The following is a 57,671-nucleotide window of genomic DNA, read 5'->3' on the forward strand; positions in this document are numbered from 1 at the left end:
TAATAAATAAAATACATACCATGAAAAAACTATTTATATTGGGAACTTTTCTGTTTATAAGTTCTATTCCTATGGTGTCTTGTACGGATGATGATGATAAAGATCCTAATTTTATGCCTCCTGACATAGTGATGGGAGGGGGAGATGTAGAATCGGAATATCCGGAAGATTTGCCTGCTCCCGGAGCTTCTGTGATGTATACTCCGTCATTAAATGCCAATATGTATCGCCCTATCAATGTTAAGTATTCCAGTGCTTATCCGCCTATATCTAGTTGGAAAACAGAGAATACACGTATTATTGCGTATATGGACGGGTATAAGCCGGCTATTAAAACGTTGAAAGCGTATCAGGAGTCGGTTAATAAATACGGAAGTTCGACTACGCTTCCGAAACAGGCGGCTACGGGAAGATTTTATACGAAGAAAATAGACGGACGTTGGTGGTTGGTTGATCCGGAAGGTTGTCTGCATCTGGAACGTAGTGCGACTTCTTTGCGTAAGGGAACTTCCAGTCGTAATAAAACGGCCTGGAATAGCAGGTTTGGAACTGATGAGAAATGGTTATCTACTACTCAACGTGAATTGAGTGAGATCGGCTTTCACGGTACAGGTGCCTTCTGTACAGGAACTTATTCACTGATTCAGACTCATAATGCTTCCAATCCGAGCAGTCCGTTAACTTTGGCGCCTTCATTTGCTTTTTTAAGTCAGTTCAAGAGTGCGAAGTCTTATAATTACCCTGGAGGAAGCGATGATAACGCAGCAGGTCTTGTGTTTTATAATGGATGGAGTGAATGGTGTGAATCATATTTGGCAGGTAGTGCTTTCGCAGATTATTTGCGGGATCCTAATGTGTTAGGTTTCTTTTCTGATAATGAGATAAACTTCTCTTCAAACAGTTCTCGGATTTTAGATCGTTTTCTGGCTATCAGTAACTCAAGTGATCCGGCTTATGTTGCGGCGAAAGCTTTTATGGATTCTAAAGGTACGCAAAATGTGACGGATGACTTGAATAATGAGTTTGCCGGGATTGTAGCAGAGAAATATTATAAAGCAGTGAAAGAGGCAGTGAAGAAAGTAGATGATAAGTTGCTTTATCTGGGAACAAGATTACATGGAACTCCTAAATATATGGAAGGAGTAGTGAGAGCTGCCGGAAAATATTGTGATGTTATTTCTATCAACTATTATAGCCGTTGGAGTCCTGAACTGACAACAGCGATTGCTGATTGGGCTAATTGGGCGGACAAACCGTTTCTTGTAAGTGAGTTTTATACGAAAGGGGTGGAGGACTCTGATCTGAATAACCAGTCGGGAGCCGGATATTCTGTCCCTACACAAAACGAGAGAGCTTATGCTTATCAGCATTTTACATTAGGATTGCTTGAAGCTAAGAATTGTATCGGATGGCATTGGTTCAAATACCAGGATGATGATGGTACGGACAATTCGTCGAAACCTGCTAATAAAGGTCTTTATGATAATTCTTATCAACTCTTTCCTTATCTATCTTTCTTTGCCCGCGAATTGAATTTTAATGCGTATGATTTGATTCAGTATTTTGATAAATAGGTGTTTGTTTCTATATAATATTTGAGAGGAAAAACAAAGTGCGAATTTTACAGGATTAGTTTTGGTTAAAGCTATACTGCAAAATTCGCACTTCTTATTTTTTAATGAATAATCAATGTTTTATCAGAGTAGAGTATCATCTGATAGACAAATGAATATCGGTAGTGAAATATTAGTTATGTACTAACGTACCTATCTCTTCTCCACTGATAACCTTCTTTAAGTTGCCTACTGTGTCCATATCAAATACGACGATTGGCAGATTGTTTTCTTTACACATACAAGTCGCTGTCAAATCCATGACTTTCAAACCACGTTTCAGTACCTCATCGTATGTAATATCATCGAATTTGGTAGCGGTAGGATCTTTTTCGGGGTCAGCTGTGTAAATACCATCTACACGAGTACCTTTCAGCATAACGTCTGCTTCGATTTCTATGCCTCTAAGTGAAGAACCGGTGTCAGTAGTAAAGAAAGGATTTCCCGTTCCAGCGGACATAATGACTACTTCGCCGTTCTCCATACATTCGATAGCTTTCCATTTACTGTAGAATTCACCGATAGGTTCCATCCGGACTGCTGTCAACACACGTGCCTTTACGCCGGTAGCCACAAGAGCAGAACTTAGAGCGAGACTGTTGATTACGGTAGCCAACATTCCCATTTGGTCTCCTTTCACACGATCAAAACCTTTATTGGCTCCGCTTAGTCCGCGAAATATATTGCCTCCTCCGATAACGATACCAATCTGTACCCCTTGCTGGTGGATTTCTTTGATTTGTTCAGCATATTCTGCCAGTCTTTTTTCATCAATGCCATATTGCTTTTCGCCCATTAAGCTCTCTCCACTAAGCTTTAGTAAGATTCTTTTATACTTTGCCATACCTTTTGCTTTTTATTGTTTGCCGCAAATATAGAGATAATTTATCGGATAGCCTCACCGGGATACGATTACTTTTTTCATTATTTGTCTTCCCAAAAAGGTTTGTACAATTCCCCGCAATGAAAGATAAACGAGAAAAGCCAGCCACAGGGCATGATTTCCTAAAAGGGGATGGAAAGCGTAATAGACTCCAAAGAAGCTGGCAGAGGCAACTAACATGGAGTAAAGCATCTGCCGGGTAGCAGTGGCACCGATAAAAATGCCATCCCATAAGAAAGCGGAGAAACCGGCTAACGGAATAATGAGTGCCCAGTAAAAATAAGTGTCTGAAGCGCTGATTACTGAAGTGTCATTGGTTAGTAATCCCAGGAATTCTTTTCCGCCAGCTGCATAGAGAATTGTGAATACCAGTGAAAGACCGAATCCCCAATAGAAAAGGTGATGTACTGTGTTACGTAAGCCTGTTTGGTTTTTGGCACCAATGTAACGGCCGGTCAGTGCTTCACCGGCATAAGCAAATCCGTCCATAATGTACGAAAACAAAGTAAATAATTGCATGAGCAAGGTGTTCACGGCTAATACGATTTCTCCTTGGGCGGCCCCTGCAGAAGTAAAAAACATAGTGACTATAACAAGGCAGAGGGTACGGAAGAATATGTCCCGGTTGACTTGAAAGAAACGGTACATGGCTTGTTTCTGTATGATTTCTTTCCATACGATTCGTTTTTTAAGCACACTATAGTAACGCATGTATAACAAAATAGCCATGAAGAAACCTGCATATTGGGCAATTAAAGTCCCTGTTGCCACTCCTGCCACTTTCATGTCCAATAAGTAGACAAAACATAGACTGGCTACAATGTTGACAATATTTTGAGTAATAGCGATATACATGGGAAAACGTGAATTCTGCATCCCGATAAACCAGCCGGCGAATCCATAAAGTCCTAATGTGGCTGGGGCTCCCCAGATACAGATATAAAAATAGGTTGTTGCCAATTGCTTAACCTCCGGTGTGGTTTGTATCAGTGTAAATGCCAGTTTCAGAATAGGGTATTGGAGTATCAACAGGCAAAGTGCTATAAATAATCCTACTCCAACAGAACGTAGCAGTAACCGGGTGATTTCGTTTAAATCATGTTGACCGTACGCTTGTGAAGTCATTCCGCTTGTTCCCATGCGTAGGAATCCAAAAATCCAGTAGATAATGTTGAATAACATTCCCCCTACTGCAATGGCTCCAATGTACGCCGGAGAACCGAGATGTCCTACGATCGTGACATCGATAAGTCCCAGTAGCGGAACGGTAATATTCGATATAATCGATGGGATGGCTATCTGTAATATTCGTCTGTTTACGGAGGATTTTTTTTTATCTGTCATTGTATAAAAACACTTTTATCAATTTGATTGTTCTTTTCGCGAACAAAGGTACATTTTTTATTTTTTTATTGTATCTTTGTGTGTCACGAACTAAATAGCAATCAGATGGATTATGAGGACCTTAACTATTTTTCTTATCTCTTTATTTTCATTGCCGCTGGTGCTGAATGCGCAGTCGGTTGATGAGATGTTACAAAAAGTGTCTGCTGCCATTGAGGCAGGGCAGAATGGGCAGGCTGTGAGCTATTTCCGGCAGACTATCGCTCTGAATATAGACCGTACGGAAATGTATTATTGGACGAATGTAGACAAGAACAGTGAAATAAGCGTGAGTCTGGCGAATGAACTGGCGATTGCCTATAAGAAGAAGCGGAATTATGACAAGGCTTATTTGTTCTATAAAGAGTTACTTCAAAAGGCTTCCAATAATGTAGACTATCTCGAACCCTGTGCCGAAATGCAAGTTTATCGAGGACAAGAAAAGGATGCTCTGCGCATGTATGAGAAGATATTGCAATTGGATGCGGACAACTTGGCTGCCAATATCTTTTTAGGGAATTACTATTATTTGATGGCTGAACGGGAAAAGAAGCAGTTGGAGACTGACTATAAGAAAATATCGTCGCCAACGAAAATGCAATATGCCCGTTATCGGGATGGATTGTCGAAAGTGTTTGCTACGGGATACGAGAAGGCACGGAACTCCTTGCGGAAGGTTGTATTGAGGTTTCCGTCGACAGAGGCTCAAAAAACGTTGGATAAGATATTGAGAATAGAAAAAGAGGTGAATCGCTAAGCGATTCACCGTATATATTCGGTATGTGTGAATTTGACCGTCTGGCAGTGACATAACCCTGTAGATACATCTTTTTACTATCAAATTCCTACATGAAAAACTTTTTGGTCACCTTGTAAGTTCCACTTCCATAGTTCTTTGATTTCATCTCTCCGGGAAGAGTTACGGTAGCGGTGGCACCTTTTGGAATGGTAAATTCCCAAATCCAGGCGTCGCCTTCGTATTTCCAGGCACTCTTGATGAGTCCGGCGGCGGAACGGTATTCGGCAGTCACGTGTCCTAACCGCTTGTCTGGAATAGGCTTCATAATGATATGTTTGAAGCCGGGGGTGGCTGGATCGGCTGCGATGCCGGCAACGGTTTCCCAAATCCATTCACATACGCATCCGTAGGCATAATGATTGAAGCTGTTCATGCCGCTCGGTCCCATTCCCTTGTCTATCATATAGCTGTTCCACCGTTCCCAGATGGTGGTGGCTCCGTTGTCCACAGAGTACAGCCAGCTTGGATTCTTACGTTGGAAGAGGAGTTCATAGGCAATGTCTTCCATGCCATTCTCCGTGAGGGTGGCCATGAGGATGGATGTGCCTAAGAATCCGGTCTGTAAGCAAAGGTCGTGCTGTGCGAAGTTTTCACGCAGACGGTCTATCATCTTCGCTTTGGCTTCACCTTCCACAAGCTGGTTCTTTAGGGCGAACAAAGCAGGTGTCTGCATGGTGTTGAGGATGGCGGTTTTGAAGGTACCGTCTTCATTGAGGAAGTTCTCTTTGATGTATGCCTTTGCCGAATCAGCCATTTGCTGGTATTTGGCGGCATCACGACCGATGGCGGCAGCCATGTCCCGCATCATGAAAGCATCTGTCATCCAGTAGGAAGCACTCAAATAGTTCCAGTAGCTGATAGCATCAGGAAGCGGACCTTGGGGAGAGAAAGCCAGTCCGCTCCAGCTTTCCAGAGGTTCGTAGCTCAGCCAGTCGGCCCATTGATAGTTACCGTTCTCGCTACAGAGGGTCTCGTGGTTATACTTGGTGTCGTTGATGTGGTTCATAAACAAGTCCATGGCATTCCAGCTCTCCTCGATGATTTGCGTGTCATCGAATTGTTTCCATACCGTCCAGGGCACGATGATTCCGGCATCAGCCCAACCGAAACGCATTTTCTCGTCACCGTATTGTGCCAAGGGAGCCACCCCGGGGAATCCGCCCAAACTATTCTGGGTGTCGCGCATGTCACGCATCCACTTATGGAAAAACTTCATGGTGTTGGCAAAGAACGTTCCTGTTTCTGCAAACACTTGTGTGTCTGCTGTCCAACCCAGGCGCTCGTCGCGTTGCGGGCAGTCGGTGGGTATGGACAGGTAGTTGGATAGTTGCCCCCAATAAGTGTTGGAGATGAGCTTGTTCACAAGGTCGTTGCCTGTGGATATAGTGCCGATCTCCATTTTCTTTGTGATGGAAGTGACTGGGATGGACTTCAACGACTTGATGGCGACATTCCCGGTGGCAGTTATGGAGACGTAACGGTAGCCGAAGAAGGTGCAATGAGGGTAGTAGGTCACATAGCTATTTCCGGCAGCAAAAGTGTAGTCCAGACGGACGCCGTAAGGGAAGCGCAGGTTTTCGCGGTGACAGCTTCCTTCCGGACCGTCCATGCCACGAATCTTGGCACCATTACCGTCATTGAGCAGTTCTGCGGGAAGGCAGGTCAGCACTGTTCCCTCGGCAGCTTTGAATACGAAAGAGGGGATGCCGGCACAATTTTGTCCGAAGTCCACCACTAACGTCTCTCCCGGACTTACGGTCATCTCTGTATCCAATGCGAACTCACGGGCAATAATTACCTTACCGAACTCATTCGCCTTTGCTCCTCCTATATTCTTCCAAACGTATGCTTTGACAGGAACGAGGGCGAGATCAGTACGCAGATAGACTTCCGCCCCGTCCGAAGGCAGGATGTCGCCGGAGAATTCGGTATTCTCTTCGGGTACGGAGAGTTTGTCCACACATTCGTAGCCCATCGGTTCGCGTGCATCGTACGTTTCTCCATCAAAGATGCCGGCATGTTTCACCGGGCCGGCAATTCCGGCTTTCCAGTTTTTGAGGTCAGTACCGTAGCGCTTCTTGGTTCCGTCAGAAAAAGTCAGTTCCAGTACACCGCGAAAGGCACATTTCTTGCCTATCATTCCGTCATGTCCTCCGGGGGTTATGATTTTGTCTCCCCACCATCCCGGCGTCACCTGTACGGAAAGCATGTTCTCGGCGTTTGGCTTGGTACGGATGATGTCTGTAATGTCATAGGTGAAAGAACGTTTGGTCTTGGCATAGTGTGTGAAGCCCGGTTTCAGGAATTCCCCGCCTACGGTTTTTCCATTCACATACAACTCGTAAATTCCCAGTCCGGCGGTCATCCACTTGGCGGAGATGACTTCCTGTTCGTTTTTCACAGTGGACACGAACCAACTCGCGCCATCGGCCGCGAGACCGTTGTTGTGTCCTTTCGCCACGGGGGCGTCTGTTGCGGAAATCCATTTGGATTCGTTCCAGGCTGATGCTTCCAATGCGTCAGTACGTTTTCCGACTTCAGTTGCGTTTATCAGTTCGCTATTCAAGAAAAACGCGAGAATTATTATCGGAATAGTATCCGCAAAATAATGAAGATTCATTTTCATACTTATATGTGTTTTTATTTTTCTTATTTAATCAGATAATCAGATGCGTAGATAAAAGCACCGGCTGTCCACCCCATAAATGGAGGCATTTCGTATTCATTATTCACTTCCAAATTTCCTAATTCAGCGTTATATTTCTCCCATAGATTACCTGAAGATTGGTAAATCTTAACAGTACTACTAACATATTTCTGAGCTATACGACGAGCTTCTTTTTTAAATCCATAGCGGTCCAGACCATTTATTGATAAAAGATTAAAACTCGCCCATGCATTAGGAAAATCCCACTGATAGGTTCTCTTGCGTTTTCCTTGTTCGCAAGCGACAATGCCACAAGGATATTCTAATCTTTGAAGATGAACAACCATATTCTTAGCTTGATGTTTGGTTAAGACCTCTGCCCAAAGTAAATTAAAAACAGCCGCAGAATATATAGGGCTTAGTCGATTATTTATAAAGTCATAATCATAAAAACAGCCGTCTTGAGAGTTATAACAATATTTATTCAACAGATTTTTCCTTTTTTGGGCTGCATCCAACCATTTGTTTGAACCCTTCTTTTTCAATTCTTTATAGAAAAAAGCAAAATTTTGTTCATATAAATAGAGATTTGCATTTAAATCCACAGGATTAAAATCTTCACAACGAAAATCAAAACGAGGGGAAAAATCCCAACCGGACTCCGCTTCTGCAATTAAATGAGAAGATTGTTTCAATAACTTCAAAGAATCTGTTAAAACAGGCAAGTCAGTGAAACGTGTTCTCATATATTCATAAAATGAAACCAGTTCATCTCTTGTTGCACTGTTCGAATATCGGTTCAGTCCCGTAGGTGTAATTCGTTGAGTCATCCAGAATGTGTACTCTTTTTCTAATATTCTACAGGCAGATTCCAACCATATTTTATCCCTGCTCTTTTCGTAAATATCCCGAACCATCATACTGGCAAATGGTGGTTGTGAACGATTCAAATATGAAACATTAGATCCATTAGGCATAAATCCAAACTTATCTATTAAGTAAAGGATGTTATCTACATTATTCAATGCCTGCTCAAAGTCATCATCCAATATCAACCCTATATTTGTAAAATATGTATCCCAATAATACATATCTTGCTGAAATGCACCACTCAAACTTGGAACACTATAAGGTTTTGGCAAAGCAATATATCCCAATGTATCCTTTTTACACTCTTTTACAGTATGTCCCATATGTTCTTTAATGAATAAACGAACATTTTGTATGTCTTCAAGCGATTGCTGTTGGGCATTTATAAAGAGAGAAAATATGAAAATAAATATTGCGGTTAATAATTGACGCATAGTATATTCTATTTTAATAATGTTTTATTTTAACTCAAATACTATTGTTCCCTTGATATTCCGGGAGGAACTCCCAATCATCGCTTCAAACTTACCGGGTTCGGCTACCCATTCATGTCTTGCATCATCAAAGAAACTCAATGCTTTTTTATCAATCGTCAGTGTTACCGATTTCTCTTCTCCCGGAGCCAATTTAACTTTTTGGAAAGCTTTCAGCTCCTTCAACGGACGCGGTAGGGAAGATTTTTTATCGCTGATATAAAGCTGAACAATTTCCTGACCTTCATAGGTTCCTGTATTTTTTATGTTGACGGTAAACGAAATCGTATCATCGGCGGTCATTGTTTTCTTGTCCGCAGCAGGTTTGCTATAAGTAAAAGTGGTGTAGCTTAATCCGTGTCCAAACGGAAACAATGGCTTGATTTTTTCTTTATCCGCCCAACGGTAACCTACAAAGATGCCTTCATGGTAAGTTTCGTTTATTGTGTCCCCTTGATGCTTAGTTACCAATTCTTCTTTATTGCCTGGATATTCGCCTAATTTATGAGCACCTACATCATCCAATTTTACGGGAAAAGTAAAAGGTAACTTACCGGAAGGATTAATATCTCCGATTAATACAGAAGCGAGGGCCGTTCCGGCTTCCGAACCCAAGAACCAGCCTTGAACAATGGCGGGAATTTCGTTCACCCAAGGCATAGCTACAGCATTACCGGAAATATTGACAAAAATCAAATTCTTATTAATCTTAGCCAATTCACGGATTACTCTGTCTTGTGTATATGGCAATCCCAAAGAAATACGGTCTGAACCTTCACAATCTTGTCCCTCACTCTTATTTAGCCCACCGAAGAAAATAACATAATCCGCATTTTCGGCCGCTTGCAGAGCCTCAGTGAGAAGTTCGTCTTCCGAACGGTCGTCTTTCAAGTCCTGCCCGGTTTTCACACCGTTATATTCACCTGTCGGGTCGCCTACGTAACCACGGGCATACACTACTTCCGCTTTTGTACCTACACGATTCTTCAATCCATCCAACGGAGAAATTTCGTACTTCACTTTCAAGGAAGAACTACCACCGCCCACTGTCATCATCTTGATTGCATTCTCACCGATAACGGCTATTCTTTTCGCTTTGTTCAAGTCGATAGGCAACACGTTATTGTTGTTCTGCAAAAGAACGATTCCTTCTTCAGCTATCTTACGACCGGCTTGTCCATGTTCAGGAGAACCTAAAGAGCCGAACGGCTTATGCGGATTCATCGAAGTACGGAAAATCAGACGAAGGATGTTGCTGACTTTCTCGTCCAACTCTTTTGTTCCGACTTTACCCTCTTTAATCAGTTTCAGGTAAGGGAAAGCCAGGTAATAATTATCATAAGCATTATGGGTTCCGTCAGACAATCCGTTTGTCCACGAACCGAATTCCAAGTCCAGTCCGTTGTAGATGGCTTGTTCGGTATTATGCACACCACCCCAGTCGGACACTACCACACCGTCGAAGCCCCATTCGTCACGGAGAATGTCTTTGAGCAGACGTTTGTTGTGGCAAGCGTGCTGCCCCTGATAAAGATTATAAGAACCCATAATTGACCAGGCTTCACCTTCTTGAATGGCAGCCTTGAAAGCAGGCAGGTATATCTCATAAAGGGGACGGTCGTTTAGGTACATATTCGTAGTGTTCCGATTGGTTTCCTGATTATTCAACGCGTAGTGTTTCACGCAAGCGGCTACACCATTTTCCTGCACTCCTTTGATATAAGGAACTACCATCGTGGCGGACAGATACGGGTCTTCACCCATATATTCAAAATTACGTCCGTTCAGAGGGGTACGATAGATGTTCACACCGGGGCCTAATAAGATATCTTTTTTTCGGTAACGCGCCTCTTCACCGATACTTTTTCCGTAGAGATGAGACATTTCCGGATTCCATGTGGCAGCAAGGCAAGTCAATGCGGGGTAAGCGATGCAGGAATCGTTTGTCCATCCTGCCTGGTCCCATTCATCCCACAATACTTCCGGACGGATACCGTGAGGACCATCGGTAGCCCATACTTCGGGGATTCCAAGCCGAGGTACGCCTGCCGAACTGAATTTTGATTGTGCATGAATCATCTTCACCTTTTCTTCAAGGGTCATCCGGCTCAATGCGTCTTTTACTCGCTCTTCGATAGGTCTATTCGTATCCAGATACGTTGGCGTCTGTGCAAAGACAGGCAACGCAGCCTGCAAACAGAAAAATAATAGTTCCGCTAAGATTGTCAGTTGTTTCATACGTATAAAAAGATTAGTCAGTATTAATATGGAATTATAAGAGTTACAGCTCATATAAAAACAGATAATAATCGTTTGATGTGATAAAGAACTACCTATAAGCAAAGACTAATATTTCGATAATCAGTCCTTACCTATAGGTAGATCATCAAACACCAATTGAAATTTAAGCAAAATGTCTTAACAAGTTTGCTGCTTTTTATTTGAAATCACGGGATGAACAATCTATAATCAGACGATTGTTCTCCGGATTTAATGATACTGTATTTCCACTTTGTTTCACATTACCTTTCAGACAGACAATGCCGTATGAAATACCTTTCAGTTCACCAGTCAATGAATTGTTTCCTTTCACTTTCAGTGGCAGTGTCTTTCCCGTGGCAACTTCGAGTTTCAACTTCCAAGGGTTGGATGTTTTACCTTCTATTTTAATCTCTCTTTCGGACAGGGTGATTGTATAGGCAGATTGGTCGGTAGCTACACAACGCAGTTGCATCTTGCTGTCATTCACTGTCTTCACTTCTACATTCTTTATGATCACTTCCTTTTCTGCTCCGTTCTTTATGGTGTAAAAACGGATAGCAGCATACTCTTTGGGGGTGCTCCATAAGAAACCGTCAACAATCGGACAAGTGGTGAACACACACTGGTTAGAAGTTCCACGTCGTTTTAAATAATCCGATTCTATACGTTCATCAAATAAGTGGATATCCCTAAAACGAATGGAATAATCATTCCATAACAGATTTGTACGGTAGAAACGACTGTTGAACCATACAGTCCGATTACCATTGTCTTGCGCGTCAGTGAGTGCTGTGACCGAGGTAGGAGGAGTGACAGGATATTTCTTTTTAAACCAACGTCCCGCTTCTTCCAATGTCTTAATCTGTATATCTCCGGCTTGTGCCAATGAATCGAGAAGAGGGAATTGAACTCCCAATCCTTTCTTTATACCTGCCCAAGTAAAAGAATTTTCCTGACCGACTTGTGTATAGTTGAAACCGATACAGGGATCTTCAAAAATAGATTTAAAGAAATAGCGCACCCATTTTTCATTCCTGCCTGCCTCCCAAACAGGTTCCAACGTAATAACTCCCTGTGCAGATTCTCCCAAACTGGTATCATATTGATAAATAGGATCACTACCTAACATGCGGAATACCGGAACGGGAATTTGTCCTTCTTTCGTCTGTGCAGGCATATACCCGTTGAGGCGACTGGGATAGTAGGCCTGATTCCAATAGCCGCCCCACAATGTATAGCCATCTGTTCCATACTGATCCCTACATGTACATGATGACACAATGCCATATTTTTCATACATGTATCTCAATGTATGGGCATCGATAAACCATGAACCGACCGAAGCAGGATATTTTCCAAAAATCTCTTTAAATTTTTCCATGTACACATCTACGAGTTTTTCTCTCTCTTCCGGAGTATATCCTACGGCAAAACCGACATCTGCATGCCAGTCCCATGGATAACGTCCTCTCCATTTCAATCCGACTGCTTCTACATGCGGTTGAGTGATTTCCCACCAACCACCAACTTCTGTTCCTCTTTTCATCTCTTCCTTCAAAAGTGACTGATAACGAGGATTGATCAATGCATCGTATTGCAGTAAGAAAGTTCCTCTCATATTGTACTTCTTTAACAGTTTCACCTGTTCGCATACCGTTTCATACAATACATCTTCTGTGATGTTATTGTCTCTGGGTTCCAATTGACGTATAAAGTTGATGATGTTTACAATGCGAGGAGGATGATTATTTTTGGCAGTACCATTGGTTACCGCCAGAAATAATAGAATCGTGATTGAAAAAAATAATTTCATCATTGCGTTTCAAGATTATTGTTTAAAACATTATTCATAAAATACATTCCTGCCAATGTCATATTAGCCTATTTAATACTGACGATAAGCTTCCGACATCTGATTAAGTGTTTTAGGAATCCACACTCTATAGCGTCCGGCTGGGTCCCAATCATTCCCGGCAGAAGCAAAATCACAGAATTTAATCTGTTTGACAACTTTATTTTCTATATTCTCCAAATCCGTACCAAGTATCATTGGCACCTCCATTGTAACCCATGCAAAGGAATCTTTTCGAGTTTCTTGTGGCACAGCCGATACCTCTCCCTTTTCATTCTGTTGAATAATGGCACATTCATCTACATATCCATCCATAAACCGACTGTCACGGGCGAACACCAATGGTCCATAGGTTACAGCTTGATGCCGATCATACTCCTCCACTTTCGCTTTTAATCTGAAATTAATGGACACTTTATCTCCTTTTTTCCACTTTCTTTGCAAGTAAAGATACCCGCCTTTGCGTACACTTGTCTGTGATTCTCCATTAATGGCAATCTGATAATTATCATCCACCCATAATGGAATGCGGAATGCTAATGTAAACTCTGTTTCTTTACGTGGATTTATTGACAATTCAACATGTCCATCAACAGGATATTGAGTTTTCATATCAAGTTTTATTTCATTTTTATTCATGAAAAATTCCGCCTCTGAATCCAAATAAAGATTTACGTACACCTTGTCATTCTTCATCATATATGCCGTTTGGGGAATTAAGGCAAACGCACGCGGACCATTAGCATTACAACAATTGATTTGCATGCCACATTGTTTTTCGCCTTCACATCTACGTCCTTCTAACGGACTATATTTAGATATTTGCGTACCATCATTTTTCATGGACGACATCAATGCATTATACATGGTGCGTTCAAATTCGTCAGCGTACAATGAATTGGTCGTTTCCTGCAATAGCCGTGCACACAATTGCATCCAGGTAAATGTCACACAAGTCTCCATGGTATGGTAAGTAGGTATTGTTTGTTTTTTCTTTCCTTCATACCAACATTCAAAAGTTGCTCCCGAACCGACTATATTGATTTCATCAGCGATGATGTTTGCAACAGTCTTCTCGGTTGCCTGCAAATACAACGGATCGTTAGATATTCTGCCTAATTCAACCATTCCCTCATAGCACGACATCATTTCATAAGCTTTCTGTCCATTTTCATAACTCCACCATGATTTAGGGAAAGTAAAACGATGGACGGGGATATTCTTTAGCGCTTTGGTAATTAATTGCGAATGGCCTTCTTTTTCAATACTGTTTATAATTCCTTTTGCGAAGTGCAAATAACGTGGTTCCTTTGTTGCTTCATACAAATAAACAACCGGCTCCAATATGGAACAACTTGGCATTCCGTAATAAAATCCGGTTTCTGCTATGTCGAGTTGTTTTTCTTCCAGTTCTTTTATCAGAAGATCTATTAAGCGCTGTACCGCAATCAATGCATTGTCGTCTTTGGTCAATCTGTAGTAAGACAATAATGCCAAAGATGTGTATTTCCGTCCCCAGATATCCCAACAAGTCAGTCGACTTTCCGGTTTATAATTGCCAATATAACCATCGGCGTGTTGTGTTTCCATAAACTGATTGGCTGCATTCACAATCTTCTGATAAAGCTCCTCATCCCGTGTGTATTCGTATGATGCAATAGCTCCTAACATCCATTTTCCTAAGAATTCTGATTGCCAACCGTTTCCTTCCGTTAGATGCCGAAAGGGCTCTACCAGTTCATCCGCATTCTGTGCTTTCACTCTTTGGTCAATACACATCTGGATGCGGTCTCCAATATAGCCGTTAATACTGATTCTTCCCCCTTCGTTATTTGTACCACTGAAGAGTTTTTTAGTCTGCCCGTTAGCAACAATAGCGGTAAGAGCAAAAAATAAAATATAAATAATTTTTTTCATTTTCTTTCATGTTATAAGTTCTCTCCAATCCCCATAAAAGGGTGTGGAGCTAAAGTGATTTTATTGTGCCATATTCCTTAATGGTAATATGGAAATGACATGTATTTTCTGATTTAAAAAGTTATGTTTTATCCTTTTACTGAAAACAGATAGTCTCCGGAACCAACTTTGATTTTTATTCTATTTTGTTCGACTCCTAAAAAAACAATATCCTCAACCGAACTCAGGCAAATTCCATAATCCATAACATTTTCAATTTTTGCAGTAGGCAAGACTATTACCGCTTCACTATTTGCCGGAATAGAAACTTTCAATTCAAAACCTTCTTGCTTTTTCTTCCATTCACTACATATTCGGCCGTAGGGAGACTCATAAGAAGCCGATGCTGTAGTTATATCTCCAACGACATGAGGATCAATTAGTATTGTTTTATATGCCAATGATTGTTCTGTCTGACGTATCCCTCCTATGCCACCATATAACCACTCCATCAAATGTCCTAACATAAAATGATTGTTGGATACAAAACCGAATGCTTGCCATGATTCGGTAAGTGCTGTTGCTCCATGTGCCAACTGCCAACCATATCCAGGCACATTGTATTTACAATTCATCTTATAAATCAACTCTGACAAACCGTTTGTTTCTAAAGCTTGCAATACATATCTATATCCGATATCACCCGCAGTTAACGAATAATTCCGTTTTTCTATATCGCAAATCAGATTGTTAATGATTGATTGTTTATATGTTTCATCTGCTAATCCCATAAATAGTACTATCGAATTTGCAGTCTGACTATTACGGTCATAAGTTTTAGTGGAAGAATTGAAAAACCTGCGGTTGAATGATTCTTTAATTTCAACTGCCAATCTTCCATACTTTTCCACGTCGTCCGGTTGAGCCAGCAAACGTGCGATTTTTTGCATAATAGTAGCGTTATAGTAATAAGTTGCAGTTGCGGTTAAACCATTTGAAGTCAGCTGGGAATTTCCAGGAACATCCGGACCTATGTCAAACCAATCCCCCAATCCATATGCTATGATATTGTCGTTTGCGCGGGAAGCTAAGTAATCCATGTATCTTTTCATCATAGGATAATAGCTTGTCAGTGCCCTGTCATCGCCATACCATAAATATGCGTACCAGGAAGATATTATAAAAGCACTTCCCCATTCCGGTGTATCTTCAAAGCCTTCTTTAAATCTTACATATTCGGGCGCAATGGATGGAATCACTCCTTGCTCAGTCTGTGACAGATACATATCCCTTATAATCTTATTGTACATCCTCGACATGTTATAGCGATACTGCAACGAATACTGCATTAGGTAAGTCTGTTCTACCCATCCTAATTTTTCTCTGTGAGGACAATCTGTCAATACACTGGCCATATTGCTACGCATAGCCCAGTCAATGAGGTCGTGTATCTTATTAAACAGGGGATTGGAACAAAAGAAAGTTCCGGATTGAGGAGCAGACAAACTTGTATGTAACCCTGTAAGTTCAATTATCTCAGGAAGATTTTTCGGATTTTTTTCTCCTGCCGGAACAGCCCCCTTTACTTCCACATAGCGAAATCCATAATAGGTAAACTGCGGTTGCCAGGTTTCGATAGTATCGTCTCCTCGAAGCTTATAATGATAACAAAACGGATACCCGGAAGCTGACTGATTGGCAGTGTTGTTCTTGTTTAGCAATTCGGCCGGAACAAGGCAAAGACTCTGATCCCTTTTTCCTGAAACGCGGAGACGAACTATTCCGGAGAAGTTCTGTCCCAAATCATACACCCAGTTGCCTTTACTGTTTTTATAACATCTGACTATAGGTATTTCTTTTTTTATCTTTAACGGCTCTATTTGCTGAGAAACCATTTTAGGATGGTAATCCACTTCAAGAGCATCTTTCCAATTTTTATCATCAAAACCGACATTCATCCATCCGACTTCTTGTTTGGTAGCATCATAATCTTCACCGCCATATATGCTGGAGAATGTAATAGGGCTTTCGGTCACTTTCCAAGAGTTATTCGAAACGATTTCCTGCGATGTACCGTTATCATATAGTACTTTCAGTATTAATTTCAGTTTGGGAGCACCGTATGAAACTAATAATTTGAAATAACGTTCTTGTGGTACATTGTAGAAACCATTTCCAAGCATAACTCCAAGAACATTATCTTGTTTATTCAGCAGTTCTGTTACATCAAATGAAACATAGAAGACCTCCTTGTCATACAAAGTCCATCCTGCATCTAAAAAATGGTCGCCCACTTTAGAGCCATTTATAAACAAATCAAAATGTCCTACTCCTGAAATATAAATAAAAGCTTTTTGTATACCTTCCTTTATTTGAAACTCCTTTCGGAATTGGGGCATTTTATACATACCTGTTTTAGAAGTTGGCAAAGCATCTTTATCTTGATAATGAATACCCTTTATTTTTGCTCTGTCTGCTTCCATTGCTATCCAACGGGAAGTACCCCAATCGCTTTCATTCAGTAGTCCTGTTGTAAAAGTATGCATTTGACTCCATGCAGACTCTTCTCCTTTATCATTCCAGACTTTTACTTTCCAATAATAGGTTGTAGAAGATAGTAATTTTTTCCCTTTAAACTGATTGAAAATCGAATTGTCTGAGAATACTTTACCACTATTCCATATATTGCAATCGTCGTTTTCCAATTTGGCAGGAGAGTCTGCGATACAGATATGATAAGCACTTTGTTTAAAATTTCGTTCTTGCGCATGTATCTTCCAACTGAAGTACGGCTCGTTGGTTTCTACTCCAATAGGATTTTCTGCCTGTTCTGTCATGAGTCCATATACTGAAAATGAGGGAGCTGCCGACATACTTGCAGTAATAAACCAAACGAATATAAAAACTATTTTCTGTATTTTCTTTTTCATTTTATTGCAATCGATATATCGGTAAATCTCTTTTTCGCAGTTACAATATCATTATCGTCTACCCTATCACGATAGATAGGGCAGACAATGGATTTACAGGTATACAAGTTCTTCAATTCATATCTCAAAAAATTGCTTGTTACTCAACTGTGACGTTAGTAACATAGTTGTTTTTGTGTATGAGATTTGATGTTCCGGTTATTTTCGTACCATTGACATAATAATCTTTAATATATATATTGGATACCTTGTGCTCTTCATCATATCCAGACAAGTCGACTCCGGTGCAGCCGGAACCTATGTGACGAATATTTTGAAAACTTACGTTATCTATACTTCCCCGGATATTATCTTGAGACCATTGGGTGCCGGTAATTCCTAAACAAAATGATTTTCCCCACCAGCCTGTATCCACAGGTTCGTCTTTTAACATGGCATTTTCTTTTATCGCTTCTTCAATGGAGATATTTTTAAAATGAACATTTTCAATGTGCCCCCTATCACCATTCTGCATGTCCAATGCAACCATTGTAAAGTGAGGAATATAACAATTCGAAATATTGACATTGCGAATAACATCCACTACAGTTTCGGCTCCAAATTCAATAATTTTTCCCCAGTCATTCCAAAGCACACAATTATCCACTGTTATATTTTCGATAACTTTTTGCTTATCATAACAAGCCTTCTGTCCTTTAATTGCAATACAGTCATCAAACGCTCTGACAAAAGAATTCTTAATTGTTACATCGCTACTGTTGACAATATCTATCCCATCAGCATTATATCGCCAAAAGCCTACCAACTTGACATTGTCGAAAGTGATTCCATTACAATAATAGGGAACCACCGCCCAATGAGCCGGATCTTTCACAACAATACCTTCAATATGAGCATTCGATACTCCCTTCAAAGAAATGGAATGTCCCGAATTCATGTGGCTTGAGTCGAGAATACCTTTTCCCACAATTTTTATATTAGACGTGTTCTCACTTTCAATAGCTCCGTAGACTATTGCTCCTTCGTCAATATATACCATTTCATTACTTCTCATTGTAATAAGGCCGGCTTCATGGGTACCGGGACCAAAATAACGTGCATCAGCACTTCTTTCGACTGTCAATTTTTTCGGATTGGCAAACAGATGCAAGGCTTCATGGTAGTCGCCAAATTCGACGACGAACTGGCAAGGACCTGATAATGTAAATTCAATAGTATTTTCTTTCACTACGGGAACAATGCCAAACTCTGTAGGACGTATTGTACATTCTTTCACATTTTTCGGTGAAGTAATTTTCACCACGGCATTCTTTTTATAATCGAAATAGGCAAAATGGGCGATTTCCGTTTGAGAAACAGGTCGTTGAAACCCTTCCCATACCATATTCTGAGGATATTTAGAAACCCGTGCCTGATGAACCGTTACCGGGGTTCCATCCACTTCTATCTTCCATTCTCCTGAAGGCTTATCAATCGCCTCATCATTTGTTTTACTATGACAACTTGTAAAATTAAAACTGCAACTTACAATAAGTATATACTTAAAAAAAAGATTTATTGTTCTCAACATGATTATTAAAAAATTATTGTTTTTAACGTGATTATTAAAGATCTATTGGGATACCGGAAACTGTATTCCTGAGCTTCCGGTACTCTATTCATTCTTTCAATTATTTATATCCCGGATTTTCCACTAAATTAGGATTGTTACCTGTACGTCCTAACGTGATTGGGAAATAATATTGATGTTCGGAGAATTTAGGTCTATTATCTCCATCTATATTATACAACACTTCCAGTTTATATTTAGGCGGATTCGTACCATAAACCTGTATATAACGCAATCCGGAATTGCCTTTCGACAGTACATCTGTAGCTATCCTCCAACGTCTCACATCCCAATAGCGATGTCCTTCGAAAGCCAGCTCTACTTTTCGTTCATGACGTATTTTCTCGCGGTCGATGGTTTCCAATTCTTTGATACCGGCACGTCTTCTCAGTTCATTAATAGCACCCAGTGCGTCTGATTCATTCAGTTCAAAAGCTGCTTCAGCCAGGTTCAGCAATATCTCTCCATATCTGAAAACGATATAATCGGTACTTGAGAAACCGGGAGGGCCTTGAAGGGTATTGCTACTTTCATCCAAATATTTCATTACACCAAAACCCGTTCCGAAACTGTTATCTACAGTTTGTGTACCTAGTGCTGACACACCCTCGTGTGATCCTGAGGTCAAAATCTGTCCATTCGGCAAAAGCAATCCATTATGGTAATCGACTTTAGCTCCTTTCCAGTCGGTATTTTGCGTATAAATGGTGGCAAAAAAACGTGGGTCTTTATTTCCCCAAAGTTCTTCCGTAGTCCACGTTTCATTCATGATTTGTTGTTTGTTCAACGTACCGGGCGTTCCGTCTATGTATTCGAATTCCTCTGCCATTTCAAGGTAAGGGGCGTCTTTGTTCCCTGCATTCCATGCGTGTGGTTTCGGGCATTGGGCAAAATCATACCCCCAACAGTTTCCACCACTATACTGGCCGGTATCTATAGATGTCGGCGAGCTATTATGCTTTTTGGCAAAAATCACCTCATTGTTGTCTTTTACAAGAAATATATTCTTGAAATTTACGACCTTATCAACATCCGAATTGTATAAAGAGAATTTCTTTTTTATCTCTTTTGAAGCATTGTATGACTGGCGATAATAGCCCTCTGCTTCCGATGCCGGTATTCCCAATAACCCGTCCAATTGTACTGTACCGAATTGCGCAATACTTCCGGCATATAAAGCCGCGCGGCTTATCAGTGCCAATGCCACATATTTAGTGGGGCGTCCTGATTTTGAATCCGCCACATCGGGCAAATGACCCTTTTCAACGACGTCTGTCATTTCAGAGAGTATGAAATCATATACCGCCTTCTCTGAAGTACGTTTAGCATACAATTCTTCTTCCGGGTCATCCAGCTTCTGAGGGATTGTAATCAATGGAACCGCACCATATCGTTTGACCATTGCAAAATAATTGAATGCTCTCAAAAAACGTGCTTCCGCCATCCGCTGATCTTTTAAATTTTCATCAATCGGGGATGAAGGTAACCGTTGCAGGAATTCATTCAATTTACGGATAATGACATAAGCGTGATCCCACCATTCTAACAGACCGCCTCCTATACTCAATCCGCCGGCTTTATAAATGGCCGCATCACCTGTGTTATATCCCCAGTTTACCTTGGCTTCATCGGCTATTTCATTAATCCAGTGCATTCCCATTCCGGCTTCGCTTTGCCAAAAGCTATCAAAGTGTTCGGAAAAATAGGTAGGCGTTTCATTGACGAATACGGAAGTCTGATAATAGCATTCCGAAAGATAACTTTCTATCAATACGGGATCACTCCAGACTGTTTTGTCTGAAATTATATCCAGCGGTTCCTTGTCGAGCACATCCAAACAAGATGTCATTGTTGTGAGTGTTGCTGCAAACAACCCTAACAGTAGATTTCTTTTATATTTTTTCATTGCATTCTACTTTTATTGTTCTAAAATGAAACATTTAATCCAAGACTGATGGTACGTTGTTGCGGATAATAGCAACCGACGTTCGGTGCTTCGGGGTCAATTCCATATTTGCCAAGTTTGTTGAATGTCAACAGGTTTGTTCCCGACAAATAGACTCTTACGTTACTTAACTTGCACTTTTCTATAAGATATTTTGGTAAATTATATCCTAAAGATGCTACCTTCAAACGAAGATAACCCGCCTTCTTGTAAAGGAAATCAGAGGCCCAATTATTACTTGCAGCTCCTCCTAAACGGTAGAACAAAGCATTAGGATTGTTTTCAGCCGAAGTCCATCTTTCCTCATAGAGTAAAGTGGAAAACATATCGCTTGTTACATGCTGGTTATAACCGAAAGCTCCTTGGAAAAGTGCACTCAAATCAAATCCTTTATAGGCTAATGCTATATTGATTCCATACATCCAATGCGGAGTCTTCCCTTTTCCTATTTCAGTCTGGTCTTTCCAGTTGATAATGTTATCACCATTCAAGTCTTTATACTTCACATCTCCCGGTCGGAGGGTAGCATTACCGCCCAAATCTTGATAATGTGGTGCTTCCATGATTTCTTCCTGGCTGGTAAATAGTCCTTCGGAGATATATCCATAATCGCAATCTGTCCATTTTCCGCTCTTCAAGTAAATTCTTGCTTGATCGGGGTCGGTTATATTTGCTTCTTCGACATATTTCCATTTCGCACGCGACCAAGAAATGTTTCCGCTTATATCATAAACGAGATCATTCCACCGTCCGGAGGTTCCTAATTTTATCTCAAACCCTCTATCGGTTAGGCTATTCAAATTCTCTGGCGGCAGAGCAGCACCGAAGGTGGACGGTAAAGAGCCGAGCCGATTGGCAGGAATACCCGTACGTTCTCGATAGAACACATCCATTTCTCCATATAAGTTCCGGTTAAAGAATGAAAAATCAATACCGACATTGCTTATTTCCACTTTTTCCCATGTCAAGTTAGGATTGGCAAGCCCTGTGGGAGTAATACCTTGCACCGCGTCATTACCAAATAAATAGGAATGCCCGTAATTATAACCTGACAAATATTGGAAATTTCCTACACCGTCATTTCCCGACTGACCATAGCTAAGACGCAACTTCAGATTATCGATAAACTTGATATCAGACATGAATTTTTCTTTGGAAACCACCCAACCTAAAGAGACGCTGGGAAAATATCCCCATCGTTTCTCGGGAGGGAATTTGGCAGAAGCATCAGCGCGAAGAATAGCCTCCAGCAAGTACTTATTCATATAACTGTAATTGATTCTTCCGACAACGCTCATTCTCCCCATTTCCGAAGCATATCCGTTATTGGTCATACCTTCTGCGCTACCGGCAAACATTTGGTCAATAGCTGTACTCATGAAGTTTTTTCTTCCTGCAAGTAAGGTATTGCTTGAATAATCAATGCATTCCAGCAAAGCCATTGCCGACACATGATGGTCTTTGAAATAATTATCGTAATTGAAAGAATATTGCTGGGTAAACGTGGCATCCCGCAACACCGATTGGTTTAAAGAAGCTTTGCTGCCACCGAATGTTCCTGCCAATGTATACGTATCACTGGTAGGATCGTATGTGTAAAGAGTCACCGGTTTGGAAAATGTCTTGCTAAATACACCAAGCTTTCTGTAACTTTCAAATAACTTGAACGATAACCCTTTCACAAATTTGAACTTGTATTCCAATGAAGCAGAAGCACGCAAATCCTCATTTCTGGTGTCTGAGTATCCGGTCAGATCTCTATTTGAGCTGACATGCAAACCTCCTGTACCTGCTCCATTCGCATAAGATATTTTGCTCGGATCGGGCAGAGTGGCGGGATAATAAGGTAATGTATTCCAATAATCCTGCCAGATGTTAGACGTCCCCGGAGACATGTCGCGTGTTGGGAAATTACGATCTTCCTGACTGTATCCGATGTTTACTTGCAGGGTCAGATTATCCAATATTTTAGCATCGATATTGGATTGGTAATTGAATCGCTCATATTTACCCCCATTTTTCTTAATCATCGTCTGTTGATTCAGATAGCCGACGAACCCGTAATATTTAATCTTGTCACTACCACCACGAATAGATACATTATGCTGCTGTTCGGGTGCCCAATCTCTCATTATCACTTTATACCAGTCAGTATTGGGAAAGAGAGGGTCTGTACCTTCATAATATTTCCGTACGGCTTCTTCCGTAAAAGGAGCGTCAGCTTCAGGCTTTCCGGACTGAAGGTGTTTTTCTCTTTCCATTTCAGCTCTTTGTCCGGCATTGGCAGGCTTCAACATGTTCGTTGCGCCCTGCCAGGTAAACGTACTGTTGACCGTGATTGTCGGCTTCTGATTGATACCCCTCTTTGTGGTAACCAATATTACACCATTACCGGCCCTGGCACCATAAATTGAGGCTGCTCCATCTTTTAGTATAGATACGGACTCTATCTGATTGGTATCAATATTATCAAGAGATGCTTCAACGCCGTCGACAATGACCAACGCATTGCCAAATCCACGAATGTTTAATGCAGCAGAATTAGCACCAGGCTGACCGCTGGATTGGGTAGCAATCAATCCGGGTAATCGTCCTGCCAATGAGTTGGAAACCGTAGCTATAGGAGCTATTGTCAAGTCTTCCGACTTTACGCTGGATATAGAACCGGTCAGAGTACCTTTCTTTTGGGTTCCGTAGCCCACCACCACCACTTCATTCAGCAATGCATTGTCCGATTGCATTTTAACATTCAATACTTGTTGATTGCCTGCTTGTAAGAGTTGTTTTTTATATCCGATGTATGAAAACTGTAATTTTGTATCGTTATATACCTCTATTGAAAAACTTCCATCTATTCCTGTAACGATTCCTCTATTTTCTCCTTGGGCCATAATACTGACTCCTACCAAAGGTTCGTTGGTGTCTTCGTCTAATACCCATCCTGTCAATGTACGTTTTTTCCGTTTCTTGTTATCCTTCGAGGATTGTTGTGTTTCCTCTTTTTTGAGAGAAATCTGCCTGTCTTTTATCTCATACCGTACATCTGTACCTTCAAATAATTGGTTCAAGATGACAGTGATAGGTTTATCCTTTACAGACAAACTGACATTACGTTTCGTATCAATCGCTTTATTATAGTAGAAAAAAATGAATTCGCTATTCTTTTCTATATAATCAAGCACTTCTTTAACTGTTTTATTCTGTATTTCCACTGTTAGTGTTTTCTCCTGAGCATATCTATCCGCATTTACTGCGTAAGAATGCAAAGAAAGAAAACAAAAACTAAAAAGAAATAATATGCGAGTAACTCTCGTTCCCGCAGAAAATATACTACCAGTATTTTTCATATATTAGCAACGAATTTTATAAAATTAAATAATTAAATGTTGTTTAATTTTTTGGCTGAATGATAATTGCAGTATCATTCAGCCTTTTCTTAAGGACTTTTATTTCTCATAAAATTATATATTGAAGGGATAGCAATACTATTTCTGATAGGATCCCGGGATCAAATTACCTTCAGCAGGAAAGGCTTTAATGCTTTCCAACCAGCCCAAGAACTCTTTGCCTAAACTCTGTTCTATCTTGGCGGGACGAGAATCCGGATCAAACTCATTGATGGCACTCTTCACGGCACTCAAAGTTGTTGGAGTAAAGCCAAGGGCGGCAATATTTTCATCCCATTCACTAATCTCTTTCTCTCCGTTATAATTGAATCCCAATTTGTGTCCATTAGAGTCCCATTCCGTACAGCCGTATAGGTCGGTATTTGAAGGAATGAACCCGCTGTTATTTGGAGCAATACCTCCAAACAGGTTATAGCCTTTGGAAGTCAGGCGACATTTATCAGGATCGCTTACATTTACAAGAGGATAGTCAACGACACCACCAGTAATAATGATATTGTTCATCAAGCATGATTGTTGGGAAGGAGTCGATTCGCAACGCAAGAGAATTCCCGGACGCCCCTCTATCATCGTATTGTTGACAAGCAGCATTGCAGCGGCTCCATTTATAGAACCTTCACTACCCCAATTGGCGATTAAGAACGTATTGTTCATACACAAATTTCCGGCAGACATTTGAATAGCATAACCATATTCTCTGCCTGTATTAAAATTGATGCGGCTACCGTTGATGAAAAGAACCACATCATTGTTTTTTGAACGGATAGTTCCCAGCGAACCACCATCACCAGTGGCATTCTCTTTCACCAATACATCATTCAACTTGACGATACCGTGATCAATGAAAATGGCAGAACCTCCCGCACCCTCTGTTTCAATTCTGTTATTCCGGCACTTTTTGATGCTACAATGGTTCAATTGCAAAGTTGCCTCCGCGTGTGCTACATAAAAACCGCTACCGTAGCTATTGTCTGAATTGTTAGCATGAAAACCTTGAGAAAAGGTAAAGCCATCGAATGTAACGTCTGTATAAGCGCCTAATGTGAACAATGAATAATCGCCCTCATCAGCTTCACCATTTCCATTCACATCTCCTGTAAAGATGGTCGGATTGGCTATGTCGCGCTTGTCCAAGTCTGTTCCGGTACTTGCCGGATCGTATCCACCCCAGAATTTGATTACAACTTGCTTCTCAAGTCCTTTGTATGCAATCGTCACACCTTCGGGTTTGTCTCCAATAAGATAGGTACCTTGTGCGACGTGGAAAGTCATATTTTCGACATCTCCGGTTGCTTCCGCACTACTATTCAGCAGGTCGCGCAATTCTGCTGTGCCCATTGCGTTGTCCCAGTCTTCACCGGAACCCGATCCCGCTTTCTCTTGCTTGACAAAGTAGGCTTTCGACGGTACTTCCGGAATGTCGGGAACATCCGGAACATCGGGAACATCCGGAACGTTGGGCTCGTCCGGTGGAAGCACCTCTTTTGTGTCATCGTCCGAACATGCGTTTCCCATCAAAATAGCTAAAGAAAAAAAAGCAATCTTTGAAATCGCTAAAAGTCTGTTTTTAATTATGATATTTTTCATATATCAGTAATAAATTTTATAAAGTTAATAATTGAATGTTGTTTAATCTTTTGGTTGAATGATAATTGCAGTATCATCCAACCTTTTCTTAAGGACTTTTGTTTTTCATAAAATTATATATTAAAGGGTTAACTATAAATGATCCATACCTATTCTTTTCTTACAAATATTCTCCCTTCTATTTCTTCGCAATATATAGGAGCAGAAAAAGAAATAGTATGTAAAACGTCTTCCAATTTTTCTTTCAAATCCAGTTTTCCGGAAACTTGCAGCTCTGCCACGCCGGATTCCAAGACAAATTCTTTACCGTAATACAAATTTAATTTTCTAAATACCTTATCCAAAGGTTCATCTACATACATCAGCATATTCTTCACCCAACATATATATGGCTCAACATCTACATTGCGGGGAGAATGCAACCGTCCCGTTTCTATATCAACCAGTTGCCCTGGAGCAAGTATCACTTGTTCTTTCTGCTGATTCTTTATATTCACACTTCCCTCAACCAATACGACAGATGAAACGCCCTCCGACGGATATGCAGAGACATTAAAAGATGTCCCCAAGACCTGTATCTGAAAATCTTTAGTCCGGACGATGAAAGGAGCATCCTCATTACGAAACACGTCAAGGTAGACTTCTCCTTCTACATAAATCTCACGTCGATTTTTTTCAAAATGACCGGGATAAACGACGCGTGTCCCTGAATTTGCCCATAAACGTGTTCCGTCTGCCAAGGTCAATCGGGTTCTTTTTCCTTTCGGTATTATCAATTGATTGAACTCTCTTTCTTTCTCCTGTGTTTCTCGCTGAGTAATTGTATCAGAATTGACTACTACCGTTCCATTTTGCGAATAGATGATATTTGCATCTGTTTCTTTCACTTCTACTTCCTTCTTGCCTGGTATCAGTAATCGAATATCCTTGTTGGTTGCTTCTTCGGCTTGTGTATATTGGGCAAAATCAACAATTGAATCATCATCCGCATAATAAGCAATAAATTGTTTGCCTAACCAGAACATGCAGAAGAAGATAACCGCAGCCGATAAAGCCGTGGTGACATACAGGATACGGCGTCGTGAGTTCTTTCTTTTCTCTATGAATACTTGTTTTTCTACACGTCTCCACAAGTCGTCCAGTTCTTCAGGAGTGACATGTCTCTCCTGTTCTCTGGTGTGCTCGATCAATTTTCGTGCAACATGGTGGCGTATTTTAAACTTTCTTTTCTCCATTTTTCATCGTCTTTATCTTTAAAACGATGATAATGCAAATGTCTACTCACTTTTTACGAAAAAAAATAGAGTATTTATAAAAAAAGAGTAATATAGTCAGGAAAAGAATAAAATAATAAATAGTAAATACTCATCCAAAGTCATTTTTGACCGTAAATTGGTTAATGCACGAGAAACCAAATTCATGGAAGACTGGGGATTTATGTTCAAGACAGCTGCCATTTCTTTATAGGACAATCCTTTGACATAACGAAGATAGATTGCCACCCGCTGGTTCTCAGGCAGACTTTTGTAGGCGTTTATCAATTTTTTGCTTAATTGAAGTTCTTCATCATTACCTTTAAAAAGGGATTCTAAAGCAGCATCTTCTATTTTCAGTTCAAAGAAATGTTCATTCAAATCTTCCGTCAGTCTCAATGATGACAATTTATCAGATATAACATTTTTCAAAGAAGTTAAAAGATAGGAACGTACATACTCCGTCGATGATAATCGCTTACTTGTACAAAGTTTCACAAAAACATCCTGAATGCAATCCTTTACGAATTCTTCGTCTGAAGTATATTTCAGACCAAAGTTAAGTAATAATTCGTAATGTTTCTTATACAATAAAGACATCGCTTTCATATCACCCTTCAATACAAGGTTCCATAAAGCCACATCTTTCATATTTTGATATGAGGTATATTGCATCAGAAAAGCAGGAAATATTGTGTTTATAAATTAATAATTCGTTGCAAATATAATTAAATCTTCAAGAAAAAAAATAATTTTCTCTCCATCTATTACTATCAATATGCATTTTGCTATTTATCAAGTTACAAATTGATAGGGGACAGGATACTTTAACCTTCGAAAATAAAGGATACTTACGATGTACCTCTTTTAGCTTATTTCAAATACTAATATCTAAACTGTATAGGTGGCTGTTCGTCACAATTCAAAGAACGGGTATCTGCTGATGTGTATTCCTTTACCCCGGGAATAAGAGGGCTGTAAGATAATACGTGGCGGATACGTTTGCGTTGCTGGAATGTAAATTGGTCTGAATAACAAAAAGCATAGTCCATGATATTGTGAGAAATAAAGGTGTCGCCCTCACAGTTCGTTCTTGTACACAATTCATCGAATGAATACTTGTTCAAATCGTCTATGTCGTTAACCCATTCTGTATATTCAGTAATGTTGTAGGTAGGGGTGTCGGTACAATAATCGGTATCTTTACACAAATCAGTATTATCTCCATCTTCGGAAAAGGCATGATGTAATCCAAGATAGTGTCCTAGTTCATGTGCAAGAGTATTGTAAACATCAGCCGTATAGTAGGAACTATTGTCACCGTTTACATAAATATAGTTGCTATTGATAGACACACAATGGGGGTATTCTACCTCATGGCTTAAGAAATAATTTCCATTGTTTAAACCATCTAACGGATATGATGATAAACAGTAAGGTAAATGTGCAATTCCTAAAATGTTGTTTTCGCTAAATGGATACACAAAAATATTGATATATACTTTAGGGTTCCAAAGCATTTCCGCATATTTCTTAGCTTGGTTTTTATCTTTTCCATCCATAAATTGTTCGCAAGACATCGGAACTTCATCCCATTCTATTCGTTCAACTCCTGCTTCTTCCAAAGTTGTTCCGTCCGGCTTTTCTGTAGCCATGACAAATTCAAGATTCATATCTTGGCTGATGTTATATTTTGAATTTTGATATATCTTATTCTTATATGTCAAGTTACAAGCGTTAATGATTTGGGCGAGACGGCCTTTGTCTACATATTGCTTTCTATCATTGTGGTTTTTATAAAGGACGTGGAATATAACGGGTAATTTATAATGATGTTCATTGGCTGTACTTGTAGAAGGGGATTGAGTTATTTTTATAGTCTTGTTCGTTTTCTTTGCCATGATGGTGACTGTCGCATTCCTTTCCTCTGACGTATTGTTGGCATGTATAGTCAAGACGAGTTCTCCATCATTACTACCATTTTGTAAATTTGGAATACACCAATTTTGGTTACTACTTGTTCTCCAAGTAGAACTGCATGTGATGGATACTTTTATGGTAGCTCCTTCCGGACTGACATCATCAAATGTAGATTGGGAAATTTCTAAAGTTGCTGAATCAGAGTCTGAATCACTACAGCCTATTAATACCCATAATAACGGAAGCAGGAAAATTAATCTTGTTTTCATAAATGAGAGAGTTTTTTATATAAAACATTGGCTTCAAAGATAATGTTTTAATCAGTCAGTCAATTATTTATTTCAATAAATATTCCACTTCCTTAAACATATAACCTCTTTTTGTCTGGCTCTCATCTTCCAAAATCAATCTTCCTTCAGGTTCTACACATACAATCCGTGCAAGAAATTCACCGTTGGCATCTTTGTATCGATGCATCCCTTCTTTTCTGAAAAGCGATTTTTCATAGTGGGCAACAATTGATAAAGTATCATTCTTTTTAATCTGACAATAATAAGACTGTATGCGCAGCATAATATTCTTCAATACCTCAAAAATATCATATTGTTTTCCTGTGATTTGATACAATGAAACAGGGTTGGGAGCCAGGCTGTGAAACTCTTCCTGATTGATATTGATTCCGATTCCCGCAATACTTCGGCTGATATTCCGCCCCATCAAATCGTTTTCTATCAATATGCCGCATATTTTCTTCTCTTTCCAGTAAATATCGTTCGGCCATTTGATAGAAACATCATTAGTATAAGTATCCAGTTCTTCTTTGATAGCTAAAGATATAATCTGAGAAATAAGAAATTGGCGGCGTGCTTCCAGAAACTCGGGAAGAAGCACAAAGCTGAAAAGGAGATTTTTGTGCGGCTCCGATTCCCATGAATTTCCACGCTGTCCCCGTCCGGAGGTTTGGTAGTCGGCAGCTACGGTTGTAAACTCTTCTGTTTTTTCTTTGGCACAAAAGGTTTGTAAATAGCTATTGGTAGAATTTGTTTCGCTGATATGAATCAATGGAACCGGAAATAAATCAGGGGAGAGCATCATATTCTGCACGTAATTTTTTAGTAAACTTCTTGATTACTTCATCGTAAGAGTGGTCTATGAGCTCTTTCATGAGCCTGTCATCTACATCACTGTCAAAGCGGACGCTATTCCAATACTTCTTGTTGAAATGGTATGCTCCTTCGATTCCGGAATAACGTTCGCGTAGTTCAATCGCTTTTTCCGGATCACATTTCAATGCAATGTGGTTTGCTTCTTCCAGATCAATAAGGGCAAACATTTTGTTCATTACCTTTATTACAAGTGATACCTTGTCAAAAGGAAAAGATTCAGTGGTCCCTTTCTTGCTCAAGCAATATTCTCTGACTGTTTCTACGTTCATAATAACTCAATTATAAATAAATCTGTGTACTTTGCACTCCTTAGCCTGAACTTTAGAATAAAGGAGGATAAAATGCTTCCTTTATATGCTCAATCTTGAAATCTCCATCATCACCTACTACAGTGATAATATCGAAACGCACAGGGCTGTCAATCTGAAACAGTTTCAAATAGGTATCCGCAGCACGTACTGTACGTCTTATTTTGGGCAGGTCAACGGCATCTTCCGGTTCTGTAAACAGAGTGTTGCTGCGGGTTTTCACTTCAATTACGATCAACTCATTCTCTTTTGCAGCTACAATATCCAGTTCGAAATGTCCTTTTCTCCAATTCCGGTCACGGATGATATAACCATGCTGTTCAAGATAGGTTACAGCGGCATCTTCTCCGGCTTTACCCAATTCATTATGTTTAGCCATCTTTTTTTGCAAATTTACTGCTTTTATTCTTTGAATTTACAGAAGTAAAAGTAATTTTGCAGAAGATATGAGAAAAAGGAGTAAGAAGTGCCTGAAAATGCACGTCGAGTGTACCAAAAGAGAACGACGGATGAGCATTTTATTGAGCGATGAAGAGCAACTGATAGTGGATCGTTATCTTGAGAAATACAAGATATCGAATAAGTCACGTTGGCTTCGCGAAACTATTCTCATGTTTATCCATAAGAATATGGAAGAGGATTATCCGACCCTTTTTGGTGAACACGATATGAGACGATAGGGGATAGTTTATGATTAAAAATTAAGGAGAATGCTGGACGATATTTACTTCATGAAACAAGCCTTGATAGAGGCAGGTAAGGCTGCCGAGCGGGGAGAAGTTCCCGTTGGAGCTGTCGTGGTTTGTAAAGAGCGGATTATTGCGCGTGCCCATAATCTCACAGAAACATTGAATGATGTAACGGCTCATGCCGAGATGCAGGCTATTACGGCTGCTGCCAACGTGCTTGGTGGTAAGTATTTGAACGAATGTACCCTGTATGTCACCGTTGAGCCTTGCGTGATGTGCGCAGGGGCTATTGCTTGGGCACAAACAGGCAAGCTTGTGTTTGGTGCCGAAGATGAAAAACGCGGCTATCAGAAATATGCCGCTTCGGCTCTACATCCTAAAACAGTGGTTGTAAAAGGGATAATGGCTGACGAATGCGCTGCACTAATGAAAGATTTCTTTGCAGCGAAACGGAAATGAAAGCAGTGTAATGGCTATTTGATTTCCTCAAAATCTACATATTCGCCATCATCCTGGGTGAATATTTTTTTATGTCTTTTCTCCGGAACATTCTCGGAATATATTTCTTCTTCATCATCATTTGAACGGCGATTCGTTTGGTTATAGCTTTGTTGGCTTGTACGTCCTGATTCCGTCTGTTTCGGGCGGGATGAAGAAGAACTACGTCCTAATCCGAAAATCGTTCTTAGTATGAAGCCGACAATAGAAAGGCCAAATACGAAAATGGCAATGATAAAAATGAGTATGAATAAAAGTATATGCATCGGACTATGATTTTTATGTTGTTACTTTGATAAAACTCATAGTACAACAAACGTGCCAAGAGATTGTTTATTTACTTTTTCTTGTAAAAAGTGAAAGTAAAATATACCATACAATAATGGCGGCAAAACTGCTAATTCCAAGAAATAGAAGAAGAGGAATGCAGATAATCAGGAATATAAAACTGATTTTGTTGTCATTCCATGACAGGTTTTTAAATTTCAAAGAAAACATCGGTATTTCTGATACCAGTAGTCCGGAAAACAGACAGGCAAGTATAAGAAGGTAGACAGGATGGCAGTTGTCTGATATCAGGAAGTCATGTGCCCCTGCCACTAATGAGCCCCAAAACAGAGCATTGGCTGGTACTGGGAGTCCGACAAAAGAGCTGGTCTGCCGTGTGTCATTGTTGAATTTAGCCAGGCGCAAGGCCGAAAAAACAGAAATCAAGAATGCCAAATAGGGTAGATAAGGAGCGATGAACTCCATATTTGCCGGATAGTACATTTCTTTGAACAAGGAGAATACGATCAGTGAGGGAGCAACTCCGAAGCTGACATCATCTGCCAATGAATCCAGGTCTTTTCCGATAATGGAATGTGCATTGAGTGCACGAGCCAACAATCCGTCAAAGAAATCAAAAATAGAACTTAAAGCGATGAAAAGTAGAGCCAGTTCATATTTTGCTTCAAAAGCCATGACGCAAGCAATACAACCGGAGAAAAGGTTCAGGCAGGTTACGGTATTCGGAATACTATTTTTAATAACGTTTGTCATTGTGACAGAATTATTTAAGTTTGGCGATAACCGTTTGGTTACCGGTCGTTAATTGTCCCATTTTGACACAAATCTCCGTGCCAATGGGTAAATACACATCCACGCGGGAGCCGAATTTGATAAATCCCATGTGTTCGTCAATATAACATTCTTCTCCTACTTCAGCGTAGGTGACAATACGGCGTGCCACTGCTCCGGCGATTTGCCGGGTGAGTATTTCCACTCCTTCCGGAGTTTCGATCACTACCGTAGAACGTTCGTTTTCTGTGCTGGCTTTCGGCAGCCATGCTTTCATAAAATTGCCATTATGATGCGCTACCTTTTTAATAGTACCATCTACCGGATACCAGTTGGCATGTACATTCACGATGCTCATGAAAATAGATACCATTAAGCGACGGTCATGGAAATATTCGTTTTCATCCACTTCTTCGATGACGACGATTTTTCCATCAGCGGGTGCTACGACAATCTTTTCAGTGTCCTGCCCGAAGAGACGGATCGGACATCGAAAGAAATTCACCATCAGCAGATAGACTGCTATACTCGCTACTACTACCACATAAAAAGGTATTTTGCAATCGATTCCCCAATAAAGAGCTGCATTAATCAATAGCAATAGCAAAAAGCTTGCCCATAATATATGTGTTCCTTCGCGGTGAATACGTATTTTCTTCAATTTCTTTAGTCGGCCCATGAATGCTGTTTAATGATATTGTCTGCAAAAATATACTTAATTTAAAAAATCAGCAAGTAAATGGGCATAGAAATGCGAATGTTGATAACTTTTTGAGGATTATTTTTGTTTATAACCCAAGAGGTAGTAATTTTATGCCTTCAAATTAACTACTTATCATTATGCAGGATTTCGTTCATTTACATGTCCATACTCAATATTCTCTGTTGGATGGTCAGGCTAGTGTAGCTCGTCTGGTCGATAAAGCCATGCAAAATGGGATGAAGGGTATTGCCGTGACCGATCATGGAAATATGTTCGGTATTAAGGAATTTACGAACTACGTTAATAAAAAGAACAGCGGTCCGAAAGGTGAAGTTAAAGACCTGAAGAAGCGAATTGCGGGAATTGAGGCCGGCACAATAGAGTGCGCGGATAAAGAAGCCGAGATTGCTACTTGCAAAGCTAAGATAGTGGAAGCGGAAAACAAGCTTTTCAAACCTGTCATCGGTTGTGAAATGTATGTTGCGCGCCGCACTATGGACTTAAAAGAAGGTAAGCCCGACCAAAGTGGTTATCACTTGATTGTATTGGCTAAGAATGAAAAAGGTTATCATAATCTTATTAAATTAGTATCGCACGCATGGACACGCGGATATTATATGCGCCCGCGTACTGATCGTAGCGAACTGGAAAAATATCACGAAGGACTTATTGTTTGTTCGGCCTGTCTTGGTGGTGAAGTGCCGAAGCGGATTACTGCCGGGCAATTTGCAGAAGCCGAAGAAGCCATACAATGGTATAAGAACCTGTTTGGGGATGATTATTATCTGGAGATGCAGCGTCATAAAGCGACTGTTCCCCGTGCTAATCACGAATGTTATCCGTTGCAGGTAAATGTGAACAAATATCTGATTGAATATGCTAAGAAGTTCAATGTCAAACTAATTTGTACGAATGATGTTCACTTTGTAGATGAAGAGAATGCGGAAGCGCACGACCGTTTGATCTGTTTGAGTACCGGTAAGGATTTGGATGATCCTAGCCGTATGCTTTATACCAAACAGGAATGGATGAAAACACGCGAAGAGATGAACGAACTCTTTGCCGACGTTCCCGAAGCGTTGAGCAATACGCTGGAGATTCTTGACAAGGTAGAATATTACTCCATCGACCATGCACCTATCATGCCTACTTTTGCTATTCCCGAAGATTTTGGGACGGAAGAAGGCTATCGGGCGAAGTTTACGGAAAAAGACCTGTTTGATGAGTTTACTCAAGATGAGCACGGTAATGTGGTATTGAGTGAAGAGGATGCGAAAGCGAAAATCAAACGCTTGGGTGGCTATGATAAACTCTATCGTATTAAACTTGAAGGAGATTACTTGGCGAAACTAGCTTTTGACGGAGCTAAGAGAATTTATGGTGAACCTCTGTCGGAAGAAGTCAAAGAGCGAATGAACTTTGAACTGTATATCATGAAAACGATGGGTTTCCCAGGATACTTCTTGATTGTACAGGACTTTATCAATGCGGCACGTAAGGAATTGGGTGTGTCGGTCGGTCCGGGACGTGGTTCAGCTGCCGGTTCGGCGGTGGCCTATTGTCTGGGAATTACGAAAATCGACCCTATCCAGTACGATTTGCTGTTTGAGCGTTTCTTGAATCCGGACCGTATCTCCTTGCCCGATATCGATGTGGACTTTGATGATGACGGTCGTGGAGAGGTACTTCGTTGGGTAACGAATAAATATGGTCAGGAAAAAGTAGCTCATATCATCACTTATGGTACAATGGCTACCAAGTTAGCTATCAAGGATGTTGCCCGTGTGCAAAAGCTGCCTCTATCGGAGTCTGACCGATTGGCTAAATTAGTGCCGGATAAGATTCCTGATAAGAAACTGAACTTGCGGAATGCGATTGAATATGTTCCCGAACTACAAGCTGCGGAAGCATCATCCGATCCGTTGGTACGGGATACGATCAAGTACGCTAAGATGCTCGAAGGTAACGTACGTGGTACAGGTGTACATGCTTGTGGTACGATTATCTGTCGTGACGATATCACCGACTGGGTACCTGTCAGCACTGCTGATGATAAGGAAACGGGCGAAAAAATGCTTGTTACCCAGTATGAAGGTTCGGTGATTGAAGATACCGGATTGATTAAGATGGACTTCCTTGGTCTGAAAACTTTGTCTATTATCAAAGAGGCCGTTGAAAATATCCGTTTAAGCCGTAATGTTGAAGTAGATGTCGATGCGATAGACATCTGCGATCCGGCTACTTATAAATTATATAGTGACGGACGTACAATTGGTACATTCCAGTTTGAATCTGCCGGCATGCAGAAGTATCTGCGCGAATTGCAGCCTTCTACATTCGAAGATTTGATTGCCATGAATGCCCTTTATCGTCCGGGGCCGATGGATTATATACCTGATTTTATCGACCGTAAACATGGGCGTAAGCCGATTGAGTATGATATTCCGGTAATGGAGAAATACTTGAAGGATACGTATGGTATTACGGTTTATCAGGAACAGGTGATGCTTCTGTCGCGTTTATTGGCGGACTTTACCCGCGGTGAGTCTGATGCACTCCGTAAAGCGATGGGTAAGAAGCTGCGTGACAAGCTGGACCACATGAAACCTAAATTTATTGAAGGTGGGCGTAAGAACGGGCATGACCCGAAAGTTCTTGAAAAAATCTGGACCGACTGGGAAAAGTTTGCGTCATACGCTTTCAATAAATCACATGCTACTTGTTATTCGTGGGTAGCTTACCAAACCGCTTATCTAAAAGCTAATTATCCTCCTGAATATATGGCTGCTGTGATGAGCCGAAGCTTGTCGAACATTACCGATATTACGAAACTGATGGACGAATGTAAGGCAATGGGTATTCAGACGCTGGGGCCGGATGTAAACGAAAGTAACCTGAAGTTTACAGTAAACCATGATGGTAATATCCGTTTTGGACTAGGGGCTGTCAAAGGTGTAGGTGAAGCTGCTGTTCATAGTATTATGGAGGAACGTAGTAAGAATGGTCCTTTCCTCGGTATATTCGACTTTGTGCAACGTGTCAACCTGAATGCCTGCAACAAGAAGAATATGGAGTGTCTGGCATTAGCCGGAGGGTTTGATAGTTTCCCGGAACTGAAACGGGAGCAATACTTTGCTGTAAATTCTAAGGGTGAAGTATTTCTGGAAACGTTGATGCGTTATGGCAACCGTTATCAGGCAGATAAGGCAGCTGCTTTCAATTCTTTGTTCGGTGGTGAAAACGTTATTGATGTTGCAACTCCTGAAATTCCTCAAGGTGCAGAACGTTGGAGTGATCTCGATCGTCTGAATCGTGAGCGTGATTTGGTAGGTATCTATCTTTCTGCTCATCCGTTGGATGAATTTTCTATCGTATTGGAACATGTCTGCAATACACGGATGGCGGATTTGGAAGATAAAGCTGCACTTGTTGGTCGTGAAATAACGATGGGAGGGATTGTGACTAGTGTTCGTCGCGGAGTCAGCAAGAATGGAAATCCGTATGGTATTGCTAAGATTGAAGATTATTCCGGTTCTACCGAAATCCCATTCTGGGGAAATGACTGGGTGACTTATCAGGGATATCTCAACGAAGGAACGTTCCTATATATTAAAGCCCGTTGTCAAGCGAAACAATGGCGACAGGATGAATTGGAGGTGAAAATCACTTCTATGGAACTTCTTCCCGACGTGAAAGAAGAACTGGTACAGAAGATCACGATTATCATTCCTCTGTCAGTCTTGAACTCGGCTTTGGTTACTGAGCTTGCCACTCTGACCAAAGAACATCCGGGAAATACGGAATTGTATTTTAAAGTGACGGATGATGCCGATGTAAGTCACATGTCAATTGATTTGATTTCTCGTCCGATTAAGCTTTCGGTGGGGCGGGATTTAATAACATATTTAAAGGAACGTCCCGAACTGGGATTTCATATAAATTGATTATATTTGTGGCGAGAATAAGCTAACGAAATAACATTTAATAATTAATACTTAAAAAAATGGCTTTAGAAATTACAGACAGCAACTATAAAGAGGTTCTTGCAGAAGGAAAACCGGTTGTTGTAGATTTTTGGGCTCCTTGGTGTGGCCCATGCAAGATGGTGGCTCCTATCATTGAAGAATTGGCTGCGGAGTTTGAAGGACAAGTAATCATCGGTAAGTGCGATGTAGACGAAAATGGTGATATGGCTGCTGAATATGGTATCCGTAATATTCCTACTGTATTGTTTTTCAAGAACGGTGAAATAGTAGACAAACAGGTAGGTGCAGTTGGCAAACCGGTATTCGCAGAAAAGGTGAAGAAGCTTTTATAGTCGATAATACTTAATACTTATCACTTAATACTTAAAAAATGGGACTGGAAGACGATTTTTTATTAGCAGATGCCGATGACGAAAAGACCATCGAGTTTATCAAAAACTATCTGCCTCAAGAACTGAAAGGGAAGTTTTCGGACGATGAATTGTATTATTTTCTCGATTTAATCGACGAGTATTACTCTGAAAGTGGCATTCTCGACGCTCAACCCGATGAAGACGGCTATGTCAACATCGATTTGGAAGAGGTTGTGGCTTACATTGTAAAAGAAGCTAAAAAGGATGAAATAGGGGAATACGATCCTGAAGAAGTCCTCTTTGTGGTTCAGGGAGAAATGGAATACGGAAACTCTCTGGGACAGGTGGACTAAATGACATCCGGTCTCATTGTAGATAAAATTAAGATAAGGGGTGTGCTCTGTGAGTATACCCCTTTTTTGTGCGGTGTTTTTTCTCAAACATTCTTATGCCTATGAGAAAAAGTTCTCACTGCGATGAGAAAAAATACTCATTGCAATGAGAATTAATTCTCACTATGGTGAGAATAATCCCTTGCCTGAATAGCCTGAAACAGCGTATTCTGGTTATATTTCCTCCAATGCATAATACTGATAATCGCGAAGTACAGTCTGAAGAAATTTTTCCTGATTACCGTCACGAGGAGTAACGGAAAGCAATTCCTGTACTTTCTTAGCAAGTGCCGTGACACGTCTTGCCCGGTCTTTCTCGCTGGATTCCAGTGTTCGGGTAATTACATTCACTTGTTCGAGTGATAAATCAGCCGATTGTGGATATACCGGATGATAATTCTGGGTAAGATAATCGAATTCATCCAAGCTAACATGAATCTTACGGTAGTTTTTCTCTTTAATCACCATCGTACCGGCAGCAAGATCTCCTAGCCGTTGATTATTTTTATTCAATAAAATGACCAGAAGTCCAAGGCCACTTGTGATGGGACCATCAATTGGGAAAAGAAGCCATCGTAACAGATAAGAGCCGATGCTTGGAGTAGAACCGTCTACTTTTACGACACGGATATTGATGAGTTTTTTGCCAAAGCTCTGTCCGTGATTGAACATCTCGCAAAGAAAAGAATAACCGAGAATCGGTAAATAAACGACGCACAGAAAAAAGAATAAACTGAATCCTGATGGTAAACTTAATTTAGACAAGAGCGTAATAGTGGACAAGATGTAAAGCCCGATCAGAAAATAATCGATGATTAAAGCCATCAGTCGTTCGCCGATACTGGCGGGCGTTTGGCTGATACGAACGAATTGTCCGGTTATTATCGTAGATTCTGCCATTTCAGGTTAAACATTTTTAGGATTCCGTTGCAAATATATCATAATTCTCTTATTTTTGCTTCCGGTTTCGGACAAAACTTATCTGAAATCGATTGAAAAGCATGAAAGAAGTAACGTTTATTCGTCGGAACATTGAAAAATGGAAGGAGACAGAGAAAGTTGTGGAGCGGGCGGCAAGCCTGTCCCCTGACCAACTTGCCGATGCATATACGGACTTGACGGCTGACTTGGCATTTGCCCAAACACATTTCCCAACTTCCCGTATTACTATTTATCTGAATAATCTGGCTTCAGCGTTGCACAACGAAATCTACCGTAATAAACGCGAGAAGTGGACACGGATTATTACCTTTTGGACACAGGAAGTGCCACGAAACATGCACGATGCACGTCGCGAATTATTGACCTCCTTTTTGATTTTTGTTGCCAGCGCATTAATCGGCGTATTATCAGCAGCGAATGACCCGGATTTTGTCCGGCTGATATTGGGAAACGGTTATGTGGATATGACACTCGACAATATTGCCAATGGTGAGCCGATGGCCGTATATAATGGTTCTTCCGAAGTACCGATGTTCTTGGGCATTACACTTAATAACGTGATGGTCTCTTTCAACTGCTTTGCAATGGGATTGCTGACTAGTTTTGGAACAGGGTATATGCTTCTCTCCAATGGTATCATGGTAGGAGCTTTTCAAACATTCTTTTATCAACACGATTTGTTGTGGGAATCCAGTCTTGCCATCTGGTTGCACGGAACGCTTGAGATTTGGGCGATTATCGTGGCTGGTGCCGCCGGATTGGCTTTAGGCAACGGCTGGCTGTTTCCCGGCACCTATTCCCGACTGGAATCTTTCAGAAGAGGAGCGAAGCGAGGCTTGAAAATAGTGATCGGCACTGTTCCAGTGTTCATTATGGCAGGCTTTATAGAAGGTTTTCTTACCCGCCACACAGAGCTTCCCGATGTGTTGAGGCTTGGCGTGATATTCACTTCTCTGGCATTTATTATATTCTACTATATTTATTTACCAAATAGAAAAAAACATGGAATCACAGAAACCTAAGATTGCGATGTATGTGAAACGTCCTTTCGGTGAGAAGTTGAACGCTTCTTTTGATTTTATAAAAGAGAATTGGAAACAATTGTTTAAGTATTCAACTTATCTGATACTCCCTATATGCTTAATTCAAGCCGCAAACTTTAGTGGTTTGATGGGAAGTATGACAGATATTACTGCTATGCAGGCGTCCGGAGGAATAAGTGATAATCCTTTAGCTGCTCTGGGACCTTCATTTGCACTGAATTATGCAGGAGTTATCTTTTTTTCATGTTTGGGAGCTTTGTTGATGACTTCCTTGATTTATGCGATGGTACGATTGTATAATGAACGGGAAGAACGCCTGAACGGGGTTGTATTCGGCGATATAAAATCGTTGTTGCTCCGTAATGTTAAAAGACTGTTTTTGATGGGGATCGCCTGCAGCTTTTTATTCATCTTTGCGGTGATCTTTATTGTCTTATTGGCTGTATTGACACCTTTCACACTCATTCTGACCATCCCGCTTTTATTCGCCTTTATGGTTCCTTTGGCATTAATGGCTCCCATCTACTTATTTGAAGACATTTCGTTGGGTGAGGCATTTGCAAAAACATTCCGGTTGGGATTTGCTACCTGGGGAGGCGTCTTTCTAATTTTAATTGTGATGGGGATTATTGCCAGTGTGTTACAAGGAATCGTTTCTATACCCTGGTATGTGATCTATATTGTAAAAATGATCTTTACGATGAGTGACGGAGGTGCAACCTCTTCATCAGTCGGACTGAACTTTGCGCAATATTTGTTCTCTATCCTGATGTTGTATGGTTCTTACTTATCGGCTATATTCGGTATCGTCGGTCTGGTTTATCAGTATGGTCATGCATCGGAAGTGGTGGACAGCATAACGGTAGAAAGTGATATTGACAATTTTGATAAACTCTAAACTAAACCTCCACTAGATGAATCTCACTTCCCCGGCTGATACACTAGTTTGTGATACGGCGCAGATTGCCCTCTGGCAGTCTGATCCGGCATACAACTATAACCGTGAACTGATTACTCCGGAGATGAATGTCTTTGAGTGGATCAGTCGGCAGTTTGGGGAGTTGTTGCGTAAAATATTCGGCAGTCATTTTGCTGAAGAGTATTCAGGGCTTATCCTGGTATGTATTGCCATTCTTCTTTTGTTGCTGATTGTTTGGTTTGTCTATCGGAAACGCCCGGAATTGTTTATGGTCTCGCATAAAAATGCGTTGCCTTATACAGTTGAAGAAGACACCATTTACGGAGTAGATTTTCCGGGAGGGATTGCGGAAGCGCTTTCCCGTCAGAATTACCGGGAAGCAGTACGTTTGCTCTATCTGCAAACTTTGAAACAACTTAGTGACGCTGAACGTATTGACTGGCAACTTTATAAAACGCCTACCCAGTATATCAATGAAGTCCGGCTACCGGCTTTCAGGCAACTGACCAATCATTTCCTGCGGGTACGTTATGGCAACTTTGAGGCAACGGAAGAACTCTTCCGCACAATGCAGGTCTTGCAGGAAGAAATAGGGAAAGGAGGCGTCTCATGAAAGGAAGTCGCTGGTTCATTGTCTTTATTGTCGCTTTTCTATTCATCATGTTTGCAATAGAATATCATTTGCCGAAGAATTTTGTGTGGAAGCCCACTTTCGGACATCATGACGAGCAACCTTTCGGATGTGCAGTATTCGATAGCGTATTGTCTTCTTCTTTGCCACAGGGCTACACTTTTTCGAGGAAAAGCCTCTATCAATTGGAACAGGAAGATACGACGCAACGCAAAGGTATATTGGTTATCTCTGATAATTTGCGATTGTCGGACGTCGATGTAAACGCTCTGTTGAAAATGGCGGAACGCGGAGATAAGATCATGTTGGTGAGTACCTTGTTCGGCAGATATTTGGAAGATACCTTGCAGTTCAGGTCTTACTATTCTTATTTCAGTCCGATGGCTTTGAAGAAATATGCAACTTCATTTATGAAAAAGGATAGCTTGCATTGGATAGGAGATTCGACGGTTTATCCCCGTCAGACTTTCTATTTTTATCCCCAGTTGTGTTCCTCTTATTTTTGGGGAGATTCACTTCCGGAAAGGGTGTTGGCACAAAGAGTTTTTGAGTCGAATGAGTTCCGGTATGAAACAGAGGTGGACTCGTTGACAACGGATAGTCTTGTTTATATGCCTGTAGCGATGTCCCGTCGGTGGGGGAAAGGAGAAGTTATTTTAGTTTCCACTCCTTTGATTTTTACCAATTACGGAATGTTGGACGGCAAAAATGCAACCTATATCTTCCGTTTGTTGTCGCAGATGGGGAAGCTTCCTATCGTTCGCACGGAGGGGTACATGAAAGAAACTGCACAGGTGCAGCAATCACCTTTCCGTTATTTTCTTGCACATGAACCGCTTCGTTGGGCTTTGTATCTGACGATGATTACCATCATACTCTTTATGATATTCACAGCGAAGAGGCGGCAACGGGTGATCCCTGTTATTCACGAGCCGGCGAATAAATCTCTTGAATTTACCGAACTGATAGGCACGCTTTACTTTCAGAAGAAAGACCATGCGGATTTAGTTCGCAAGAAGTTTTCCTATTTAGCCGAAGAACTTCGGAGAGAGATTCAGGTGGATATTGAAGAAGTGGCCGACGATGAACGCTCTTTCCACCGGATTGCCCGGAAAACCGGAATGGATGCCGGAGAGATTGCTAAATTTATCCGCGAAGTCAGACCCGTGATTTACGGAGGACGTGTTATTGATGCGGAGCAGATGAAGGTATATATCGATAAAATGAATGAAATAATCAATCATATCTAAAGAAGAAATTTATGGAAGAGAATACAGAACAGCGAGTAGATTTAACTCTCTTTTCCGAGAAGATACAAGAGTTGAAAGACCGGATTGCTTCCGTCATAGTTGGGCAGGAGCAGACAGTCGATTTGGTACTGACGGCGATTTTGGCGAATGGACACGTATTGATAGAAGGTGTTCCGGGAGTTGCGAAGACACTGTTGGCCCGTTTGACAGCTCGTCTGATTGATGCAGACTTCAGTCGTGTCCAGTTCACTCCGGACTTAATGCCGAGTGACGTATTAGGTACGACTGTGTTTAATATGAAAACCAATGGTTTTGATTTTCATCAGGGACCGATTTTTGCGGATATTGTATTGGTCGATGAAATCAACCGTGCTCCTGCCAAGACACAGGCTGCCTTGTTTGAGGTAATGGAAGAGCGCCAGATCAGTATTGATGGAACGACTCACCGGATGGGAGATCTTTATACGATTTTGGCTACCCAGAATCCGGTAGAGCAGGAGGGAACATACAAACTTCCCGAAGCACAGCTCGACCGTTTTCTGATGAAGATTACGATGGATTATCCTTCATTGGAAGAGGAAGTGAATATCCTGGAACGTCATCATACCAATGCCGCATTGGTGAAGTTGGACGACATCACTCCCGCTATTACCAAAGAAGAACTGCTGTCGCTTCGTGCTTTTATGAATCAGGTATTTGTAGACCGCACGTTGCTCCAATATATCGCATTGATTGTACAGCAGACCCGTACCAGCAAAGCTGTATATTTGGGAGCTTCTCCACGTGCATCTGTAGCCATGCTGCAATCGTCAAAAGCGTATGCTCTTTTGCAGGGACGTGATTTTGTGACACCGGAAGATATCAAGTTTGTAGCTCCTTATGTACTTCAGCACCGTCTGATCCTGACTGCGGAAGCTGAAATGGAAGGCTATTCTCCAGTGAAAGTGACGCAACGCTTAATTGATAAAGTGGAAGTACCAAAATGAAAAGATTTATGATTTATGAGTTCTGATTTATGATTTGGGCTGCGCGTTGGATGTCTGATCCTATTCATAACATAAATCGAAGAAATCATAAATTGTAAATTGTACGTAAATTGTAAGTTGAAGAAATCGTAAACCCAAGAAATTATAAATCATAAATCATTTGTTTCTAACTCGTCGTTTCTATATTGCCCTTGTCATAGTTATCCTGTTGTTGGGTAGCGGATATGTTTTTGCTCCGTTCTTTGTTATCGGGCAGTGGGCACTCTTTGTCTTGTTTTTGGTGGTACTGGCAGACGTATATTCTCTTTATCGTATTCGTGGAATCCGTGCTTTCCGCCAGTGTGCCGACCGTTTCTCTAATGGCGACGAAAATGAAGTAAGTATTCGGGTAGAAAGTAGTTATCCGCATCCTGTATCTTTAGAAATCATAGATGAGATCCCTTTTATCTTTCAGAAACGTGATGTCGACTTTCAGGTGAAGCTTGGAGCAAACGAGGGAAAAACAGTTACCTATCGTCTTCGACCTACTCATCGTGGCGTTTACTCTTTCGGTCATATCAGAGTTTTTGTGACCGGAAAAATCGGCTTTATATCCCGGCGCTATACTTGTGCAGAACCTTTGGATATCAAAGTGTACCCGTCATATCTGATGCTCCATCAATATGAATTGCTGGCAATAAGTGATAATCTGACAGAATTGGGAATAAAACGTATTCGCCGGGTTGGGCATCATACGGAGTTTGAGCAGATTAAAGAGTATGTAAAGGGGGATGATTACCGTACGATTAACTGGAAAGCAAGTGCCCGCCGGCATGAACTTATGGTGAATGTGTACCAAGACGAACGTTCACAGCAGATTTATAATGTGATCGATAAAGGTAGAGTGATGCAGCAAGCTTTCCGTGGAATGACCTTGCTGGATTATGCAATTAATGCTTCGCTGGTGCTTTCGTATGTTGCCATGCGGAAAGAAGATAAAGCCGGATTAGTGACTTTCGATGAACACTTCGATACTTTCGTGCCTGCTTCCAAGCAACCGGGATATATGCAGACATTGCTGGAAAGTCTTTATAGCCAGCAGACCACTTTCGGGGAGACAGACTTCTCGGCTCTTTGCGTTCATTTGAACAAACATGTCAGTAAGCGTAGCCTGCTGGTACTATATACTAACTTCTCGAGCATAGGAGGAATGAACCGTCAATTATCTTACCTGAAACAACTAAACCGCCAACACCGTTTGCTCGTAGTCTTTTTTGAAGATGTCGATTTGAAGGAATATATCGCCCAACCGGCAAAAGATACGGAAAGCTACTATCGTCACGTGATTGCAGAAAAGTTCGCTTACGAGAAGCGGCTGATTGTATCTACTTTGAAACAACATGGAATCTATTCTTTATTAACTACACCGGAGAATCTTTCGATTGATGTGATTAATAAGTATCTGGAGATGAAGTCACGACAGTTGCTTTAGACATAAGAACAAAAGAACATATTTTTGTAGTCTTTTGTACTTATGTTCTTTTGTCTGAAAAAAATGTGTCAAAGAGTGATGGCTTTCCGTGTTTCCACAAAGAAGAATATAGCCATTCCAATGATGATAATTCCCAGTATCCCATAGAAGAGTCTTGCCCGGTTGCGTCCTACATTCCGGACAATGGTTTGTGCGTTGCGCGTTGTAAAGAACCAGTCCCAGTTTAGCAATGACGCCAGCAGGGAGACGATTCCTGCCAGCGCAAAGATTCCTTGTACGATATATTGTCCGGTCATAGTCTGATTACTCTATTTCCGTTTTCCAGTTCTTCAATCGTTACTTTTACGGCATTTCCCGGAAGTAGTTCTTCTACCAGTTCCGGCCATTCGATAAAGCAGAGAGCGCCACTGTAGAAATAGTCTTCGTAACCCATGTCGTACACTTCGCTTAGCTTCTTGATGCGGTAAAAATCAAAGTGATAGATTAACTCTCCGGTTTCGTCCGAACGGTATTCGTTGACAATAGCAAAAGTAGGAGAAGTGATAACATCCGTTACGCCCAATTCTTCGCAGAGTGCTTTGACAAATGTCGTTTTGCCGGCACCCATCTTTCCGTATAAAGCAAATACAGTGTTGTCGCCCATAGCAGCGATAAATTCACGGGCTGCTTCATAGATACTTTCCAGTGATTGAATTTTGATTTCCATATACTATCTATTATTATGACTTTTTCCTGCAACAACTCTTTCCGATTTTACAAACAGCGTAAATCAGGATAGAGAAGAATATGATGGAAGCTCCCGAAGGGACTTTCCAGTGATAAGAAATAAATAATCCACCCAGGCAGCCCAAGAAACCGATGCCGATTGATAACCAGATAATCTTCTTGAAACTATAAGTGAACAAGTTGGCTGTCATCTGTGGAATGGTGAGAAGAGAAATGGCCAGTACGATGCCTACCATACGCAGGCAGGCTACAATTGTCAGCGCAATGAACATCATCAACACATATTCGAATATCTCTACCGGAATCTTTTGCGAACGTGCAAATTCACGGTCAAAAGCAATATATACGATAGGGCGGATAAACAGATAAAAGAATCCGGTCAGTATTAGTGCCAATATGCCGAGCATCCATAAATCGATTTGGTTGATGGTCAGGATATTGCCAAAGAGGTAAGCCGATAAGTCAGGCGCAAATCCCGGCGACAGGAAGCTGAACATAATTCCGAGTGCCATCCCTAACGTCCAGAATACTGCAATGGCAGAATCTTCGCGCATATCTTTCCGTCTGCTAAGCCACTCGACACCAAAAGCCGATAATACCGAGAATACGGCTGCCGAGAGTATCGGGGAAATTCCGGCAAACAATCCTAACCCGATCCCTCCGAAAGAAGCATGAGTGATTCCTCCGCTGATAAATACCAGGCGGCGGGTTACGATATATGTACCGATAATCCCACAGGCAATGCTTGCCAGCAGACTTCCCAATAGGGCGTGTTGAAAGAATGTATATTGTAGTAAATCCATCACCTCTCATCTGCTTTTTTTACTTCTACGTTTCTTCTTTCTCCGATAATCAGAAAAACTTCGTCTTTGAGATCATCCGGTAATTCAATGCCACGGAGCTGAAGGCTACGTATCCATCCGGCCACTTCTACATCCAGTGTCGTATACAATACATCCCGAAACATTTCTGTTTCTTCTTCTGTATACGCATCTCCTGCCCTGCCAATGAACTGATCCAGTTCTTCGTCATCGTAATATTCTATTTTTTTGCTGACAGCTGCCAGCAGGCTATCCCGTTCGCATACTTCGTGTTGTCCGCAGCATTCCACATCTACTTCCTTCACTTCCGGCATACGGTCCAGTTCGCCCTTTTCTATTTTCTTTTGCAGTCTTTTGTTGCGGATAATTCCGGCTATCAGCGCAATGACACCCAGCAACACCAGACTTATAATAAGTATCCACATGACAATATAACAGTTACCAATCAATTTTGTGCAAAGTTACTTATAAATTTGCATTCTATCATGTATGCTATCTATTTCTTTCGTACTTTTGTATGTTACCTACAAAATAAACATTGGCGGGTGAATTAAATTTCACCAATCAATGAAAATGACTTAAGATATTTGAAGTACAATGAAGAGAGATTATTTACTATTAGCGTTACTGTTGGTTGGAAACATTACTTTTGCCCAATCTCCTATTGAGAGGGCCTTGAATACAATTAACCGTTCCTCTGCCGAAGCTACTATCAACTTTTTGGCTAGTGATGAATTGCAAGGGCGTGAGGCTGGGTTTCATGGTTCGCGTGTGACTTCAGAATATATTGTTTCTTTGTTGCAATGGATGGGAGTATCGCCTTTGGCTGACAGCTATTTCCAGCCTTTTGATGCTTACCGTAAAGAACGTCAGAAAAAAGGACGTCTGGAAGTACATCCTGATTCCATAGCAAAACTGAAACAGGAAGTTCATCAGAAGCTTACCATGAGGAATGTATTGGGAATGATTCCCGGTAAAAATACCAAAGAATATGTGATTGTGGGGGCTCATTTCGACCATTTAGGTATTGATCCTGTACTTGATGGCGACCAAATATACAATGGTGCTGACGATAATGCTTCCGGTGTATCGGCAGTGCTGCAAATTGCAAGAGCCTTTTTAGCCAGTGGACAGCAACCCGAAAGAAATGTAATCTTTGCTTTTTGGGATGGAGAAGAAAAAGGACTGCTTGGCTCTAAATATTTTGTACAAACTTGTCCTTTCCTATCTCAAATCAAAGGCTATCTGAACTTTGACATGATTGGCCGTAACAACAAACCTCAACAACCCGAACAAGTCGTTTATTTCTACACAGCCGCCCATCCGGTCTTTGGGGATTGGTTGAAAGAGGATATCAGAAAATACGGTTTGCAATTGGAACCGGATTACCGCGCCTGGGAAAATCCGATAGGAGGAAGTGATAACGGTTCGTTTGCCAAAGTCGGTATTCCGATCATCTGGTATCATACGGACGGGCATCCTGACTATCACCAGCCTTCCGATCATGCTGACCAGCTGAATTGGGATAAGATAGTAGAAATCACCAAAGCCTCTTTTCTCAATATGTGGAAGATGGCAAATGAGAAGTCTTTTTAATGAAGCAGATAAAATACAATCCTGATAATTAACGGGAAAAGTCAGGATTGTATTTCTTATTTTTTGAGTATTCTTTTTAAATAGTCGATAGGTGGCAAATTCACAGTTTCAAAACTTCCTTTATAAAATACAGCAAAATTATTAAAAACACACGGTAACTCTTTGGCTTTCTGTAGCGTATCTACTTGAATAAAAGAAACAGGGACATCATTTGTTTCACAATATTGTTTGATCATTTCAATGTATTTATAGATATAGGGGCATTGCATATCATAATAAATCGTCAGTTCCTCACTTTCTATTTTCAGATTCTTGGCATTTGGCGCAAATTGCGGTACTGTTCCGTCGAAAGAAAGAGCAAGCAATTCATATCCATTATCGGTAGTGTCAACCACTTCAAAACCAAATTTCTTTGCAAATGATTGGTCGGAAAGCCAGCTCTTCTGTTTTTTTGCCCCAAGCATACAAATGCCGGATCTACCTTTTTCTTTGGCATCGGCTATACAGTACTCTATTAATGCTTTCCCATATCCGTTTCCTCGGGGGCTACCTAGCACCCATAAACAATACAGATAATAATAGTTGTCGCCGATGACGGGAACCCAAGCTGTTTCAAGAGGGGCATATTCAATAAAAACAGTAGCTTTGGCGTTTAACTTTCTAAAGACATGGCCTTCATTCAGCCGGTCGGAAAGCCATTGCCGCTTTGCTTCAATACCAGGATGAGACTTTTTGCTGCGGATAATGCAGCATAAATGCTCATTAGAAAGATTTTCTGTTGTTAAGTTTGTAAAGTCAGTATTCATATACACCTTTGTTTCAAGTTAGGTATTATCAGTCGGTCCATGTAGCAACAATAGTCCTTTGTTGGTCTGTTGACGGGCTATCTTTGCAAAGATAGTGAATTTGTGTAGATAATCTTTGTTGCCGGGTTGTAGAATTCACGAAAGTTTCTTTTCTTACTATATAAAGAGGTGGCGAACAGGTAGAACTTTATATCCGGCAATAAATAGCAGATGGCAACAGACGAAACAGGATAGTTACATATCTCCATCTTTTGGAAATGAAAGCTACTTTTTTCTTTTTAGAAATAGCCTTTTTAATTTGTTTCACAGCTTTATCAACGGGAGTAACCCAGAACAATCCTTCTCCTTTTGCCATAGCGGTGTCTACAAATCCGGGACGAATATCGGTAGTGTAAATAGAATAAGGAGATTTAGTTGCTTTTTGTCGTAATCCTTCCATATAGTTGATTTGATAGGCTTTCGACGCATTGTAGGCGGGAGCGATGCCACTGCCGCGTGTACCTCCAACAGAGGAAATAGTAACCAGATGCCCGCTTTTTTGCTGTTCGAAATATCGGAAACCCCAGTCTGCGATGTTGGTGAATCCTATCACGTTCGTTAGTAAGGTAGGTTCTTCCAATTGGTAGGAGAGTTCGGGGTTTAGTTCTCCGGTCCCGGCACAGATAATCAATATATCCATTCCACCCATTTTTCGAGTGAGAGTTTCGAGGGATGAAATGGTAGCTTGTGTATCGGTGATGTCGCACACTTGATAGAATAGTTTGTCTTTGTCCCGGGCGCATACCTCTTCTAATAGATTTTCTCTGCGACCGGTAATGCCGATAAGATAATCTTCTTGAGAATAGACTTCTGCCAATCCGCGACCGATGCCGGAAGTTGCACCTATAATTATAATTTTTTTCATGAAATACAATATACTTTGTTTGCCCGCAAAAGTAAGGGTAGGGAATAAATAAACTCTTGATTGAAATCAAGAATTTATTTTTGTACGACTTTTCTTCGGATACGACTTAATGTTTCGGGACGAATCAGAAGATAGGAAGCCAGTTCTTTTAAAGTTATCAGTTTCAGTAAGTCGGGACAACGGTTGATAATTTCAAGATAGCGTTCTTCCGGTGTCAGGCTGTACATTGAAATCATCCGGTCGTAGACTTCCCACAATAACGTTTCTGCGATGCGGCGTCCTAACTTTTGGTGAGCGTCGTTGGTATCGTAGAAGTCTGCCATTTGCTGGTAATTGATTACGTATACCGAACAGTCACACAAGGCTTGTATATCTACATTTGATTGGTCCTGTAACTGAAAAGCCGGATAGTTGCCAACAAAAGAATGATCGAAAGTATAGCCTACAATGCTGTTTTCGCCTACACTGTTGGTGCAACAGTACCGGAAAGAACCGGAACTGACGAACCCCATTGTTTTGCATACTTCTCCCTGGCGGGAAAAGTAGTCTCCTTTCTTATAATAGGTCTGCTTCCCCTGTTGTAATACAAAATCTACAATAGGGGAGTAGTTGATGTGGGAAGTATATTTGTTGAAATCTTCCACAGCGTATGAAAATTAGCCTTCGTTTATAACCTGAAATCCGGCCTGTTTCAAATCTTCCCAATATCCGGGATATGATTTGGTAACGACTTGCGGATTGGCAATAAGTAAATTGGGATGGCGGATAATTGCCGGTGCAAATGCCATTGCCATCCGATGGTCTTCGTAGGTTTCAATCACCGGAGTTTCTTCCGGTTCACATCGTTCGCCATTCCACATTAATATACTGTCATTTTCTTCCTCGATCACATATCCCAGCTTTTTAAGCTCGGTTCGCAGGGCGGCAATACGGTCAGTCTCTTTTATTTTCAGGCTTTGTAATCCGGTGAAACGGAAAGGGATATTCAGCAAGGCACAGGTAACAACGAATGTCTGTGCCAAATCCGGAATGTCGACAAAGTCTTCTTCCAGTCTTTCCGGCGCTTTGCCTGTTTTTTTCAGTTTCACACCTTGCGATGTAAATTCGGTAGTTATACCTAAGCGTGAGAAAACTTCTGCTCCCCGGCTATCTCCCTGATAACTGTTAGGAAACAACCCCAATAATTCAATTTCTGCTTTGGGAGATAAGGCAGCAATCTGATACCAATAGGAAGCTGCGCTCCAGTCACTTTCCACTTTGAAAGGAATGCTCTGATAGAGTTGTGGAGCAACGGAAATGCTATTAGGAGAAGTCCATGCGGCTTTGGCTCCAAAGTCCTGCATCAGTTGCAATGTAAGATTGATATAAGGACGGGAAATTATCTCCCCGCTTAAATGCAAAGTCAAACCGTCTTTGAGTGCCGGACCTATCATCAATAGAGCAGATATATATTGGGAACTGACATTTCCTTTCAGTGTTATTTCGTTTCCTTTCAATTCTGCACCTTTGATGCGGAGGGGAGGATATCCTTCATTGCGGGTATACTCTATTTCAGCTCCTAATTCCCGAAGCGCATTGACTAATATCTGTATCGGGCGTTGCTGCATACGGGCTGTTCCTGTGATTGTCCGTTCCCCCGGGGTCACACTTAAATAGGCGGTAAGGAAACGCATAGCAGTGCCCGCAGCCATGATGTCAATCGTCTCTTTCCCTTCGGTGAGAGCTTTTATCATCACCTGTGTATCGTCACAATCGGACAGGTTTTCAGGAGGATAAATACCTTTGCCCAGCGCATTGATGATTAATGCACGATTACTGATACTTTTAGAAGCCGGCAACTGGATAGTTGCTGTTACTACTGAAGGAGGGATGAGTTTATAGAGCATCATTTCTATTTTCTTTGGTTTGAGATGACAAAAATAGACATAAATTGGTATATATGCAGTTATAAAGTCAGAAAAACAATAGAAAATTTAGAATGGGAAAATTACAATCGTATTTGAAGTAGAGGATAAAATCTCAAGAAATTACAATTGTATTTAAAATAAATGCTATATTTGTGATGTATTGCAATCGTATTTAAAAAGAAGTAGAATGAAAATACCTCGCATAATTAAACAAAGAAACACTTATGTTGACCGCATAAGACCTTTCATGAGGAAAACATTGGTAAAAGTGATGGTCGGTCATCGTCGTGTCGGTAAAAGCTTTATTTTGTATCAACTCATGGAGTTGATACGGAAAGAAGAGAGTGATGCGAATATTATCTATATAAATAAGGAAGATGTCAATTTCATAGATATAAAGACTTATAAAGAACTGAATGATTATATTCTTTCAAAATCGGTAGATGATAGAATGAACTATATTTTTGTCGATGAAATACAGGAAATACAAGATTTCAGGTTGGCTATCCGTTCGTTGGCATTGGATGATAATAATGATATATATGTGACAGGCAGTAATTCAGAGATATTTTCCAGTGATTTAGCGAATGAATTGGGAGGTCGGTATGTTGAATTTGTGGTTTATAGTTTGTCGTATATTGAATTTCTGGATTTCCATGAACTGGAGAATACGGATGCGTCATTGGAGAAATATATTCATTATGGAGGATTGCCTTATCTGATACATTTGCCGATGGAAGAACCTGTTGTTATGGAGTATTTGAGGAGCATTTACTCTACCATTATATTAAAAGATGTGATTCAGAGAAAGAATATAAGGAATACGGTCTTTTTGGAACAACTAGTTTCGTTCTTGGCAGGTAACATTGGCAACTTATTTTCCAGCAAGAGTATTAGTGATTTTCTGAAAAGTCAGAAAGTGGATATTTCTCCTTATGTTGTGAGTGAGTATGCGATGGCATTATCGGATGCTTTTATTGTACATAGGGTAGGAAGGTATGATATTGCCGGAAAGAAATTATTCGAAAGAGGGGAGAAGTATTATTTTGAGAATATGGGGATTCGTAATGTGATTACGGGGTACAAGCCACAGGACAGAGCGATGCGTTTGGAGAACTTGGTTTATAATCATTTGGTATATAGTGGATATGATGTAAAAATCGGGACATTGGGTACGGAAGAAATAGATTTTGTCTGTAAACGGAATGGAGAGATTCTCTATGTGCAAGTCTCTCTTGAACTTTCTAAACAGGAAACTATTGAAAGAGAATTCGGGAATTTATTGAAGATTAAAGATAATTATCCGAAAGTGGTAGTGTCCGGAGAAAAAATGTTTGAAAATACTTATGAAGGGATAGAACATATTTATATTAGAGACTTCTTGTCTTCTGTTTTGTTACATTCCATTACTCGTGTCATTTAATCAAAGAACAACTGTTTTTTCTTTTATAAATAAGTATGATGAAAATACCGAATATACGTTTACTCAACCAACAGTTATTAAGTCCTCTTTTCTTTCAACCCAAGGAACTTGTGTCCTGGATGGGAGCTATGCAGGCACAGAATTATTCCATGGTGAAATGGGCAGTAGGAATGCGTTTGAAGTCAGCAACGATTCAAACTGTGGAAAAAGCGCTCCGTGATGGTGAAATCTTGCGGACTCATGTAATGCGTCCGACATGGCATCTCGTAGCAGCAGAAGATATCCGGTGGATGTTGAAACTTTCCGCCGGGCGTATTATATCTGCTAATGAGTCTTATGCGAAGGGGCATGACTTGGAAATTTCTGAAGAGCTCTATACGAAAAGTCATAATCTGTTGGAGAAAATTCTTTGTGGGAAGAAAAGCCTGACGAGGCAGGAGATTGCCGAGCATTTTAACCGTTCGGGGATTGTAGCGGATAATCATCGTATGACCCGCTTTATGGCTCGTGCGGAGCAGGTGGGGATTGTATGTAGTGGGGAAGATAAAGGAAGTAAATGTACGTATGCGCTTTTGGAAGAGCGTGTTCCGCCGATGCCGGAATTGACCAAAGATGAATCTTTGGCTCGTTTGGCTAGAAGCTATTTTCGTAGTCATGCTCCTGCTGTTTTGCAAGATTTTGTCTGGTGGTCGGGGCTGCCTATTACAGATGCACGTCAAGCTATTTATTTGATTGATTCGGAATTAACGGCAGAAGAATGGAATGGACAGACATGGTATATTCATGAAGATTGCCGGACTCGTGGAAAAGTTACCGGCAGTTTGCATCTTCTTCCTTCTTATGATGAATATTTGCTTGGTTATAAAGACCGGACAGACGTTTTGCCTAAAGAGCATTACTCGAAAGCATTTACCAATAATGGTCTGTTTTATCCGATTGTTCTTCATGAAGGACAAGTGATAGGAAACTGGGATAAGTCTGTTAAAAAGAGAGGCTCATTGATAGAACATTCATGGTTCCGGTTGGATGATTGTGTTGATGAAGGTGCGTTGGATCGTGAGAAAGATAAGTATATACGGTTTTGGCGATAATATATGAAAAAACGTATATTTTATCGTTGTATAATTCCATATATGCAGGATATATTTAGGCATGAGTTGAAAATGAGAAGGATTTGCTGTTTTCGAATTTAGAAAAGAAATAAATCGATTGTGTTTTGGAATAATTTGTTTTAGTCTGTGTCTTTTATAGAATAGATGTATAGAACTTGCCTTTATTTTGTCTCAAATTGATATGTGGAGTGTTGGCTGTTTCAGGTGTAGGTTAGCTCTGGGATAGCACTTAAAATAAAGTTTTATATGCTCCTTTTAAAGGAATAAAGTGTTTCTCACCGATCAATGAATCGTTCCTTTAAAAGGAACTGGTTATTCCTTTTAAAGAAACGATTGTCAATAAGTTTATTATAGTGTATCTTTTGACTGTTTTTATGTAAAAAACTCCTCGGGAACTGTATATTCTTGCATTATTTTATACAACAGAACTGCTGGAAGAGGAAATCCGTGTGATGCTATTTATACTCATCATATTAAAAATAGAATATTTAAAGTAAGATATACTACCGCATTTATATTATAATAGAGCTTTCTCTCTATTTAAATAAATAGCATCAAGACTGATTTTTATTTGTTCATTTGCCTTTTTGCCCATTCCAGTCTTCGTTGATCGGCTAATGGAGTCACTTTAAATTCTTCGAATGTAGCAGTGAAACCTTTGCCGTCCGGACAAGCTCCCATTAATCCTACCATGACAGGACAATTATCTTGCAACCAACACGTGCGCATCATAATATATTCTTTATCATCACGTGAGAAAAATATTTCTACTGCATCCAGGCGACGGACTGCTTTTATCCATATCGAACGGGGAGCATCCGGCAATTGTACTACACTCCAGTCGCTAGTCCGATGCGTAACTACAGCACTTACATTCTGTTTGCCATCAACGTATTCCACACCTGCTTTTATCCAGTTTTCATGGTCGATGCGCAGCATTAATCCCATTTGGTCAAAGGTGGTGACATAGTTGCCGGTTATCTTTACTTTGGCTTCAAATTCTCCACCATAAGTTGCATAATAGAAAGGTCCGTCGTCCACTGTGAACCCATAATGAGAAATCCTCCAAAAGTCTGTTTTTGCAGGAACATCCATCACTAAGGTTTTGCCATCTTTTATTTCCCATTGTTGAGGCTCATTCAGCCAGTTCATTTTATTCAAACTTTGTGCCATAGAAGAAGTTGTTACTGCCATAAAGGCTATTGACATCATTTTGATTTTTAAATGTTTCATGATCATTTCTTATTTGATTATCTTTGTGGTGCAAAGATAGGTCATACCTCCGTGTGCAACAATACTGAATAATAACCATTTTATAAGATGGACGTATTACAAAAGGAAATAGATGAAGTTTATGCGACACAACTGATAGCCGATGAAATATTGGACAATGGAGTTGTAGAGCAACATCAACGCTTTATTCATTCATTGACGGAGATTAATGGTGGATGTGCTGTTATTTCAGATCTTTCGAATAGGAAAAGTTACATTGCCGTTCATCCTTGGGCGCATTTTCTAGGCTTAACTCCCGAAGAAGCTGCTTTGAGTGTGATTGATTCTATGGATGAAGATTGTATTTATCGGCGTATTCATCCTGAAGACTTGGTAGAAAAGCGGTTATTGGAGTATCAGTTTTTTCAGAAGACCTTTTCGATGTCTTCCGAAGAACGGTTGAAGTACCGGGGAAGATGCAGAATACGTATGATGAATGAGAAAGGAGTCTATCAGTATATTGATAATTTAGTGCAGATTATGGAAAATACTCCTTCCGGAAGTGTATGGTTGATTTTTTGTCTTTATACCTTGTCTGCAGATCAACGAACGGAGCAGGGGATATGTCCCACTATTACCCATATGGAACGTGGAGAGGTCGAAACGCTCTTTCTTTCGGAAGAACATCGCAATATCCTATCCGAACGCGAAAAGGAAATACTTCGCTGTATACGTAAAGGACTATCTAGTAAAGAAATAGCAGCTGCCCTTTATATTAGTGTGAATACAGTCAATCGACACCGCCAGAATATTTTGGAGAAACTCTCTGTCGGTAATTCGATAGAAGCGTGTCGGGCTGCTGAATTGATGAAACTGTTGGATTTGTAATCCAATAAGATGGCATTGTTTACTGATTTCTTTCTTCAGATTTGAAGCTTATCTGAAGAAAGAATAGAACTTATTTAAAACAAAAGCAGCAACTCATCAAATCTTTTCACCTGTTTCAGATGGTCATGTGTGAATGTGTCTACTACTTCATGTTTCCACATCACTTCAAAAGGAATATGTATGCCATATCCTCCCAGCGATAGAACAGGTTGAATGTCCGATTTCAGAGAATTGCCAATCATGACAAATTCAGAAGGAGCAATCTGTAAGATATTCAACATTCGTTGATATTCTTTCTCTGTTTTATCGGACATCACTTCAATGTGATCGAAATAAGAGGCTAATCCGGAACGTCCCAGCTTATTTTCCTGATCGAGTAAATCTCCTTTAGTGGCAACTACTAATTTGTATTTTCCTTTCTCTTTCAATACTTTAAGTGTTTCTTTTACTCCCGGCAATAGTTCAATAGGCATTTTCAGTAATGATTTGCCTAATTCAATAATATGTTGGATGTCTGTACCTGAAATCTTTTGTCCACTCACATGCAAAGC

At 40.7% G+C, this 57,671-nt stretch carries 50 protein-coding genes (2 of these 50 only partly in view); 18 read left to right on the forward strand and 32 right to left on the reverse strand.

Features of this window, described 5'->3' with window-relative positions; all coding sequences use genetic code 11:
- Both HMPREF9009_RS23935 and HMPREF9009_RS23940 read left to right on the forward strand, forming a co-directional pair.
- Positions 1-10 carry the final stretch of a hypothetical protein gene (locus tag HMPREF9009_RS23935; RefSeq protein WP_049703615.1) on the forward strand. It extends 1,403 nt beyond the left edge of the window, so 10 of the gene's 1,413 nt are visible here — the last part of the coding sequence; the start codon falls outside the window, past its left edge; the stop codon is at positions 8-10.
- A gap of 10 nt (positions 11-20) precedes the next feature.
- Entirely contained in the window at positions 21-1,574 is a 1,554-nt protein-coding gene (locus HMPREF9009_RS23940) for a glycoside hydrolase family protein (protein ID WP_049703587.1), read from the forward strand.
- Between the two features lie 172 nt (positions 1,575-1,746).
- Here HMPREF9009_RS23940 and pyrH read toward each other — a convergent pair whose 3' ends face one another.
- Both pyrH and HMPREF9009_RS23950 read right to left on the reverse strand, forming a co-directional pair.
- Positions 1,747-2,457, reverse strand: a complete 711-nt coding sequence (pyrH, locus tag HMPREF9009_RS23945; RefSeq protein ID WP_004299207.1) for a UMP kinase — start codon at positions 2,455-2,457, stop codon at positions 1,747-1,749.
- Positions 2,458-2,511: 54 nt separating this feature from the next.
- A complete protein-coding gene (locus HMPREF9009_RS23950; RefSeq protein ID WP_049703588.1) occupies positions 2,512-3,840 on the reverse strand; it encodes an MATE family efflux transporter in 1,329 nt (442 codons plus the stop codon).
- 112 nt (positions 3,841-3,952) lie between these two features.
- Between HMPREF9009_RS23950 and HMPREF9009_RS23955 the strand changes: the two genes are divergently transcribed.
- Complete coding sequence (locus HMPREF9009_RS23955; RefSeq protein WP_049703589.1) at positions 3,953-4,636, forward strand: tetratricopeptide repeat protein; 684 nt, start codon at positions 3,953-3,955, stop codon at positions 4,634-4,636.
- Positions 4,637-4,724: 88 nt separating this feature from the next.
- Here HMPREF9009_RS23955 and HMPREF9009_RS23960 read toward each other — a convergent pair whose 3' ends face one another.
- The 16 genes from HMPREF9009_RS23960 to HMPREF9009_RS24035 form a co-directional block, all read right to left on the reverse strand.
- Positions 4,725-7,304, reverse strand: coding sequence for a family 78 glycoside hydrolase catalytic domain (locus tag HMPREF9009_RS23960; protein ID WP_049703590.1), 2,580 nt, complete (start codon positions 7,302-7,304; stop codon positions 4,725-4,727).
- A 23-nt stretch (positions 7,305-7,327) separates the two neighbouring features.
- Entirely contained in the window at positions 7,328-8,629 is a 1,302-nt protein-coding gene (locus tag HMPREF9009_RS23965) for a trehalase family glycosidase (protein ID WP_083444253.1), read from the reverse strand.
- A gap of 24 nt (positions 8,630-8,653) precedes the next feature.
- Complete coding sequence (locus HMPREF9009_RS23970) at positions 8,654-10,906, reverse strand: glycoside hydrolase family 3 C-terminal domain-containing protein (RefSeq protein ID WP_049703617.1); 2,253 nt, start codon at positions 10,904-10,906, stop codon at positions 8,654-8,656.
- 199 nt (positions 10,907-11,105) lie between these two features.
- Complete coding sequence (locus HMPREF9009_RS23975) at positions 11,106-12,746, reverse strand: polysaccharide deacetylase family protein (protein ID WP_053095332.1); 1,641 nt, start codon at positions 12,744-12,746, stop codon at positions 11,106-11,108.
- 69 nt (positions 12,747-12,815) lie between these two features.
- Positions 12,816-14,699, reverse strand: a complete 1,884-nt coding sequence (locus HMPREF9009_RS23980) for a beta-L-arabinofuranosidase domain-containing protein (RefSeq protein WP_053095333.1) — start codon at positions 14,697-14,699, stop codon at positions 12,816-12,818.
- Positions 14,700-14,827: 128 nt separating this feature from the next.
- A complete protein-coding gene (locus HMPREF9009_RS23985) occupies positions 14,828-17,608 on the reverse strand; it encodes an alpha-L-rhamnosidase (RefSeq protein WP_049703591.1) in 2,781 nt (926 codons plus the stop codon).
- Between the two features lie 139 nt (positions 17,609-17,747).
- Positions 17,748-19,178 carry a glycosyl hydrolase family 28 protein gene (locus HMPREF9009_RS23990; RefSeq protein WP_049703592.1) on the reverse strand — a complete coding sequence of 477 codons (1,431 nt, stop codon included), beginning with the start codon at positions 19,176-19,178 and terminating at the stop codon, positions 17,748-17,750.
- 100 nt (positions 19,179-19,278) lie between these two features.
- Positions 19,279-21,123 (reverse strand): RagB/SusD family nutrient uptake outer membrane protein, encoded by a 1,845-nt coding sequence (locus HMPREF9009_RS23995; RefSeq protein ID WP_049703593.1) that lies wholly within the window; start codon positions 21,121-21,123, stop codon positions 19,279-19,281.
- Between the two features lie 20 nt (positions 21,124-21,143).
- Entirely contained in the window at positions 21,144-24,374 is a 3,231-nt protein-coding gene (locus HMPREF9009_RS24000; protein ID WP_232313751.1) for a TonB-dependent receptor, read from the reverse strand.
- A gap of 273 nt (positions 24,375-24,647) precedes the next feature.
- Complete coding sequence (locus HMPREF9009_RS24005; RefSeq protein ID WP_049703594.1) at positions 24,648-26,156, reverse strand: hypothetical protein; 1,509 nt, start codon at positions 26,154-26,156, stop codon at positions 24,648-24,650.
- 149 nt (positions 26,157-26,305) lie between these two features.
- Complete coding sequence (locus HMPREF9009_RS24010) at positions 26,306-27,391, reverse strand: FecR family protein (RefSeq protein ID WP_049703595.1); 1,086 nt, start codon at positions 27,389-27,391, stop codon at positions 26,306-26,308.
- Positions 27,392-27,487: 96 nt separating this feature from the next.
- Complete coding sequence (locus tag HMPREF9009_RS24015) at positions 27,488-28,060, reverse strand: RNA polymerase sigma factor (protein ID WP_049703621.1); 573 nt, start codon at positions 28,058-28,060, stop codon at positions 27,488-27,490.
- 233 nt (positions 28,061-28,293) lie between these two features.
- The gene (locus tag HMPREF9009_RS24020; RefSeq protein WP_049703596.1) at positions 28,294-29,598 is read right to left on the reverse strand and encodes a zinc-dependent metalloproteinase lipoprotein; all 1,305 of its coding nucleotides are present in this window, start codon (positions 29,596-29,598) and stop codon (positions 28,294-28,296) included.
- Positions 29,599-29,665: 67 nt separating this feature from the next.
- Positions 29,666-30,424, reverse strand: a complete 759-nt coding sequence (locus HMPREF9009_RS24025; RefSeq protein ID WP_049703597.1) for a biotin--[acetyl-CoA-carboxylase] ligase — start codon at positions 30,422-30,424, stop codon at positions 29,666-29,668.
- Entirely contained in the window at positions 30,408-30,764 is a 357-nt protein-coding gene (locus tag HMPREF9009_RS24030; protein ID WP_049703598.1) for an MmcQ/YjbR family DNA-binding protein, read from the reverse strand. Before HMPREF9009_RS24030 ends, HMPREF9009_RS24025 begins: the two co-directional genes overlap by 17 nt.
- A 52-nt stretch (positions 30,765-30,816) precedes the next feature.
- Positions 30,817-31,182 carry a YraN family protein gene (locus HMPREF9009_RS24035; RefSeq protein WP_022140345.1) on the reverse strand — a complete coding sequence of 122 codons (366 nt, stop codon included), beginning with the start codon at positions 31,180-31,182 and terminating at the stop codon, positions 30,817-30,819.
- 67 nt (positions 31,183-31,249) lie between these two features.
- Here HMPREF9009_RS24035 and HMPREF9009_RS24040 point away from each other — a divergent pair, with 67 nt between their 5' ends.
- Together HMPREF9009_RS24040 and HMPREF9009_RS24045 are read left to right on the forward strand one after the other, a co-directional pair.
- Positions 31,250-31,483 carry a hypothetical protein gene (locus HMPREF9009_RS24040; RefSeq protein WP_022140344.1) on the forward strand — a complete coding sequence of 78 codons (234 nt, stop codon included), beginning with the start codon at positions 31,250-31,252 and terminating at the stop codon, positions 31,481-31,483.
- Between the two features lie 30 nt (positions 31,484-31,513).
- Entirely contained in the window at positions 31,514-31,951 is a 438-nt protein-coding gene (locus tag HMPREF9009_RS24045; protein WP_049703599.1) for a nucleoside deaminase, read from the forward strand.
- Between the two features lie 14 nt (positions 31,952-31,965).
- Here the strand turns inward: HMPREF9009_RS24045 and HMPREF9009_RS24050 are convergent, their stop codons facing one another.
- The 3 genes from HMPREF9009_RS24050 to HMPREF9009_RS24060 form a co-directional block, all read right to left on the reverse strand.
- Entirely contained in the window at positions 31,966-32,256 is a 291-nt protein-coding gene (locus HMPREF9009_RS24050; protein ID WP_004316302.1) for a DUF4834 family protein, read from the reverse strand.
- 67 nt (positions 32,257-32,323) lie between these two features.
- Positions 32,324-33,031, reverse strand: a complete 708-nt coding sequence (gene pssA, locus HMPREF9009_RS24055) for a CDP-diacylglycerol--serine O-phosphatidyltransferase (RefSeq protein WP_049703600.1) — start codon at positions 33,029-33,031, stop codon at positions 32,324-32,326.
- A 10-nt stretch (positions 33,032-33,041) separates the two neighbouring features.
- Positions 33,042-33,728 carry a phosphatidylserine decarboxylase family protein gene (locus tag HMPREF9009_RS24060; RefSeq protein WP_049703601.1) on the reverse strand — a complete coding sequence of 229 codons (687 nt, stop codon included), beginning with the start codon at positions 33,726-33,728 and terminating at the stop codon, positions 33,042-33,044.
- Between the two features lie 161 nt (positions 33,729-33,889).
- Here HMPREF9009_RS24060 and dnaE point away from each other — a divergent pair, with 161 nt between their 5' ends.
- From dnaE to HMPREF9009_RS24075, 3 genes are read left to right on the forward strand one after another with little or no spacing between them, the layout of a single operon-like run.
- Positions 33,890-37,696 carry a DNA polymerase III subunit alpha gene (gene dnaE, locus HMPREF9009_RS24065; protein ID WP_049703602.1) on the forward strand — a complete coding sequence of 1,269 codons (3,807 nt, stop codon included), beginning with the start codon at positions 33,890-33,892 and terminating at the stop codon, positions 37,694-37,696.
- Between the two features lie 59 nt (positions 37,697-37,755).
- The gene (gene trxA / locus HMPREF9009_RS24070) at positions 37,756-38,070 is read left to right on the forward strand and encodes a thioredoxin (protein ID WP_004306576.1); all 315 of its coding nucleotides are present in this window, start codon (positions 37,756-37,758) and stop codon (positions 38,068-38,070) included.
- Positions 38,071-38,108: 38 nt separating this feature from the next.
- On the forward strand, positions 38,109-38,444 hold the full coding sequence (locus tag HMPREF9009_RS24075; protein WP_008640838.1) for a hypothetical protein: 336 nt from the start codon (positions 38,109-38,111) through the stop codon (positions 38,442-38,444).
- 213 nt (positions 38,445-38,657) lie between these two features.
- Here HMPREF9009_RS24075 and HMPREF9009_RS24080 read toward each other — a convergent pair whose 3' ends face one another.
- Complete coding sequence (locus HMPREF9009_RS24080) at positions 38,658-39,383, reverse strand: RDD family protein (protein ID WP_049703603.1); 726 nt, start codon at positions 39,381-39,383, stop codon at positions 38,658-38,660.
- A 101-nt stretch (positions 39,384-39,484) separates the two neighbouring features.
- Between HMPREF9009_RS24080 and HMPREF9009_RS24085 the strand changes: the two genes are divergently transcribed.
- The 6 genes from HMPREF9009_RS24085 (at position 39,485) to HMPREF9009_RS24110 (ending at position 45,725) form a co-directional block, all read left to right on the forward strand.
- Positions 39,485-40,447 carry a stage II sporulation protein M gene (locus tag HMPREF9009_RS24085; RefSeq protein ID WP_049703604.1) on the forward strand — a complete coding sequence of 321 codons (963 nt, stop codon included), beginning with the start codon at positions 39,485-39,487 and terminating at the stop codon, positions 40,445-40,447.
- The gene (locus tag HMPREF9009_RS24090; protein WP_008025062.1) at positions 40,428-41,366 is read left to right on the forward strand and encodes a hypothetical protein; all 939 of its coding nucleotides are present in this window, start codon (positions 40,428-40,430) and stop codon (positions 41,364-41,366) included. Before HMPREF9009_RS24085 ends, HMPREF9009_RS24090 begins: the two co-directional genes overlap by 20 nt.
- Before the next feature lie 16 nt (positions 41,367-41,382).
- Positions 41,383-42,000, forward strand: coding sequence for a DUF4129 domain-containing protein (locus HMPREF9009_RS24095; protein WP_008025060.1), 618 nt, complete (start codon positions 41,383-41,385; stop codon positions 41,998-42,000).
- Positions 41,997-43,268 (forward strand): DUF4350 domain-containing protein, encoded by a 1,272-nt coding sequence (locus HMPREF9009_RS24100; protein ID WP_008025059.1) that lies wholly within the window; start codon positions 41,997-41,999, stop codon positions 43,266-43,268. Before HMPREF9009_RS24095 ends, HMPREF9009_RS24100 begins: the two co-directional genes overlap by 4 nt.
- Before the next feature lie 11 nt (positions 43,269-43,279).
- Positions 43,280-44,254 carry an AAA family ATPase gene (locus tag HMPREF9009_RS24105; protein ID WP_004306583.1) on the forward strand — a complete coding sequence of 325 codons (975 nt, stop codon included), beginning with the start codon at positions 43,280-43,282 and terminating at the stop codon, positions 44,252-44,254.
- Between the two features lie 160 nt (positions 44,255-44,414).
- Positions 44,415-45,725 (forward strand): DUF58 domain-containing protein, encoded by a 1,311-nt coding sequence (locus HMPREF9009_RS24110; protein WP_008025057.1) that lies wholly within the window; start codon positions 44,415-44,417, stop codon positions 45,723-45,725.
- A gap of 68 nt (positions 45,726-45,793) precedes the next feature.
- Here the strand turns inward: HMPREF9009_RS24110 and HMPREF9009_RS24115 are convergent, their stop codons facing one another.
- The 4 genes from HMPREF9009_RS24115 to HMPREF9009_RS24130 are packed head-to-tail and all read right to left on the reverse strand — an operon-like array spanning position 45,794 to position 47,697.
- Positions 45,794-46,021, reverse strand: a complete 228-nt coding sequence (locus HMPREF9009_RS24115; protein WP_004307942.1) for an immunity 17 family protein — start codon at positions 46,019-46,021, stop codon at positions 45,794-45,796.
- Entirely contained in the window at positions 46,018-46,431 is a 414-nt protein-coding gene (gene tsaE / locus HMPREF9009_RS24120; RefSeq protein ID WP_008025054.1) for a tRNA (adenosine(37)-N6)-threonylcarbamoyltransferase complex ATPase subunit type 1 TsaE, read from the reverse strand. The genes HMPREF9009_RS24115 and tsaE overlap by 4 nt, the downstream gene beginning before the upstream one ends.
- 13 nt (positions 46,432-46,444) lie before the next feature.
- The gene (locus HMPREF9009_RS24125) at positions 46,445-47,254 is read right to left on the reverse strand and encodes a metal ABC transporter permease (RefSeq protein ID WP_004307944.1); all 810 of its coding nucleotides are present in this window, start codon (positions 47,252-47,254) and stop codon (positions 46,445-46,447) included.
- Positions 47,254-47,697 (reverse strand): hypothetical protein, encoded by a 444-nt coding sequence (locus HMPREF9009_RS24130; protein ID WP_032811120.1) that lies wholly within the window; start codon positions 47,695-47,697, stop codon positions 47,254-47,256. The genes HMPREF9009_RS24125 and HMPREF9009_RS24130 overlap by 1 nt, the downstream gene beginning before the upstream one ends.
- Before the next feature lie 172 nt (positions 47,698-47,869).
- On the opposite strand from HMPREF9009_RS24130, the gene HMPREF9009_RS24135 reads away from it, so the two are divergent.
- Positions 47,870-48,868 carry a M28 family metallopeptidase gene (locus tag HMPREF9009_RS24135; protein WP_008025050.1) on the forward strand — a complete coding sequence of 333 codons (999 nt, stop codon included), beginning with the start codon at positions 47,870-47,872 and terminating at the stop codon, positions 48,866-48,868.
- Between the two features lie 56 nt (positions 48,869-48,924).
- On the opposite strand, the gene HMPREF9009_RS24140 is transcribed toward HMPREF9009_RS24135, so the two are convergent.
- The 4 genes from HMPREF9009_RS24140 to aroA form a co-directional block, all read right to left on the reverse strand.
- Entirely contained in the window at positions 48,925-49,674 is a 750-nt protein-coding gene (locus HMPREF9009_RS24140) for an N-acetyltransferase (RefSeq protein ID WP_004299279.1), read from the reverse strand.
- 187 nt (positions 49,675-49,861) lie between these two features.
- Positions 49,862-50,578: an SDR family NAD(P)-dependent oxidoreductase gene (locus HMPREF9009_RS24145; RefSeq protein WP_004326234.1), complete on the reverse strand. Its 717-nt coding sequence runs from the start codon at positions 50,576-50,578 to the stop codon at positions 49,862-49,864.
- Positions 50,579-50,652: 74 nt separating this feature from the next.
- Entirely contained in the window at positions 50,653-51,222 is a 570-nt protein-coding gene (locus tag HMPREF9009_RS24150; RefSeq protein ID WP_008025047.1) for a Crp/Fnr family transcriptional regulator, read from the reverse strand.
- A gap of 12 nt (positions 51,223-51,234) precedes the next feature.
- The gene (aroA, locus tag HMPREF9009_RS24155; protein WP_049703622.1) at positions 51,235-52,464 is read right to left on the reverse strand and encodes a 3-phosphoshikimate 1-carboxyvinyltransferase; all 1,230 of its coding nucleotides are present in this window, start codon (positions 52,462-52,464) and stop codon (positions 51,235-51,237) included.
- 208 nt (positions 52,465-52,672) lie between these two features.
- Between aroA and HMPREF9009_RS24160 the strand changes: the two genes are divergently transcribed.
- Positions 52,673-53,908, forward strand: coding sequence for an ATP-binding protein (locus HMPREF9009_RS24160; RefSeq protein WP_004299291.1), 1,236 nt, complete (start codon positions 52,673-52,675; stop codon positions 53,906-53,908).
- A gap of 38 nt (positions 53,909-53,946) precedes the next feature.
- Entirely contained in the window at positions 53,947-54,999 is a 1,053-nt protein-coding gene (locus tag HMPREF9009_RS24165; protein ID WP_004307951.1) for a winged helix DNA-binding domain-containing protein, read from the forward strand.
- Positions 55,000-55,587: 588 nt separating this feature from the next.
- Here HMPREF9009_RS24165 and HMPREF9009_RS24170 read toward each other — a convergent pair.
- The gene (locus HMPREF9009_RS24170) at positions 55,588-56,259 is read right to left on the reverse strand and encodes a DUF1349 domain-containing protein (protein ID WP_225472708.1); all 672 of its coding nucleotides are present in this window, start codon (positions 56,257-56,259) and stop codon (positions 55,588-55,590) included.
- A gap of 81 nt (positions 56,260-56,340) precedes the next feature.
- Between HMPREF9009_RS24170 and HMPREF9009_RS24175 the strand changes: the two genes are divergently transcribed.
- Positions 56,341-57,120 carry a response regulator transcription factor gene (locus HMPREF9009_RS24175; RefSeq protein WP_004299300.1) on the forward strand — a complete coding sequence of 260 codons (780 nt, stop codon included), beginning with the start codon at positions 56,341-56,343 and terminating at the stop codon, positions 57,118-57,120.
- A 74-nt stretch (positions 57,121-57,194) separates the two neighbouring features.
- On the opposite strand, the gene HMPREF9009_RS24180 is transcribed toward HMPREF9009_RS24175, so the two are convergent.
- Positions 57,195-57,671: the 3' portion of an HAD family hydrolase gene (locus HMPREF9009_RS24180; RefSeq protein ID WP_049703605.1), read on the reverse strand. Its footprint extends 216 nt past the window's final position; only the last 477 of its 693 coding nucleotides appear in the window; its start codon lies beyond the right edge, outside the window; the stop codon is at positions 57,195-57,197.

Source organism: Bacteroides sp. 3_1_13, from assembly GCF_001185845.1.
Classification (GTDB): domain Bacteria; phylum Bacteroidota; class Bacteroidia; order Bacteroidales; family Bacteroidaceae; genus Bacteroides; species Bacteroides xylanisolvens.

Excerpts from the sequence above, each read along its gene's own strand:
- HMPREF9009_RS24005 (WP_049703594.1), bottom strand. The coding sequence starts at position 26,156 with ATGAAAAATATCATAATTAAAAACAGACTTTTAGCGATTTCAAAGATT.
- HMPREF9009_RS24140 (WP_004299279.1), bottom strand. The coding sequence starts at position 49,674 with ATGAATACTGACTTTACAAACTTAACAACAGAAAATCTTTCTAATGAG.
- HMPREF9009_RS24165 (WP_004307951.1), top strand. The coding sequence starts at position 53,947 with ATGAAAATACCGAATATACGTTTACTCAACCAACAGTTATTAAGTCCT.
- tsaE (WP_008025054.1), bottom strand. The coding sequence starts at position 46,431 with ATGGAAATCAAAATTCAATCACTGGAAAGTATCTATGAAGCAGCCCGT.
- HMPREF9009_RS23965 (WP_083444253.1), bottom strand. The coding sequence starts at position 8,629 with ATGCGTCAATTATTAACCGCAATATTTATTTTCATATTTTCTCTCTTT.
- pssA (WP_049703600.1), bottom strand. The coding sequence starts at position 33,031 with ATGACAAACGTTATTAAAAATAGTATTCCGAATACCGTAACCTGCCTG.
- HMPREF9009_RS24175 (WP_004299300.1), top strand. The coding sequence starts at position 56,341 with ATGGACGTATTACAAAAGGAAATAGATGAAGTTTATGCGACACAACTG.
- HMPREF9009_RS24025 (WP_049703597.1), bottom strand. The coding sequence starts at position 30,424 with ATGATGCTCTCCCCTGATTTATTTCCGGTTCCATTGATTCATATCAGC.
- HMPREF9009_RS24125 (WP_004307944.1), bottom strand. The coding sequence starts at position 47,254 with ATGGATTTACTACAATATACATTCTTTCAACACGCCCTATTGGGAAGT.
- HMPREF9009_RS23950 (WP_049703588.1), bottom strand. The coding sequence starts at position 3,840 with ATGACAGATAAAAAAAAATCCTCCGTAAACAGACGAATATTACAGATA.
- HMPREF9009_RS23990 (WP_049703592.1), bottom strand. The coding sequence starts at position 19,178 with ATGTTGAGAACAATAAATCTTTTTTTTAAGTATATACTTATTGTAAGT.
- HMPREF9009_RS24010 (WP_049703595.1), bottom strand. The coding sequence starts at position 27,391 with ATGGAGAAAAGAAAGTTTAAAATACGCCACCATGTTGCACGAAAATTG.
- dnaE (WP_049703602.1), top strand. The coding sequence starts at position 33,890 with ATGCAGGATTTCGTTCATTTACATGTCCATACTCAATATTCTCTGTTG.
- HMPREF9009_RS24080 (WP_049703603.1), bottom strand. The coding sequence starts at position 39,383 with ATGGCAGAATCTACGATAATAACCGGACAATTCGTTCGTATCAGCCAA.
- HMPREF9009_RS24085 (WP_049703604.1), top strand. The coding sequence starts at position 39,485 with ATGAAAGAAGTAACGTTTATTCGTCGGAACATTGAAAAATGGAAGGAG.
- HMPREF9009_RS23975 (WP_053095332.1), bottom strand. The coding sequence starts at position 12,746 with ATGATGAAATTATTTTTTTCAATCACGATTCTATTATTTCTGGCGGTA.
- HMPREF9009_RS23960 (WP_049703590.1), bottom strand. The coding sequence starts at position 7,304 with ATGAAAATGAATCTTCATTATTTTGCGGATACTATTCCGATAATAATT.
- HMPREF9009_RS24095 (WP_008025060.1), top strand. The coding sequence starts at position 41,383 with ATGAATCTCACTTCCCCGGCTGATACACTAGTTTGTGATACGGCGCAG.
- HMPREF9009_RS24060 (WP_049703601.1), bottom strand. The coding sequence starts at position 33,728 with ATGGGCCGACTAAAGAAATTGAAGAAAATACGTATTCACCGCGAAGGA.
- HMPREF9009_RS23995 (WP_049703593.1), bottom strand. The coding sequence starts at position 21,123 with ATGAAAAAATATAAAAGAAATCTACTGTTAGGGTTGTTTGCAGCAACA.
- pyrH (WP_004299207.1), bottom strand. The coding sequence starts at position 2,457 with ATGGCAAAGTATAAAAGAATCTTACTAAAGCTTAGTGGAGAGAGCTTA.
- HMPREF9009_RS24105 (WP_004306583.1), top strand. The coding sequence starts at position 43,280 with ATGGAAGAGAATACAGAACAGCGAGTAGATTTAACTCTCTTTTCCGAG.
- HMPREF9009_RS24030 (WP_049703598.1), bottom strand. The coding sequence starts at position 30,764 with ATGAACGTAGAAACAGTCAGAGAATATTGCTTGAGCAAGAAAGGGACC.
- HMPREF9009_RS24145 (WP_004326234.1), bottom strand. The coding sequence starts at position 50,578 with ATGAAAAAAATTATAATTATAGGTGCAACTTCCGGCATCGGTCGCGGA.
- HMPREF9009_RS23980 (WP_053095333.1), bottom strand. The coding sequence starts at position 14,699 with ATGAAAAAAATTATTTATATTTTATTTTTTGCTCTTACCGCTATTGTT.
- trxA (WP_004306576.1), top strand. The coding sequence starts at position 37,756 with ATGGCTTTAGAAATTACAGACAGCAACTATAAAGAGGTTCTTGCAGAA.
- HMPREF9009_RS24100 (WP_008025059.1), top strand. The coding sequence starts at position 41,997 with ATGAAAGGAAGTCGCTGGTTCATTGTCTTTATTGTCGCTTTTCTATTC.
- HMPREF9009_RS24050 (WP_004316302.1), bottom strand. The coding sequence starts at position 32,256 with ATGCATATACTTTTATTCATACTCATTTTTATCATTGCCATTTTCGTA.
- HMPREF9009_RS24020 (WP_049703596.1), bottom strand. The coding sequence starts at position 29,598 with ATGAAAACAAGATTAATTTTCCTGCTTCCGTTATTATGGGTATTAATA.
- HMPREF9009_RS24035 (WP_022140345.1), bottom strand. The coding sequence starts at position 31,182 with ATGGCTAAACATAATGAATTGGGTAAAGCCGGAGAAGATGCCGCTGTA.
- HMPREF9009_RS23985 (WP_049703591.1), bottom strand. The coding sequence starts at position 17,608 with ATGAAAAAGAAAATACAGAAAATAGTTTTTATATTCGTTTGGTTTATT.
- HMPREF9009_RS24090 (WP_008025062.1), top strand. The coding sequence starts at position 40,428 with ATGGAATCACAGAAACCTAAGATTGCGATGTATGTGAAACGTCCTTTC.
- HMPREF9009_RS23970 (WP_049703617.1), bottom strand. The coding sequence starts at position 10,906 with ATGAAACAACTGACAATCTTAGCGGAACTATTATTTTTCTGTTTGCAG.
- HMPREF9009_RS24040 (WP_022140344.1), top strand. The coding sequence starts at position 31,250 with ATGAGAAAAAGGAGTAAGAAGTGCCTGAAAATGCACGTCGAGTGTACC.
- HMPREF9009_RS24170 (WP_225472708.1), bottom strand. The coding sequence starts at position 56,259 with ATGATCATGAAACATTTAAAAATCAAAATGATGTCAATAGCCTTTATG.
- HMPREF9009_RS24115 (WP_004307942.1), bottom strand. The coding sequence starts at position 46,021 with ATGACCGGACAATATATCGTACAAGGAATCTTTGCGCTGGCAGGAATC.
- HMPREF9009_RS24135 (WP_008025050.1), top strand. The coding sequence starts at position 47,870 with ATGAAGAGAGATTATTTACTATTAGCGTTACTGTTGGTTGGAAACATT.
- HMPREF9009_RS24130 (WP_032811120.1), bottom strand. The coding sequence starts at position 47,697 with ATGTGGATACTTATTATAAGTCTGGTGTTGCTGGGTGTCATTGCGCTG.
- aroA (WP_049703622.1), bottom strand. The coding sequence starts at position 52,464 with ATGCTCTATAAACTCATCCCTCCTTCAGTAGTAACAGCAACTATCCAG.
- HMPREF9009_RS24045 (WP_049703599.1), top strand. The coding sequence starts at position 31,514 with ATGCTGGACGATATTTACTTCATGAAACAAGCCTTGATAGAGGCAGGT.
- HMPREF9009_RS23955 (WP_049703589.1), top strand. The coding sequence starts at position 3,953 with ATGAGGACCTTAACTATTTTTCTTATCTCTTTATTTTCATTGCCGCTG.
- HMPREF9009_RS24160 (WP_004299291.1), top strand. The coding sequence starts at position 52,673 with ATGAAAATACCTCGCATAATTAAACAAAGAAACACTTATGTTGACCGC.
- HMPREF9009_RS24075 (WP_008640838.1), top strand. The coding sequence starts at position 38,109 with ATGGGACTGGAAGACGATTTTTTATTAGCAGATGCCGATGACGAAAAG.
- HMPREF9009_RS24015 (WP_049703621.1), bottom strand. The coding sequence starts at position 28,060 with ATGAAAGATGTGGCTTTATGGAACCTTGTATTGAAGGGTGATATGAAA.
- HMPREF9009_RS23940 (WP_049703587.1), top strand. The coding sequence starts at position 21 with ATGAAAAAACTATTTATATTGGGAACTTTTCTGTTTATAAGTTCTATT.